At 71.1% G+C, this 57,671-nt stretch carries 44 protein-coding genes (2 of these 44 cut by a window edge); 13 read left to right on the forward strand and 31 right to left on the reverse strand.

From position 1 onward, the window contains the following. On the reverse strand, positions 1-1,242 hold the 5' portion of the coding sequence (locus EV372_RS28185; protein ID WP_130398565.1) for an SMI1/KNR4 family protein. The gene continues 930 nt to the left of window position 1, outside the view; the window shows 1,242 of its 2,172 coding nt (coding positions 1-1,242); it begins with the start codon at positions 1,240-1,242; its stop codon lies off the left edge, out of view. Between the two features lie 180 nt (positions 1,243-1,422). Here EV372_RS28185 and EV372_RS28190 point away from each other — a divergent pair, with 180 nt between their 5' ends. Beyond that, positions 1,423-1,902, forward strand: coding sequence for an NUDIX domain-containing protein (locus EV372_RS28190; protein WP_130398566.1), 480 nt, complete (start codon positions 1,423-1,425; stop codon positions 1,900-1,902). Between the two features lie 285 nt (positions 1,903-2,187). Here EV372_RS28190 and EV372_RS28195 read toward each other — a convergent pair whose 3' ends face one another. The 7 genes from EV372_RS28195 to EV372_RS28225 form a co-directional block, all read right to left on the reverse strand. Then, a complete protein-coding gene (locus EV372_RS28195) occupies positions 2,188-3,015 on the reverse strand; it encodes an ABC transporter ATP-binding protein (protein WP_130398567.1) in 828 nt (275 codons plus the stop codon). Continuing rightward, the gene (locus tag EV372_RS28200; RefSeq protein WP_130398568.1) at positions 3,012-4,151 is read right to left on the reverse strand and encodes an iron chelate uptake ABC transporter family permease subunit; all 1,140 of its coding nucleotides are present in this window, start codon (positions 4,149-4,151) and stop codon (positions 3,012-3,014) included. The genes EV372_RS28195 and EV372_RS28200 overlap by 4 nt, the downstream gene beginning before the upstream one ends. After that, positions 4,148-4,945, reverse strand: a complete 798-nt coding sequence (locus tag EV372_RS28205) for a class I SAM-dependent methyltransferase (protein WP_130398569.1) — start codon at positions 4,943-4,945, stop codon at positions 4,148-4,150. Before EV372_RS28205 ends, EV372_RS28200 begins: the two co-directional genes overlap by 4 nt. After that, positions 4,945-5,949, reverse strand: a complete 1,005-nt coding sequence (locus tag EV372_RS28210) for an ABC transporter substrate-binding protein (RefSeq protein ID WP_253793928.1) — start codon at positions 5,947-5,949, stop codon at positions 4,945-4,947. The genes EV372_RS28205 and EV372_RS28210 overlap by 1 nt, the downstream gene beginning before the upstream one ends. A 406-nt stretch (positions 5,950-6,355) precedes the next feature. Beyond that, positions 6,356-7,006 (reverse strand): class I SAM-dependent methyltransferase, encoded by a 651-nt coding sequence (locus tag EV372_RS28215; protein ID WP_130398571.1) that lies wholly within the window; start codon positions 7,004-7,006, stop codon positions 6,356-6,358. A gap of 290 nt (positions 7,007-7,296) precedes the next feature. Further along, positions 7,297-8,985: an ABC transporter ATP-binding protein gene (locus EV372_RS28220; protein WP_130398572.1), complete on the reverse strand. Its 1,689-nt coding sequence runs from the start codon at positions 8,983-8,985 to the stop codon at positions 7,297-7,299. After that, on the reverse strand, positions 8,982-10,643 hold the full coding sequence (locus EV372_RS28225; RefSeq protein ID WP_130398573.1) for an ABC transporter ATP-binding protein/permease: 1,662 nt from the start codon (positions 10,641-10,643) through the stop codon (positions 8,982-8,984). The genes EV372_RS28220 and EV372_RS28225 overlap by 4 nt, the downstream gene beginning before the upstream one ends. Positions 10,644-11,072: 429 nt before the next feature. Between EV372_RS28225 and EV372_RS28230 the strand changes: the two genes are divergently transcribed. From EV372_RS28230 to EV372_RS28245, 4 genes are all read left to right on the forward strand, one after another. Next, complete coding sequence (locus tag EV372_RS28230; RefSeq protein ID WP_130398574.1) at positions 11,073-12,248, forward strand: iron ABC transporter permease; 1,176 nt, start codon at positions 11,073-11,075, stop codon at positions 12,246-12,248. Then, on the forward strand, positions 12,245-13,081 hold the full coding sequence (locus EV372_RS28235; RefSeq protein WP_130398575.1) for an ABC transporter ATP-binding protein: 837 nt from the start codon (positions 12,245-12,247) through the stop codon (positions 13,079-13,081). Before EV372_RS28230 ends, EV372_RS28235 begins: the two co-directional genes overlap by 4 nt. After that, on the forward strand, positions 13,078-14,115 hold the full coding sequence (locus EV372_RS28240; protein ID WP_130398576.1) for an ABC transporter substrate-binding protein: 1,038 nt from the start codon (positions 13,078-13,080) through the stop codon (positions 14,113-14,115). The genes EV372_RS28235 and EV372_RS28240 overlap by 4 nt, the downstream gene beginning before the upstream one ends. A 505-nt stretch (positions 14,116-14,620) precedes the next feature. Next, positions 14,621-17,647, forward strand: coding sequence for a glycosyl hydrolase (locus tag EV372_RS28245; protein ID WP_130398577.1), 3,027 nt, complete (start codon positions 14,621-14,623; stop codon positions 17,645-17,647). Between the two features lie 148 nt (positions 17,648-17,795). Here EV372_RS28245 and EV372_RS28250 read toward each other — a convergent pair whose 3' ends face one another. After that, the gene (locus EV372_RS28250; protein WP_197044336.1) at positions 17,796-18,926 is read right to left on the reverse strand and encodes a PucR family transcriptional regulator; all 1,131 of its coding nucleotides are present in this window, start codon (positions 18,924-18,926) and stop codon (positions 17,796-17,798) included. A 130-nt stretch (positions 18,927-19,056) separates the two neighbouring features. Here EV372_RS28250 and EV372_RS28255 point away from each other — a divergent pair, with 130 nt between their 5' ends. Then, complete coding sequence (locus EV372_RS28255; RefSeq protein ID WP_130398579.1) at positions 19,057-20,397, forward strand: MFS transporter; 1,341 nt, start codon at positions 19,057-19,059, stop codon at positions 20,395-20,397. Between the two features lie 62 nt (positions 20,398-20,459). Then, positions 20,460-21,743, forward strand: coding sequence for an ArgE/DapE family deacylase (locus EV372_RS28260; RefSeq protein WP_130398580.1), 1,284 nt, complete (start codon positions 20,460-20,462; stop codon positions 21,741-21,743). Between the two features lie 118 nt (positions 21,744-21,861). Here the strand turns inward: EV372_RS28260 and EV372_RS28265 are convergent, their stop codons facing one another. The 4 genes from EV372_RS28265 to EV372_RS28280 form a co-directional block, all read right to left on the reverse strand. Continuing rightward, positions 21,862-22,116 carry a glutaredoxin family protein gene (locus EV372_RS28265; protein WP_013153689.1) on the reverse strand — a complete coding sequence of 85 codons (255 nt, stop codon included), beginning with the start codon at positions 22,114-22,116 and terminating at the stop codon, positions 21,862-21,864. Between the two features lie 210 nt (positions 22,117-22,326). Beyond that, positions 22,327-22,899: a hypothetical protein gene (locus tag EV372_RS29585; protein ID WP_486484070.1), complete on the reverse strand. Its 573-nt coding sequence runs from the start codon at positions 22,897-22,899 to the stop codon at positions 22,327-22,329. 377 nt (positions 22,900-23,276) lie between these two features. After that, the gene (locus EV372_RS28275; RefSeq protein WP_130398581.1) at positions 23,277-25,247 is read right to left on the reverse strand and encodes an APC family permease; all 1,971 of its coding nucleotides are present in this window, start codon (positions 25,245-25,247) and stop codon (positions 23,277-23,279) included. 305 nt (positions 25,248-25,552) lie between these two features. Beyond that, positions 25,553-26,749: a PLP-dependent cysteine synthase family protein gene (locus EV372_RS28280; protein WP_130398582.1), complete on the reverse strand. Its 1,197-nt coding sequence runs from the start codon at positions 26,747-26,749 to the stop codon at positions 25,553-25,555. 343 nt (positions 26,750-27,092) lie between these two features. Between EV372_RS28280 and EV372_RS28285 the strand changes: the two genes are divergently transcribed. After that, positions 27,093-27,428 (forward strand): hypothetical protein, encoded by a 336-nt coding sequence (locus EV372_RS28285; protein WP_130398583.1) that lies wholly within the window; start codon positions 27,093-27,095, stop codon positions 27,426-27,428. Between the two features lie 91 nt (positions 27,429-27,519). Here the strand turns inward: EV372_RS28285 and EV372_RS28290 are convergent, their stop codons facing one another. After that, entirely contained in the window at positions 27,520-28,104 is a 585-nt protein-coding gene (locus tag EV372_RS28290; protein ID WP_253793975.1) for a TetR/AcrR family transcriptional regulator, read from the reverse strand. A gap of 117 nt (positions 28,105-28,221) precedes the next feature. Between EV372_RS28290 and EV372_RS28295 the strand changes: the two genes are divergently transcribed. Further along, on the forward strand, positions 28,222-28,971 hold the full coding sequence (locus EV372_RS28295; RefSeq protein WP_130398584.1) for an SDR family NAD(P)-dependent oxidoreductase: 750 nt from the start codon (positions 28,222-28,224) through the stop codon (positions 28,969-28,971). A gap of 388 nt (positions 28,972-29,359) precedes the next feature. On the opposite strand, the gene EV372_RS28300 is transcribed toward EV372_RS28295, so the two are convergent. After that, positions 29,360-30,145 (reverse strand): hypothetical protein, encoded by a 786-nt coding sequence (locus tag EV372_RS28300; RefSeq protein WP_130398585.1) that lies wholly within the window; start codon positions 30,143-30,145, stop codon positions 29,360-29,362. Between the two features lie 445 nt (positions 30,146-30,590). Here EV372_RS28300 and EV372_RS28305 point away from each other — a divergent pair, with 445 nt between their 5' ends. Continuing rightward, positions 30,591-31,559 carry an HNH endonuclease gene (locus tag EV372_RS28305; RefSeq protein ID WP_130398586.1) on the forward strand — a complete coding sequence of 323 codons (969 nt, stop codon included), beginning with the start codon at positions 30,591-30,593 and terminating at the stop codon, positions 31,557-31,559. Between the two features lie 311 nt (positions 31,560-31,870). On the opposite strand, the gene EV372_RS28310 is transcribed toward EV372_RS28305, so the two are convergent. The 12 genes from EV372_RS28310 to EV372_RS28365 all read right to left on the reverse strand — a co-directional run bounded on the left by EV372_RS28310 (position 31,871) and on the right by EV372_RS28365 (position 49,921). Further along, the gene (locus tag EV372_RS28310) at positions 31,871-33,835 is read right to left on the reverse strand and encodes a hypothetical protein (RefSeq protein WP_130398587.1); all 1,965 of its coding nucleotides are present in this window, start codon (positions 33,833-33,835) and stop codon (positions 31,871-31,873) included. 336 nt (positions 33,836-34,171) lie between these two features. Then, positions 34,172-35,323, reverse strand: a complete 1,152-nt coding sequence (locus tag EV372_RS28315) for a hypothetical protein (RefSeq protein WP_130398588.1) — start codon at positions 35,321-35,323, stop codon at positions 34,172-34,174. Between the two features lie 148 nt (positions 35,324-35,471). After that, positions 35,472-35,627: a hypothetical protein gene (locus EV372_RS28320; protein ID WP_486484071.1), complete on the reverse strand. Its 156-nt coding sequence runs from the start codon at positions 35,625-35,627 to the stop codon at positions 35,472-35,474. 70 nt (positions 35,628-35,697) lie between these two features. Next, on the reverse strand, positions 35,698-38,526 hold the full coding sequence (locus EV372_RS28325) for a pPIWI_RE module domain-containing protein (RefSeq protein ID WP_130398589.1): 2,829 nt from the start codon (positions 38,524-38,526) through the stop codon (positions 35,698-35,700). Between the two features lie 27 nt (positions 38,527-38,553). Continuing rightward, positions 38,554-41,982, reverse strand: a complete 3,429-nt coding sequence (locus tag EV372_RS28330; protein WP_130398590.1) for a pPIWI_RE_Z domain-containing protein — start codon at positions 41,980-41,982, stop codon at positions 38,554-38,556. Next, a complete protein-coding gene (locus tag EV372_RS28335) occupies positions 41,975-43,075 on the reverse strand; it encodes a pPIWI_RE_Y domain-containing protein (RefSeq protein ID WP_130398591.1) in 1,101 nt (366 codons plus the stop codon). Before EV372_RS28335 ends, EV372_RS28330 begins: the two co-directional genes overlap by 8 nt. Then, positions 43,072-44,451 carry a PD-(D/E)XK nuclease family protein gene (locus EV372_RS28340; protein WP_486484072.1) on the reverse strand — a complete coding sequence of 460 codons (1,380 nt, stop codon included), beginning with the start codon at positions 44,449-44,451 and terminating at the stop codon, positions 43,072-43,074. The genes EV372_RS28335 and EV372_RS28340 overlap by 4 nt, the downstream gene beginning before the upstream one ends. Positions 44,452-44,892: 441 nt before the next feature. Further along, a complete protein-coding gene (locus EV372_RS28345; RefSeq protein ID WP_130398593.1) occupies positions 44,893-45,702 on the reverse strand; it encodes a hypothetical protein in 810 nt (269 codons plus the stop codon). Positions 45,703-45,712: 10 nt separating this feature from the next. After that, positions 45,713-47,728 (reverse strand): hypothetical protein, encoded by a 2,016-nt coding sequence (locus EV372_RS28350; RefSeq protein WP_130398594.1) that lies wholly within the window; start codon positions 47,726-47,728, stop codon positions 45,713-45,715. Further along, positions 47,718-48,566 (reverse strand): hypothetical protein, encoded by an 849-nt coding sequence (locus tag EV372_RS28355; RefSeq protein ID WP_130398595.1) that lies wholly within the window; start codon positions 48,564-48,566, stop codon positions 47,718-47,720. Before EV372_RS28355 ends, EV372_RS28350 begins: the two co-directional genes overlap by 11 nt. A 114-nt stretch (positions 48,567-48,680) precedes the next feature. Further along, positions 48,681-49,391: a Crp/Fnr family transcriptional regulator gene (locus EV372_RS28360; protein WP_130398596.1), complete on the reverse strand. Its 711-nt coding sequence runs from the start codon at positions 49,389-49,391 to the stop codon at positions 48,681-48,683. Between the two features lie 119 nt (positions 49,392-49,510). Beyond that, the gene (locus tag EV372_RS28365; protein ID WP_130398597.1) at positions 49,511-49,921 is read right to left on the reverse strand and encodes a hypothetical protein; all 411 of its coding nucleotides are present in this window, start codon (positions 49,919-49,921) and stop codon (positions 49,511-49,513) included. A gap of 614 nt (positions 49,922-50,535) precedes the next feature. On the opposite strand from EV372_RS28365, the gene EV372_RS28370 reads away from it, so the two are divergent. After that, the gene (locus EV372_RS28370) at positions 50,536-51,504 is read left to right on the forward strand and encodes a hypothetical protein (RefSeq protein WP_130398598.1); all 969 of its coding nucleotides are present in this window, start codon (positions 50,536-50,538) and stop codon (positions 51,502-51,504) included. On the opposite strand, the gene EV372_RS28375 is transcribed toward EV372_RS28370, so the two are convergent. From EV372_RS28375 to EV372_RS28385, 3 genes are all read right to left on the reverse strand, one after another. Further along, positions 51,453-52,073 (reverse strand): hypothetical protein, encoded by a 621-nt coding sequence (locus tag EV372_RS28375; RefSeq protein WP_130398599.1) that lies wholly within the window; start codon positions 52,071-52,073, stop codon positions 51,453-51,455. The two genes, EV372_RS28370 and EV372_RS28375, sit on opposite strands and share 52 nt — an antisense overlap. 215 nt (positions 52,074-52,288) lie before the next feature. Continuing rightward, complete coding sequence (locus EV372_RS28380) at positions 52,289-53,302, reverse strand: SEC-C metal-binding domain-containing protein (RefSeq protein WP_130398600.1); 1,014 nt, start codon at positions 53,300-53,302, stop codon at positions 52,289-52,291. 67 nt (positions 53,303-53,369) lie between these two features. After that, positions 53,370-54,077 carry an MgtC/SapB family protein gene (locus EV372_RS28385; RefSeq protein ID WP_130398601.1) on the reverse strand — a complete coding sequence of 236 codons (708 nt, stop codon included), beginning with the start codon at positions 54,075-54,077 and terminating at the stop codon, positions 53,370-53,372. Positions 54,078-54,341: 264 nt separating this feature from the next. Here EV372_RS28385 and EV372_RS28390 point away from each other — a divergent pair, with 264 nt between their 5' ends. Then, positions 54,342-56,492, forward strand: a complete 2,151-nt coding sequence (locus tag EV372_RS28390) for an N-6 DNA methylase (protein WP_130398602.1) — start codon at positions 54,342-54,344, stop codon at positions 56,490-56,492. Positions 56,493-56,641: 149 nt separating this feature from the next. Here EV372_RS28390 and EV372_RS28395 read toward each other — a convergent pair whose 3' ends face one another. Continuing rightward, positions 56,642-57,604 carry a WYL domain-containing protein gene (locus tag EV372_RS28395; protein WP_130398603.1) on the reverse strand — a complete coding sequence of 321 codons (963 nt, stop codon included), beginning with the start codon at positions 57,602-57,604 and terminating at the stop codon, positions 56,642-56,644. Positions 57,605-57,667: 63 nt separating this feature from the next. Between EV372_RS28395 and EV372_RS28400 the strand changes: the two genes are divergently transcribed. Continuing rightward, positions 57,668-57,671, forward strand: partial view of an epoxide hydrolase gene (locus tag EV372_RS28400; protein WP_130398604.1) — the beginning only. Its footprint extends 1,139 nt past the window's final position; 4 of the gene's 1,143 nt are visible here — the first part of the coding sequence; the start codon lies at positions 57,668-57,670; its stop codon lies beyond the right edge, outside the window.

A 57,671-nucleotide genomic window follows, 5' to 3' on the forward strand; every position in this document is an offset into this window, starting at 1 on the left:
CCATTCGAGGTCGGCGGTGGAGCTCAGCGAGTAGACGAACGTCCCCATCCGCCCCCAGCCGTCGGACGCGGCGAGGAAGGAGCGGTAGCTCGGCGGCAGCCGACGGCCCAGACGCTCCTCCAGGGCCGTGATCCGCTCCTCCGGGGCGCCCTCGTCGCCGAGCCAGGACGAGGTCCGCTCCTCCTCGGTGACCTCCTCCCCCTCCGCCTCGGCCACACGCAGCATGTCGGCGCTGTACTCGGTGAGGTAGGCCCGCCACTCCTCGACGGTCGCCGGGAGCACGGGCGCGTCCTCGTCCCCGTCCTCCGGGGCGACCGCCAGGCCCAGGAACGGTTCCGGCCCGCTCCGCGCCGTGTGGCGCAGCCCGTGGAAGGCCTCGTAGGCGCGGTCCTCGGCGAAGAACCGCACCCGGTTGAGCTGGAGCTCCCCCGCGCCCGCGTTGCGGGTGACCTCCAGGCGCAGGTAGCGCCAGGGCGTGCGCGCGCCGGGGCCGCTGACGGTGAAGTCGCGTGCCAGGTGGCGGCCGGGGAAGAACTCGCCGGACCGGGCGTCGAGGAGGGTCCACTCCCGGCCGTCCGAGGACCCCAGCAGGGACCAGTCCGCGGGGTCGCGGTCGGGGAAGTCGTCGGCGGAGTCGAGCACGTAGCGCCGGACGGCGACGGGCGCGGACATGGTGAAGTCCAGCCGGTCGGCGCGGTGCCGGGACAGCCACTTGCCCCTGGTGGCGTCGAGCAGGTTGAGGGCCACCTCGCCCGCCTCGGCGTACTCGTCACCCGCGCGCACCGAGCGCACCATGCGGGTGAGGCCCTCCGCGCTGGGGCCCCCGACCGGCTCCAGTTCGACGGCGCGCAGTAGGACCGTTCCCCCCGCGCCCTCGCGGTCGGCCCAGTCGACCCGCGCGAGCGGAGGTCCTCCGTCCTCGACGAGCAGACGCAGTTCCCGGTCGCCGCCCTGGATCCGGAACCGGTGGCCGCGGCGTTCGGAGGGTTCGTCCAGGCGGGTCCCCCGCCACTCGTACTGGACCCCGTCGGAGGTGACGCGGGTACCGGTGAACCCCTTCATGTCGGGGTCGAACACGGCCGCGGCCTCGCCGCCCTCGCGGTCGCGCCAGCCGATCCGGGCCGGTGCGACCGGCTCCCCCGGTTCGAGGAGGACGTTGAGCCGGGGTGCTCGCGCCCACTCCTGCGCACCGACGCGTCGGCGCTCGGTGGAGAAGGCGAGAGGGGTCGTGTGTCCGGTCATGGGGTTTCCCAGCGGTGAGGGGATGGGGATCTGTCGGAGGGGAGGCGGGCGTCGCCGCCCGCGCGTCCGCAAGGAGGGTACGGGTGCCCACCGACGTTCCGGCCCCCGGCCGAGCCCCTCTCACCGTGACGAATCCCGTCCACCGGGACAACCGGCTCCGACCACGGCAGGATCACGGACATGCCCGAGACCGTCAAGCAGAAGGCCCGCGCGATCCTGTTCGACCGGCAGGGGCGGCTGGTGCTCATCAAGCGGACCCGTCCGGGCCGCGCCCCCTACTGGACCACGGCCGGGGGAGGTGTCGAACCGGAGGACGCCTCCGTGGAGGCGGCCCTGCACCGCGAGGTCCTCGAGGAACTCGGCGGACGCGTCGACCGGGTGCGCGAGGTCGTGGTCCTCACCGAGGAACTCCCCGAAGGAACCCTCATCCAGCACGTGTTCGTCGCCCGGTTGACGGAGATGGACCCCTCCAGCCGTACCGGACCGGAGTTCTCCGACCCCGCGCGGGGAACCTACGAGACCGTCGTCCTCCCCGGTACCGACGCAGCCCTCCGGAGCATCAGTCTGCTCCCGGACTCGCTGGCACGGTTCCTGGAGGACAACCTGCGCGACTTGTGCGCCCTGGTGGCCGACCCCCGCACGGAGACGCCCCGCGGGTGAGTCCGCCGGGCCGAACCGGCCGGACGACGGCGAAGGGCCGACCCGGGGAACACGGCTGGCGGACCGGGGACACCACGCGCCGCGGAACGCGAGCGGGGAAGGTCCCGCCGTCCCCGCGTGCGCGGAGCCTGGGACCTTCCCCTTCTCTCGCGGTGTGCGCGGCTCAGGTCACGGAGCCGGGCCCTGACCGGAGCCGCCCGCGCCGTCCCGCCGACGGTCGCCGCCCGTCTGGCGGTCGGGGAGCAGGCCCCGCGCGCACGGCCGCCCGAGGCCGCGCGGAGCGGCTCACTCCGCCTGCCGCTGGCGCTGCGGCCCCGGAGCGGGCACCGGCGTCGAGCGTCCGGACACGCCGCCCAGGTAGGTCACGACCGGCGCACCCGTGTGCGGAGAGGTGTCGACGACGGCTTCGACCGCGTAGACCGAACGGATGAGCTCGGGTGTCAGCACGGCGGCGGGAGGACCCGACGCCGCTATGCGGCCGGCGTGCAGGACCGCGACCCGGTCGCAGTAGCGCGCGGCCAGGTTGAGGTCGTGCAGGGCGGTCACCACCGTCATGTCGAGCGATCGCAGCAGGGTGAGGACGTCGAGCTGGTAGCGGATGTCGAGGTGGTTGGTCGGCTCGTCCAGCACGATCACCTCCGGCCGCTGCGCGAGCGCGCGGGCGAGCTGGGCGCGCTGTCGTTCACCGCCGGAGAGCGTCCGCCACGACCGCGACCGGTACGCGCGCATCCCGGTGAGGGCGAGCGCCTGTTCGATCGCGGCACGGTCCTCACCGTCCAGTCCGGCGAAGGTGCCGCGGTAGGGCGTCCTGCCCAGCGCCACGGCGTCGTCGACGGTGATGTCGGTGTGCACCTCGGGCGACTGTTCGACGATCGCCACCCGCCGGGCGACCGCGCGCCGGGGCAGGGAGCGGACCGGTTCCCCGCCCAGGAGCACCGTCCCGGCGTCCGGGCGCCGAAGCCCCGCCAGGATGCGCAGCAGGGAGGTCTTGCCCGCCCCGTTCGGCCCGAGCACGGCGAGCACCTCGTTGGAGCGCGCCCGGATCGAGACCCCGTCGAGGATGCGTGTTCCGCCGACCGACCACGTGATGCCGTTCGCCGCCAGTGCCGTCATTGCCGTGCCGCCTTGCCCAGAACGATCGCGAACACCGGCGCTCCGAGCAGCGCCGTGATCACTCCCACCGGGATCTCGTGCGGAGAGAACGCCGAGCGGGCGAAGGTGTCGACCCACACCAGGAAGATCGCGCCCCCGAGCCCGCTGAGGGGAAGCAGCAGGCGGTGCGCGGGCCCCGCCAGCAGGCGCACGACGTGCGGCACGAGCAGCCCGATGAACCCGATCGCCCCGGACGCCGCGACGGCCGCCGCCGTGACGAGCGCGGTGAGGACCATGAGCGTCACCCGTGCCAGGGTCACGTTGATCCCGAGCGAGGAGGCGGTGTCCCAGCCGAAGGTGAACGCGTCCAGGGCCGGGGCGAAGAACAGGCAGCCGAGGGCTCCGAGCACGATGACGGCGGACGCCACGAGCAGCGGTTCCCAGCGTGCGCCTCCGAGCGAGCCGAGCAGCCAGTACGTGAAGCCCCGGGTGGCGTCCGCGTCGCCGTCGAGCATCAGCACGAGCGAGGTGATCGCGGAGAAGAACTGCGACACCAGCACACCGGTGAGCACCACGCGGGCGGGGTTCGAGACGCGTCCGCCCCCGATGAGGAGCAGCACGATCGCGAAGGCGGCCAGCGCGCCGGCGAAGGCGCCCGTGGAGAGGGTCACCGCGCCCGAGCCGAGCCCGAGGACCATGATCGAGACCGCTCCGGTGGACGCACCGGAGGAGACCCCGAGCAGGTACGGTTCGGCGAGCGGGTTGCGGGTGATCGACTGCAGCACCGCGCCCGAGACCGAGAGCCCGAGGCCGACCACGGCGGCGAGGAGCACACGCGGCAGGCGCGACTCCCAGATGAGGGCGTCGATGAGCGGCGGTGCCGCCGGGACGGGGGCGAGGGCGCCCAGACCGATGTTGCGCAGGATGATCCCGAGCACGTCGAGCGCCCCGATGTTCGCCGTGCCGACGAAGGTCGCGACGACGATCGTCACGCACAGCGCGACGACGAAGGAGGCGACGATGAGGGACGAGCGGAGCCTGCCCGGTGCGCGTTTCGGAGGGGCCTCGGCGTCACCCGCCGCCGCCGGGGGGTCGGCGTCGGAGAGCGGCTCCGTGTCGCGGGGGCTGGTCCGCGCGGGGTCGGTGAGTCCTGTCATCTTCGCGCGAACACCACGACATCGTCGTAGTACCGCCAGATGACCCCGGTTTCGGCGAAACCGGCGGTGCTGAGCGCATGCAGGTGCAGTTCGAGCGGTGCGTGCGGTGTGGGCGGGCGGTCGGCGAAGCGGCGCTCGCGCTCGGCGTGGTGCCGTCCGAACGCGTCGTGCGCGACGGCGTCCGCCCACCACTCGTCCCAGGTCCGCACACCCCGCGCGTGCGCGTCGTGCTGGGTGCGTTCGTCGTCGGCCGCCGCCGCCCCGGTGAGGAACGGCTGCGAGCGCGGGTCGTAGCGCAGGTGGTCGGCGTTCATGAAGACGCCGTCGGCGGGGAGCAGGCCGCCCAGGGTGTCGTAGACGGCGACGAGCTGCGCCGGCTCCAGCCAGTGGAGCGCGGTCGAGGAGACGGCGACGTGCACCGGCCCCTCGGGCAGCCGGTCCCTCCAACCGGGTGCGGCGAGGTCGGCGTCGACCGGCGTGAAGCGCGAACCGTGGCGCTGGCCGAGCCAGGAGCCCGCGATGGCGAGCAGCACCGGATCGTAGTCGACTCCGACCACCCGGGCGCCCGGGAACCGGTCGAGGACGCGCTGCGAGAGGCTGCCGGGACCGCACGCCAGGTCGAGGACGGTCATGCCGGTCCCGTCGGCCCCGAACGCGTCCGAGGAGGCGCAGGTCCGCGCGATGACGTCGAGCATGATCTCGAACCTCTGCTCGCGGTGGGTGATGTAGGCCGCCTGCTGGGCGTCCCAGTCACCGATGAGCCCTTCGAGGGCGTTCGTGGTCGTGGTCGTCATTACTCGGTCTCCATGTCGATGAGGCCCCGCGCGACGGTCGGGACGGCCTGCACGCTGTGGACCGACGGGTCCATGTGCTGGCCGGGCACGACGATGAAGCGGTCGTTGACGACGGCGTCCATGGTCGAGGTCAGCGGGTCGTTCTTGAGGAACTCGATCTTCTCCTCGGCCGTGTCGCCGGGGTATCCGCGGCTCAGGTCCGCGAGCACGAGCACGTCGGGGTCGCGCTCGGCGACCTCGTCCCAGCTGACCTCCGGCCACTTGGTCGAGGCGTCACTGAAGGCGTTCTCGGCGCCGAGCATCTCGGTCACGGTCTGCGGGAGTCCGCCGGGCCCCGCGACCGACGGGGTGGAGGAGGACGACGCGGTCGAGTAGAACCAGACCAGACTCGGTGTGCCCTCGACCTGTTCGGCGATCCGCAGTCCCTCGTCGACCACGGCCCGCTGCTCGGCGACGAGCTCCTCGCCCGCCTCGGGCACGTCGAAGACCCGGGAGATCGTCTCGATCTCGTCGAAGAGCATCTCGAAGGTCGCGCCGCCCTCGACGGCCTCGTGGTAGATGCAGTCGAACTCGCTCAGGTAGGTCGGGACGCCGAGCTCGTGCAGTTCGGCGCGCTCACCGGCGTTCTCGGCGGTGAGGAACGAGGCGAAGGACGAGTAGACGAAGTCGGGCTGCGCTTCGAGGAGGGTCTCGTGCTTGAGCAGGCCGTCCGTGAGCAGGGGGATGCTCTCGTAGGCGTCGGCGATGTCGCTGGGGACGGGGTCGGTCTCGTAGGAGGTGCCCGCCATGCGGTCGGCCAGGCCGAGCCGGATCATGATCTCGGTGGCCGACTGGTTCAGTGAGACCGCGCGCTCGGGGGCCTGCTCGACGGTCACCTCGGCGTCGCAGTTCTGGATGCTGAGGGGGTAGGAGGTCGTGCCCTCGCCCGCCGCCGCCGCGGAGTCGGTCTCGGAGGCGGGCGCCGTCGCGCATCCGGCCAGAGCGAGAACCGATACGACTCCCACGGTTCTGATAATGGTTTTCAGTTCCATGGCGGTAGGCTACAGCGCCTCTGTCACCAGCCCGTACTCCACCGCGTGACGGCCGAGGGGGCGCCCACGGCGTCCCGCGGGCGCCTCCCTCCGGGGCCGCGTGGCCCGAAAAGCCCGGGAATTCGGCTCTGGAAGAAGCAGGGCACACCGGTGCGGGGCGCCCGTTTCCCGACGGGCGCCCCGGGGGCTGTTCCGCGTCCGCGTGACCATCACCACAGGCGGGGACGGCCGCCGACCCCGCCGACACGGGTTCTCCGACCAGCGCGGCCCTTCTCGCCGACCGGCTCCAGCGGTCACCGGCGCGAGCGGCCAGCGGCATGGGTGGTCGGCTCCGCGCGGGGCCCCGTACCAGCCGGCCGCCGGAGCGGTGGGGGGACCGTCAGGCGGAACGGCGGCGGACCACGATCACGTTGTCCATGACGCTGGCCGTCGTGCCGTCGGGCCCGTTGGCCACGCGCTCGGCGCTCTCGCAGCGTTCGGTGCTCCAGCCGTCTCCGAGCATCAGCGCGCCCAGGGTCTCCTCCGGCGCGGGGAACGTGGGCTCCTCGTCTCCGAAACGCCAGGACCAGGGCGCGGTGGACGCGTGGTCGACGAGGATCAGCCGACCGCCGACCGCCACGTGCCGGGCGGCGCGGCGCAGGACCCGTTCTCGGTCGAACGCCACCGGACTGTGGAAGTAGAAGGCGCAGACCAGGTCGAACGGACCGGCTGGCAGCGTGCGGGACAGGTCGTGCCGCTCGGCTCGCAGGCGGTCCAGGCCCTGCGCGGCGGCCATGTCGGCGATGCGCGCGACCGCCGTGGCCGAGACCTCGGTCGCGGTGACGTGCCAGCCTTGGGAGGCCAGCCACCGGGCGTCTCCGCCCCGTCCGGAACCCAGGTCGCAGGCGCGCCCCGGCGCCAGTTCGAGGTCACGCACCAGCTCGGTGAGCCGGACGTTGGGCGGGGGCGCCGCGACGGGCTCGGCCGACTGGTGCAGCGGTTCCCAGAACTCGGCGCTGGGTGAGGTGGGTTCCTGAGCGTCATGTGTCATACGGCGATGCTGGCCGACACCCGCGATTCCGGGCAAGGTCCTTTGCCGAAGCAGCAAATACGCAGGCCCCGCGGGGATTCGCCAGGGCCACTCCCCCATATGACAATGATAACTGTTGTCAGTTTGCTTGTCCGTGGGCACCGTGGACACCGGCGAGGGCGCCCCGTCACTTCCGGACGCCGCCGGTGCCGCACCGGTCACCGGCCCCTGCGTCCGCTACCTGGTCAGGAACCGGGACTTCGCCGCCCCCCTGGGGGGGACGCGGGGCGGCCCCGGGACGTCGGACCGGGTCAGCCCCCCGTTCCCCGCACGGTGTGCGGGATCTCGGCCACGTCGACGACGCGTTCGAGGCGGGCGAGGGTCTCGGCCCGGTGCGACGCCATGAGAACGGTGCCGTCGAACTCGGCGATGACGTCGGAGATCACCCGTTCGGTCGCCGGGTCGAGGCTGGCGGTGACCTCGTCCACGAGGAGGACGCGCGGTCGGCGGGCGAGGGCGCGGGCAAGGCAGAGGCGTGCCCTCTGCCCGCCGGACAGCCGCACACCCGCCTCCCCGAGTTCGTCGTCGAGACCGATCCAGGCTGCGGCTCCGACGCGTTCGAGCAGGGCCGCCAGGTCGCCGTCGGACCGCGGCCCGCCACCGCGCAGCAGGTTGTCGCGGACGGTGCCGTGGAAGAGCATCGCGTCCTGGTCGACCAGGGAGACGGCCTCCCGTAGTGCCGCGTCGTCGAGACCGGCGACGGGTACGCCTTCGCCGTCCGCCGTGACGAGTTCGACGGTGCCCGTCGAAGGGTCCCAGAGGCGTGCCGCGAGGGCTATGACGGTGCTCTTACCCGAGCCGGAGGGGCCGACCAGCCCGACGTGCTCGCCGGGGGCGAGTTCGGTGGACCAGGACGTGAGCGTCGGCTGCCGGCCCTCGTAGGAGAAGGACACGTCCCGGAACCGGAGGCCGAGCGGCCCGGCGGGCAGCTGTCGTGGCGCTTCGGGGACGGCGACGACCGAGGGGCGGTTGATTCCGGCGGCGACGCGCTCGGCGGCGGAGGCGAGCGGATGGAGCCGGGTGAGGGTGTCGGTGGCGTCGACGATCGCGGCGATCCCGGCCAGGGCCAGTGCGACCAGCGCGGGCAGCGCCGCGGGGGCCAACCGTACCGGGGCCCCTTCTGAGAGCACGCCCGCGGCGGTGGCGCTGGTGGCGATGACACCGATGATCACGGCGGTGAGGATGAGTTCCCGGATGACGGTGACCAGTCGCGAGAGCAGTTCGCGCCGTCGCGCGATCGCGGCGGCGCGCGCGGTGGCGGCACTGGTCTCGGCGACGATCCGGGGGGCGAGTCCGTAGGCGAGTACTTCGCGCAGGGCGCCCAGCGCGTCCACGATGTGCTCGGACAGGTCCGAGCGCTCACGCTGTTCCCGCTCGCCCAGCCGCCGGGCGGCGCGTGCCCCGTACAGTGCGCTGCTCGCCACGACGGCGGCGCCGAGGAGCATGACGAGTGCGGCTTCGGGCAGCAGGACGAACGCGGTGGCGAAGGAGGCGGCGAACAAGGTGAGCGAGGCGCCGAGCTGGGCGACCGTGTGGGCGTAGAAGAACTCGAGCTTTTCGATGTCGTCCATCGCGACGGCCGCCGCGCGTCCGGAGTGCTCGCGGCGCCGGCCGGGAACGCTGCGCGCGTAGGCGTCGAACAGCGCCATCCTCAGCCGGGCCAGCACGCGGTAGGCCAGGGCGTGGGAGACGTCCATCTCCCGCCAGGTCAGGACCACGCGCAGCAGCACGAGCCCGAGGACCAGGGTCCACCACACAGGTCCGGGCGGTGTCCGCTCCACGACGGCGTGGCCGACCGCCCACGCCGTGAGGACGGTCAGACCGGCCAGGCCGAGCGCGCTCGCGGTGCCGAGCAGGTAGGACCAGAGCATCCCCCGCCATTCGGGCCGCAGGACGGGCAACAGTTCACGGAAGGCCCGGAACGCGGAGGAGGTGTTCACGAGGCGCTCCTGTACAGGTGTCCGGAGTCGAGGCTGAGCACGTCGGGAACCTCGGTGAGGGTCTCGGAGCGGTGGCTGATCATGATGACGACGCGATCGCGGGCGACACGGTGCAGGGTCTGGATGACGTCCGCTGAGCGGTCGGCGTCCAACGCGCTCGTCGGCTCGTCCACCAGGAGGACCGGGCGCCGTGCCAGCAGTGCGCGGGCCAGGGCGAGGCGTTGACGCTGTCCGCCCGACAGGCTGGTACCGGCTTCGGTGACCTCGGTGTCGAGTCCGCGCGGGAAGCGCTGGATCTCGTCGAGGATTCCGGCGTCGCGGCAGGCCGCCACGAGGTCGGCTTCCGCGGTGGCGCCGGTGACCGCGAGGTTGTCGCGGATGGTCCCGGCGAAGAGCACCGGCCGCTGGGAGACCACGGCGATGTCGGAGGTGCGGAGCGGCCGACCGTCGAGGTCGATGCTTCCCGCGCGCGGAACGAGGAAACCGAGGAGGAGGTCGAAGAGGGTGGACTTCCCCGCCCCGGAGGCTCCGACGATCGCGGTGAGGGAGCCCCTCCGGGCCGTCAGGTGGAGGTCGTGGACGACGTCGACGGGGGCGTCGGGGTAGCGAAAGCTCAGACCGGTCACACGTAGCGCGTCCGCCGGTCGGTCCCCGACCGTCTGGCCGTCCCCGGGGTCGGACGCGGTGCGGGCGGAGGCGGTGTCGCGCTGTTCGGTGAAGGCCCCGATCCGCTTGAGGCCGGGGATCGCGGTGAGGCCGAGGAACCCGGCGTGCCAGTGCCGTGAGAGGTCCCGAACGGGACGGAACGCCTCGGAGGAGAGCAGGAGGATCAGGTAGACCTCGACGGCGGGAGTCTGCCCGGTGACCGCGTGGGCGACGGCGACGGCTGCGGCGGCGACCGCTCCCCCCTGGACGGCCGCGTCGGTGACGGCCGTCTCCCCCAGGGAGCCGCGCATCACCCGTTCGGTGGCCCTGCGCAGCGCCTCGGAGCGGTGGTCGAGGCGCTCGCGGGTGCCGGACACATCGCCGAGCGCGCGCAGGGTGGCCATGCCGCGCAGGGACTCGAGCAGGTCGGCGCTGAGCGCCTCGTAGCTGTCCCAGTGCTCGAGTCCGCGCCGGGCCATCATCCGTTTCCACGCCATGGGACCCGCCAGTGCGAGCACGACCCCGGCGGCCACGCACAGTCCCGCCCACGGTGAGAGCCAGAACAGGGCGGCCACAACAATCGGGCAGGTGAGGAGCAGTTGCACGATGGCGGGCACGTACTTGGAGACGTAGGCGTCGATGCCCTCGACGCCGTCGCCGAGGCTGGCACGCATCGAACCGTCCCGGGCCGCCGTGTCGTGCAGCCTCTCGGGCACGAGTGCGGCCCGCATCGCGCGGCGGCGGACCGCCTGCCTGACCCGGCCGCCCAGACGTGCGGAGGCCGACGCCTGGGCCAGGGAGAGCACCAGGCGCGCCAGCGCGATCCCGAGGAGCAGCGACAGCGCGACGAGCACTTCCCGGGCCTGCCCGTGCAGCACCGCCGACATCGACCAGGCGATCGCCACGGCCTGCCCGGCGTAGGTGAGGAAGACGAGGACCAGCAGGGCCGTGCTCCGTGCCAGGAGCGCGGGGAACCGGGCCGCCTCCCGCCACAGCAGGGGGACGATCATCATGCGGCTGACTCCTCGATCTCGGCGACGGTCCGGCAGTCCATAGGCCATTCCTTCTCAAGGCATGACGCATCGGTCACGTGCGCCGATTCGTGTTCTCGGGGGACGAACGAGGCGCACTTTACTTGAAAACGATTATCGTTTACAATACCTTCGACCCATGGGCCCCCAGACCCTCCCCGTGGCCGACTGTCGTGCGGGCCGCACGCACACCGTCGCCGACGCCACGGGGCCCACCGGGCGGACACCGGCTCACCGGTGACCGAGCCCGAGGGGCACATCCCGCGCATGGCTCCCTCCCCGCACGGGCGCACCGTCTGGCGTCCAACGCGCCGAACGCGCGGACGAGAACGCCGCGCTGGGGCTGGTCGACACCGCCACCGGATCAGCACAGACCACTCCACCGACGACCTGAGAGAGCCCCCGCGACAGATGCCACGAGCAACCGACGGAAGCCGCCTGTCGACTTCCCCCCACCGCCTTCTGGCCAACGCGCGCCCCGGAGGGACACCTCCCGGAGGCGCTCCGGCCCCGGCCGCCCCCGCGGCGAACACCCGGCGACGCGGCGTGCTCGCCGCCCGGACACTCGTTCCGGTCCTGGCTCTCGCGCTGCTGGCGGTGATACTGGTGTCGACGAGCGTCGGCACGATCGACGTGCCCCCGGCGGACGCCCTGCGCATCGTCATCGGCCATCTGGCGCCCGGGATGCCGTGGATGTCCGACGGGTCGCTGACGACGGTGCAGGACAACGTCGTCTGGCAGTTCCGGTTGCCCCGCGCGCTCCTGGCCGCGACCGCCGGTGCCGCGCTCGCCCTGGCCGGTGCGCTGATGCAGGCCGTGGTCCACAACTCCCTGGCCGAGCCCTACATCCTCGGCGTCTCCGCCGGCGCCGGGGTCGGCGCGGTGTCGTTCATCGTCCTGGGCGTCGGCACCAGCTCCCTCGGGATCGGGGGCTCGGCCTTCCTCGGTGCGCTCCTGGCCACCGCGGCCGTTTACACCCTGGCCCGCAAGAACGGGCGCATCGCACCCCAGCGCCTCATCCTCGCGGGCGTGGCCCTCGGCTCCCTCTTCAGCGCCGTGACCAGCTACCTGACCATCACCACCGACGCCCAGAACGTCTTCGGCATCATGTTCTTCCTGCTGGGTTCGGTCTCCGCCGCCACGATGGGCCACCTCGCCCTGCCAGCGGCGGCGCTGCTCATCGTGACGCTCTACGCCGCGTTCCGCGCGCGGGCACTCAACGCCCTCCTCGTCGGCGACGACGCGGCCGCGTCCCTGGGCGTCAACGTCAACCGGCTGCGCAGCGGCACCCTCATCGCCGCGGCCCTGCTGACCGGATCGGTCGTCGCGGTCTCCGGAGGCATCGGCTTCGTCGGACTGATCATCCCCCACATCGCGCGCATCATCGTCGGTTCCGACCACCGCAGGATGCTCCCCGTCGCCCTGCTCGGCGGAGCGGTGTTCCTCGCCACCTGCGACTTCCTGGCCCGGACCCTGGCCGACCCCTCGGAGATCCCCCTGGGTGTGCTCACCGCGATGGTCGGAGCACCGTTCTTCCTGTGGCTGCTGCGGCGCGACCGCGCCGAAAGCGTGGGGGTGGGCCGATGAGAGTGGACATCGAGAACCTCTCCGCCCACCGCGGCGGGCGGCCCGTCGTCACCGACGTGAGCGTCTCGGTACCCTCGGGCACCGTGCTCGGGCTGCTCGGACCCAACGGGAGCGGCAAGTCCACACTGCTGCGCGCCGTGTCGGGGCTCGCACCCCCCGCGGCCGGACGCGTGCTCTTCGACGGCGCCGACATCACCGCGCTGAACCGCAAGGAGCTGGCCCGCCAGGTGGCGGTGATGGCACAGGAACACAGCGAGGAGTTCGAAATCCCCGTCCTCGACATGGTCCTGCTCGGGCGCATCCCGCACGGACGCGGGTACGGACGCGATTCCGACCGCGACATCGCCCTCGCGCGGGAGGCCCTCACCCGCGTCGGCGCCGCGCACCTGGAGGCCCGCTCGTTCTCGGCCCTCTCCGGTGGCGAGCGCCAACGCGTGCTCTTCGCCCGCGCGCTCGCCCAGGACACACCCGTGCTCGTCCTCGACGAGCCCACGAACCACCTCGACATCGCCCATCAGCTCGAACTCCTCGATCTGGTCAGAGCCACCGAGTGCACCGTGATGGTCGCCCTGCACGACCTGAACCTGGCCGCGCGCTCCTGCGACGCCATCGGCGTCCTGGCCGAGGGGCGCCTGCTCTCCCTCGGCGCCCCGGACGAGGTACTTCACACCGACCTGGTCCGCTCGGTCTTCGGCGTCGAGTCCACGGCCGTCGCCCATCCGCGTTCCGGACGGCGGCACCTGCTCTTCGACGCCCGCAGCCCGCTGAAGCCGAACGACCACGGTGACACGGACCCATCCGCCCCCACCCAGGAAGAAACCACCACCCCATGACAGGCAACACGACCCGGGCCGGGTTCCGGCGCCGTTCCCTCAACCTCTCGACCGCGTGCGCCGCACTCGCCGTGGTACCGCTGGCGCTGACCGCCTGCGGTACCGGCGTCATCAGCGACCCGGCGGCCACCGAGTCCTCCGGGCCGACCGTGACGATCACGAACTGCGGACGGGAGCTGTCCTTCGACACCGCTCCCGAAAGTGTCGTCGGGTTGATGCCCTCGCAGACCGAACTGCTCATCCGCCTCGGTGTGCGGGACTCCATCGTCGGCCAGGCCCAGACAGAGGTCTCGGCGCTGCCGGAGGACATCGCTGACCAGGCCGCCGACATCCCGGTGGTCAGCGCGGACGCGCCGCCGACCCGCGAGGACCTGCTCGCCGTCGCCCCCGACTTCGTGGCCTCCCCCACGGAGTACGAGTTCACAGCCGAACAGGGCTTCGCCAGCATCGAGCAGCTGAACGAGAACGGCGCCCAGGCCTACGTCGCGACCGGTGGCTGCGCCGACCGCCGCAACACCGCGGAGCTCACCGACGTGCTGACGGACATCGCCGACCTCGGCGCCATCCTGCGCGTCCCCGACAGGGCCGAGGAGCTCGCGCAGGACACCGAGGAACGGCTGGCCGCCGTGGAGGCCGCGATCAGCGACTCTCCGCGACCCGCCGTCGCGCAGGTCTACGTCGAGGGCAACTCACTGTCGGCCATCGGCGCGGGCATCGAGGCGGACATCATCAGGACCGCCGGCGGCGACAACGTCTTCGACCCCGACGCCCCCGAGTTCGCCGACTTCTTCGCCGCCCAGATCAACCCCGAGGAGATCATCAGCCGCGCCCCCGAAGCCATGGTGTTCGGTGTGAGCGGACCCCAGCACGAAGAGCAGACCCGCGAGTACCTCCGCAACACGTTCCCCGACGTCCCGGCCGTGGAGGACGACGTCCTCATCGCCGTTCCCGCGAGTGACCTCTACCCCGGCTCACTGGGGAACATCGACGCCGTGGAGACGATCGCCCAGGAGCTCTACCCGGACGCGTTCTAGCGTGTCGTTCGACCCCGACCCGTGGCCTGGACACCGCTCCGGCCGCGGGTCGGGGCGTTCCCCCGGACACCACGCTGAGGTGCCCCGGGGGCGGGGTCGGCGCGAAGCCCGCACCACCGTCGCGCGCGTCCAGAACGGCCGGGTCCTCCGTGTACGACAGGCCCGTCCCGGTCCGGGTGTCCGGGCGGTCCCGGCGCGCCCGTGGACGGGCCGTCCGCCGAGGCTCCCTCTCCTGAAGGCCGGTGAAACCCTCCCAGTGAAACGTTCTTATTACGCCCACGCCTCCTCCTGATCGCGCCGCACACACCGAAAGCCCTGTCCAACGGGGTCCGGCGGTGGCGGGGCAAGGTTTTTCCCGTACAGCCATTGACCACCGGAGGGATCTGTTGGAGACTTCGCTGAAACGTTTTAAAGCCTGTTCCCCGACCGGTTCCGCGTGTGCGCGCACGACTTCCCCCCATCCCCCTCGGCGCCCTGCTCCGGCGAGCGCAGGAAGGAATCCCCCATGTCCCACACACCACCGCCCACGGAACGCCCGTGCTCCGGTTTCACCCCCACACGCCGCCTGTTCCTGGGGCTGAGCGCCTCCGCGGGCACGGCCGCGGCCCTGTCGACCACCCTCGGCGCACCCGCGGCCGTGGCGGCCCCGCAGTCCTTCACCCGGGGCTTCGAAGCTCCCGCTGCCGCGGCCCGGGCCAAGTTCCGCTGGTGGTGGCCGCATGGCCTGGTGGACCCGCAGGAGGTGGCCCGCGAGATCGACCAGGCCGCCGACGCCGGGTTCGGCGGCATGGAGGTGGCCGACGTCCACCACAGCTCCTCGGAGCCGCTCGACCCCGAGGGGCACGGCTGGGGCACCGGACCCTGGCGCGAGGCCGTGGAGGCGGCGCTGTCCCGGGCCGAGGAGCGCGGGATCGTCGTCGACATGACCATCGGCCCGTCCTGGCCCGCCGCGGTGCCCGGCCTGACCCCGCAGGACAGGGCCGCCGTACGCGAACTCGCCCACGGCGTGCGCTACCTCGCCTCCGGCGAGGAGGTCTCGGGCGCCCTGCCCGAGCCCGTGGCGGAGCCGGGGCACGGGGTGGAGTCGCGCGAGCTCTTCGCGGTGCAGGCGGTGCGCCTGGCCGAGGGCGCCTCGCCCGAGGACGAGCGCACCGCCTTGGAGGCCGACACCCTTCAGGACCTGACCGCGTCGGTACGGGACGAGGAGCTGACCTGGACCGCCCCTGGTGAGGGGGACGGCTCCACCTGGGCCCTCATCGCCTACTGGGAGCGCGGTTCGGGCCAGCGCCCCGAGGGCGGGCCCCACACCGAGCCGGTCTCCTACGTGGTCGACCACTTCAGCGGCATCGGCGCCCAGGCGGTCATCGACTTCTGGGAGGAGGAGGTCCTCACCTCCGGGATCCGCGCCCTCCTCCGGGGACCGGCGGGCGGTGCGATCTTCGAGGACTCCATCGAGATGGAGACCGAGGCGACCCTGTGGACACACGATCTGCCCTCCGCCTTCGAAAGCCACCACGGCTACGACCCGCTGCCCTACCTGCCGGTGCTCGTGCGCGTGGACGAGGACCAGGTCTTCTCCTTCGATCCCGACACCGACCGCCGGGCACTGGACGACTTCAACGACCTGCTCTCACAGCTCTACATCGACCATCACATCGCCCCCCTCCAGGAGTGGGCGCACGGGCTCGGCATGGGCTACCGGATCCAGCCCTACGGCCTGCAGACCGACGCCGTGGCCAAGGCCGCCATCGTCGACACCGCCGAGGGCGAGTCGCTGGGCTTCAAGAACCTCGACGACTTCCGCTCCCTGGCCGGCGGGCGCGACCTGGGCGGCAAGAAGGTGCTCAGCAGCGAGGCGGGCGCGGTCTACGGCGGCTCCTACAGCACCACGTGGCAGCAGACCGTGCGCACCATCGCGCGCGAGTACTCCGCGGGCGTGAACATGGCGGTCCTGCACGGGTTCTCCTACGCCGACGCACCGGGAGCGCGGTGGCCGGGGTTCGCCGCCTTCACCCCCTACAGCGGCGGAGTCGGCTACAGCGAGTCCTGGGGGCCGCGCCACCCCACCTGGCAGCACGTGTCCGACGTCTCCGGCTTCTTCGCGCGGGCCCAGCACACCCTCCAGTCGGGCACCTCGACGGTCGACGTGGCCTTCCTGCGCCAGAAGGGCTACGCCGGATCGGGCTTCGGCGCCGCCTACTTCAGCCAGGAGGGGGTGCGCCAGGGCTGGACGCACCAGTTCGTCAGCCCCCGCCTGCTCCGCGTCACCGAACCCCGGGTGGAGGGGGGCCGTCTGGCCCCAGAGGGGCCCGCCTACAGCCTGCTGGTCTTCGAGGGGGACGCGTTCAACGGACGGCTCCCCACCATGGAGCTGGACACCGCCCGGCGGATGGTGGAGTACGCCCGGTCGGGACTGAGGATCCTCGTCGTCGGGGACTGGAGCGCCCCGCAGGAGCCGGGGACCGACCAGAGTTCGGCCGAGGAGCTGCTCCGGACCATGGAGGAGCTGCTCGCCGAGCCCGGCGTGCACCGGGTCGACTCCCGCGAGGACATCCCCGCCGGGCTCGCGGCACTGGACGCGCGGCCCGCCGTCTCCTACGCCCAGGGGTCCCCCCTGCTGCACGCGCGGCGACGGGACGACGATCTGGAGCTGTACTACTTCACCAACGGCTCCGACAGCGAGACCGTCGACCACCGGGTCACCCTCCCCGCGGACACCAACCACGCCTATCCCTTCGCGCTGGACCTGTGGAGCGGACGGATCACCCCCCTGCCCGAGCACACGCGCGGCGACGGAACGGTCGACGTCGGCGTACGCCTGGCGCCGGGGGCGTCGACGGTCATCGCCCTGGCCCCGCCCTCGTGGACGGCCGGCCACGGCGATCCGGGACAGAAGATGCCGCCGGGGCAGCTGAAGAAGCTGCGCGTGGACAGCACCGACGCCGACGAGGTACGGGTGGAGGACGGGAAGGCCGTGGTCCGGGCCTCCTCGGCGGGCGCCTACACCACCGCCCTCTCCGACGGGAGCACCGTCTCCACCGCCATCGACTCCGTCGGCGACCCCGTCGATCTGGCCTCCTGGGAACTGGAGGTGGAGGACTGGCGGCCGGGAGGGTCGACCACCGACACCGAGGTGGTCCTGCACGAGCACTCGTTGTCCTCCCTCGTCCCCTGGCGGGAGATCGAAGGGCTGGCCGACACCTCCGGTATCGGTCGCTACACCACCACCGTCGACCTGGGCGAGGGGTGGACCGGGGGTCACGGCGCCCGTCTGGACCTGGGCCGGGTGAGCGACACCTTCCGCGTCACGGTCAACGGCACGGACCTGCCGCCCTGCGACCAGCAGGACACCGTGGTCGACATCGGCCCCTGGCTGCGCGGCGGCTCCAACACGATCCAGGTGGAGGTGGCCACCACCCTGATCAACCGCATGCGGGCCTTTCGCCCCGACGTCTACGGCGACGTGTCCCGACAGGACTACGGACTGCTGGGCCCGGTGCGGCTGCTGCCCTACGGCCAGGCCGAACTGTGACCGCCGCCCGGACGGGCCCGGCGGCCTGCTGGAGCGGGGACAGGGGCGGATCACCCGTGTGACGGGGCAAGCGCCCCAGGGCCGCGAAGAATGACAGAACGGGCATCACACGCGGCTCTGGGGCCAAGCAAGCAGGGTGAACGCCAAGCTAGCGGAGGGTGGTCAGGGCGAGGTGGGCCGCGGCCGCGTCGACCGGTCTGGTGACGTCGAGCCCGGTGGCCTCGGCGAAGCGGCGCAGGCGGTTGATCACCGTGTTGCGGTGGCAGAACATGGCCTGCGCGACCTCGGTCACCGAACCGGTCCGGTAGTAGGCCTCGACCGTCTCGACCTGCAGGTCGACCTCGCGTTCGGTGAACCCACCGAGCGCCTCCCGCACGTCCCGGGCGAAGGCCTCGGCGGCCGGGCCCAGGCGCGCGCCCGCCAGCCGGGTCCAGTGGTTCTCGACCGTGGCCGCCGCGCCGGGCCGCGCCCACTCCGCCAGCTCGCGGGCGAGCCGCCACATCGGGGCGATCTCCCCGATGCCGTGGGCGCTCGGGGAGATCCCGACGGGTTCGCTCAGCAGCGCCCCGCGGGCGGCGCCCGCGGCGTCCCCGGCGGGGACGATGGCGAACTCCACCCCGTCCAGGCGGAGCAGGACCGCCCCGGGAAGCGCCTGGCCGACCCAGCCCCGGAAGTCGCGCGCGTGGTTGCCGTTGGCCACCAGGACGAGGTGGACGCCGTCGGGGCGCAGACCCAGGGCCCGCGCCGCCTGCTCGTTCAGGCGCGTGTCCTCGCCGGAGCCGCTCAGCAGGTGCCGGAGGAGGAAGGCGTGCTCCAGCTCCAGTTCCGCGCGCATCCGCGCGATCTCGTCGGTGTAGCCGGTCTGCACGTGCGTGGTGTGCGCCTCCACCGCCTCCCAGATCGAGATGACCTCCTCGGAGAAGTCGCGGAAGTCGGCCTCGGCGACGTGGGCGCGCATCGCCTCCCACAGGAAGCGGAAGTCCATGCGCACGGCCCGCAGCAGCGACTCCAGGGGGATGCCGCGGCGGGCGCGGGAGCGCCCGACCTCGATCGAGTGGGCGCGCAGCGCCCCGTGGCGGTCCCGTCCCCGCAGGAGCTCCAGGAGGAGTTCGAGCGTGGCCCGGGCCGTGCCGTACAGCTCGGCGTCGTCGATGACGGTCTCGGCGTACCCGGTCAGCTCGCGGACCCTGCGCACGTAGGTCCAGGCGACGGTCTCCAGCTCCTCCAGGCACGCCTGTGCGGCGCGGGGGATGACGTCCGACGGCGCTGTTTTGTGCATGTGCACATTCTAGGCGGCGTTCTCGTTGGGTTTTGCGCTTGTGGGGGTGCGTTTTTTCCAAGACGATGATCGGCATCACACCTGGTCGCCGACGCCCCGTCCGACCGGTGCACATCTCCCGGAGGATCACATGCCACAGCCCGACCCGGCCCCGGCCGGAGCGAGAGCGCCGAAGGTCGACGCGGCCGACGCCAGGCGCATCGCCTTCGCGGCCTTCGTCGGAACAGCCCTGGAGTGGTACGACTACTTCCTGTTCGGCACGGCCGCCGCTCTGGTCTTCAACCGCCTGTTCTTCACCGAACTCGACCCGGGCGCGGGCCTCATGGCGGCGCTGGCGACCTTCGGCGTGGGCTTCGCCGCCAGGCCCATCGGATCCCTGATCTTCGGCACCATCGGGGACCGCTACGGACGGCGCCCCGCGCTGCTGATGACCATCGTCATGATCGGCTGCGCGACCGGGCTCATCGGCGTGATCCCCGACTACCTGGCGATCGGGATCGCCGCGCCGATCCTGCTCGCGGTCCTGCGGCTCCTCCAGGGGCTGGCCGTGGGCGGCGAGTGGGGCGGCGCCATCACCATCGCCATCGAGCACGCCCCCGAGCGCCAGCGCGCCCGGTACGCCGCCCTGGTCCAGATCGGCTCCCCGGTGGGCACGCTCATCTCCTCGGCCGCCTTCGCCGCGGTGCTGACGCTGCCCGCGGCCGACTTCGACGCCTGGGGGTGGCGCCTGCCCTTCCTCGCCGCGTTCCCGCTGCTGGGCATCGCCCTCTACATCCGCTTCAAGGTGGAGGAGTCCCCCGTCTTCCAGGAGCTGGTGCAGATGGAGGACCGCGCCAAGGTGCCCGCCCTGGCCCTGTTCCGCGAGGCCTGGGGCCGCCTGCTCGTGGCGGTGGCCGCGGCGCTGCTGGGGGTCGGCGGCTTCTACGTGATGACGACCTTCGTGGTCTCCTACGCCTCCACCGTGCTGGAGGTCGACCGCCAGGCGGTCGTGAACGCCACGCTCGTCGCCGCCGTCTTCCAGATCGCCACGACCCTGGTCGCCGGGCGCGCGGCCGAGCGCTTCGGCCCCGGCCGGATGACGGTGATCGGCGCCCTGGCCACCGCCGCGGCCGCCTTCCCCCTGTTCTGGCTCATCGACACCGCCGACCCGTGGGCGATCACCGCCGCGGTGACCATCGGCATCTGCCTCATCACCCTGGCCTACGCCGTCACCGGCACCCTGCTGGCCGACCTCTTCCCGCCCCGGCTGCGCTACAGCGGCGTGTCCCTGGGCTACAACCTCGCCGGAACCCTCAGCGGGTTCCTCCCGCTCATCGCCACCGCGCTCCTGGCCGTGGACGACGGCGCGTCCTGGCCGGCGGTGCTGGTCCTCATCGGCATCTGCGCCGTCACCGCGGTCGGCGGCCTGGCCGGTGAGCGGATCAGGGTCGCGGACGCCCGCGCCGCCGCCGACGCCCGGACCGCGGCGTGAACCGCCCGCCCGCACCGACCACAGCACCCGCACCCGCACCCGCACCCGCACAGGAGAACCCCATGGAGCTCGCACCCGACGTCGTCGCGCGCATCGAGGCGGCGGTCGACGACGCCTTCGACGCCCAGCTGGACTTCACCCGGGAACTCGTGCGCCACCCCTCCCTGCGCACCCGGGAGTCCTCGGCGCAGGACCTGATGCACGAGGCCATGGAGCGGCGGGGGCTGGACGTGGACCGGTGGGAACTCGACCCGGAGGAGATCTCCACCCACCCCGGCGCCGGGAAGATCACGGTCTCCTACGAGGGCGTCGAGAACGTGGTGGGCACCTACACCCCCGCCCGGGGCGGTGGCCGCTCGCTGATCCTCAACGGCCACATCGACGTGGTCCCCGAGGGTCCCGTCGGGGAGTGGTCCCGCTCCCCGTGGGACGCCCCCGTCATCGACGGCTGGCTGCACGGCCGGGGCAGCGGTGACATGAAGGCGGGACTGGCGGCCAACCTGTTCGCCTACGACGCCGTGCGCGCGGCCGGGTTCGCCCCCGCCGGACGCATCCACTTCCAGTCCGTGGCGGAGGAGGAGTGCACCGGCAACGGCGCGCTGGCGACGGTCCAGCGCGGGTACACCGCCGACGCCGTGCTGATCCCCGAACCCGAGGAGGACATGCTGGTCCGCGCCAACGTCGGCGTCATCTGGTTCACCGTGCGGGTCGCGGGACACCCCACGCACCCGAGGGAGATGGCGTCGGGGTTCAACGCGATCGACGCGGCGCACCACGTGATGGGGCGGCTGCGCGTCCTCGAACAGCGCTGGAACGACGAGAGGGGCAGCCACCCCCACTTCGAGGACCTGGACCACCCCATCAACTTCAACCTCGGCGGCATCAGCGGCGGCGACTGGCCGTCGAGCGTCCCCGCCTGGTGCGAACTCCAGGTCCGGGCGGCGATCTACCCGGGGGTGAGCGCCGACGACGCCTGGGAGCAGATCCAGGAGGTGCTGCGGGCCACCACCACCGACGACGCGGGCAACCCCATCGAGGCCGTGGGCGAGCGGACCGGCTTCTACGCCGAGGGCTACGTCCTGCCGGAGGGCACCGACGCCGAGAACGTGCTGCGCCGGGCCCACCGGACCGTCTTCAAGGACGAGCTGCGGACCTTCACCACCCCCGGCTACCTCGACGGCCGCGTGTACGCCCTGTACCAGGGGATTCCCGCGCTGGTCTACGGGCCGGTCTCGGAGGCCATCCACGGGTACGACGAGCGCGTGGACGTGGAGTCCGTGCGGCGGATCACCAAGTCCATCGCCCTGTTCATCGCGCAGTGGTGCGGGCTGGAGGAGGCCGCCTGAGGCCGGGGCGTGTCCGGGCAGGCCGTCCCGGGCGCCCGGAACGCGCTCCAGGCTCGGACGGGGTCGGGGTCGGACCGGGACGGTGCCGCCCGCGCGATGTGCGCGGGCGGCGCCGCCGTCAGATCAGCGACAGCTCTCGGAGCTTGGCCTCGACCCGCGCGTCGTCTGGTTCGACGTGGTGGGACCCGTCCGGGTAGACGACCACCGGGATGTTCGTGCGCCCCGAGATCTCCCGGGCCCGCTCCGTGGCCGCCGGGTCGTGCTCGACGTCGACGTACTCGAAGGGCACCGCCAGCTCGGTCAGCTGCTTCTTGGTGCGTCGGCAGTCCCGGCACCAGTCGGCCCCGTAGACGCGGATCGCGGCCTCGTTCACTCGTCCTCCCCTGGGGTGGTCACCAGGCCAGTGTGCCCGACGGCCCGGTCCGCCCGGTCCCGGGTTCCGCACGGCCGTCGGTGCGGCGCGCACCGGCTGACGGTCGCCGACCCGCGGTCCGTCATCGACAGGCCCCACAGCCGCCTGGTCATCGACCGGCCGCGCCGGAGCCGAGGCGACGGGGCGCCTCCCGTGAGCGCCGCCGGGGTCTCACCCGTCGATCCGGTCAGCGGGGCAGGATCGGCGAAGGGTGGACTGGGCCCACTGCACCAGCACCGCGCAGGTCTGCACGAGTTCGGCGCGCAGCTCCTCGTCGGTGGTGGCGGCGCGGGCTTCGCACAGTTCCTCGTAGGCCAGGTCCCACCAGGTCAGATCAGCTCCGGCCTGATGGACCCGGGCCTTGGCCCGTGCGGCCTGTGCGCTGTGCTCGGGCCCGGTCCCGGCGGGCAGGTTCTGGACGCCGTACAGACTCTGCTGGCGTCGCCGTTCCCGGGCGACCTCCTCCAGGAGACGGTCCAGGGATCCCGCCACCCCGGCATCGCCCAGTAGCGCCTCTTGCGCCCCGGACCGTTGTCGGACCGGGAAGGGTGTGGGGGTCCGGTGCTGGGAGAAGGGGTCACCCAGCAGGAAGTGCGTGACGGCCTGGGCGCAGTAGCCGACCGTGTCCCGGGGGAGCTGGTGGGCGGGGAACCACGCGAGTTCGGCGTGCTTGCGGGGCTCGCGTCCCCTCTCGATCCCCGCTGGTTCGGACCTCCGGTCCATCCCCGCGTGCGCGGGGCTCACATGACGGCCCCCGGTCGGTCGGGTCAGGCCGTCGGTCCATCCCCGCGTGCGCGGGGCTCACGTCGGCGTCGTCGGCGGTGAGGGGGATCGCGGCGGTCCATCCCCGCGTGCGCGGGGCTCACCGGAGACCTCCCGTGACCGTGACCGTGTCCGAGGTCCATCCCCGCGTGCGCGGGGCTCACGCTTAACGAACTGCGGAAACGCGGGCCGTTATCTCCCCGCAACCTGCGTTCGGAACGTGCTGCCACCCTCGTGACACGCCCGCGTCCATCCTCACACAACGAGCGCACACAACCCTCACCGGTTTGGGGGCTTCCCCAGCGCCCGGACGTGACGGGCAGGAGCAACCACAACGCCGCGAAGGAGCACCCCGCCGTTCAGCTGACGTGGACCACGGGGCGTCGCCGCGGATCCGGCTCGACCACGCGCAGGACCTCCCGGGTGAACGCCGCGGTCTCCCCCTCCCCGTACACGAGGAAACGGAGCACCTGGCGGATCGGCTCCCCCTCCGACCAGGCGAAGTAGCAGTGGGGCACCGCCCCGGTCTCGTCGCGCAGGCACAGCAGCACCGCGGCCAGCGCGTTGGGGACCGCGGGGCTGCGCACCCGCAGCACCCGGTGCCCTCCCACCTCCACGCCGGTCACGTGCAGGACCTCCTCGAACTCCGAGGGGTGGTGGATCCGGACCTCGACGAAGAGCGGCGGTGTGGTCAGCGGGATCGGGTTCAGGCGCAGCTGCCTGCGCGCGGTATCGCTGTACTCGTCCTCCTCCCCGCTCCGGGGCCGGTTGGCGAACAGGTGCAGGCCGTTCCGCAGGACGGCCTCGTGGGCGAAGCGCACCGCCGCGGCGTCCAGGTGGACGCTGCTGGTGCGCAGTTCCGTACTGCGCAGCGCCCGGGAGACCAGGGAGACGACCAGGACCCCGACCACGAAGGCCAGGGCGATGAGCAGCCCGTCCGGTCGGGAGACGGCGTTGTCGGCGAGGGCGTAGCCGAACACGACGGTCAGGAACGCGAACCCGGCGGTCTCCCACCGCCGTCGGCCGCGGTGCGCGAGGACGGTCACCGCCACGGCGGAGGTGACCAGCATGGCCAGGATGCCGGTGGCGTAGGCGCCCGACTGGGCGGTCACGTCGGCGTCGAAGGCGACGGTGACCGCCATGGCGACGGCCGTGTAGACCAGCACCACGGGCCGCACGGCCGCGCCCCACGTGGGCGCCATGCCGTACCGGGGCAGGTAGCGCGGCACGATGTTGATCAGCCCCGCCATCGCGGACGCTCCCGCGAACCACAGGATGAGCACCGTGCTGAGGTCGTAGACGGCGCCGAACCCGCCACCCAGCAGCTCGTAGGCCAGGTAGGCGAGCACGCGGTCCGCCGCCGGGCCGCCCGGCAGCACGTCCTCCCGGGGTACCAGGACCCCGCTGACGAAGGTCGTGGCCACCAGGTACACGCTCATGACGGCGGCGGCGGTGGTGAGCAGCCTTCGGGTGTCGGCGACGCGTGCCGCCGTGCGCTCCTGGTCGGTGGCTCCGGAGGCGCGTACGAGCGGCATCATGCTGACTCCCGTCTCGAAGCCCGACAGCCCCAGGACCAGGAGCGGGAAGGCGATGAGCACGGTGGCGGTCGCGGACGGCAGCCCGTCCCCCACGACCGTCCCCCGCCAGTCGGCGAGCAGGGACGGGTTCTGCGCGATGTGCGCCAGAGCCGCCGCGACCACGACCGCGTTCAGCAGCAGGAACACCCCGACCAGCGGGATGGCGATCCTGACCGCCTCGCGGAACCCCGTGAGGAACACCGCGCCCAGGAGCGCGAGGAGCAGGAGGGTCACGAGCACCGGATGGTCGGCCAGGGCTGCCGGGGTGTGGGCGTTGGCCGCCAGGTGGGCCGTGGCGTCGGCGGTGGACAGGGTGATGGTGACGATCCACGAGGTGGCCACGAAACCCAGCAGGCACAGGACCAGGAACTTGCCGCGCCACTCGGGGAGCAGGTGTTCCAGCATCGCGACCGACCCCTGCCCGTGCGGGCTGTGCCGGGCCACCCGGCGGTAGATCGGCAGCATCCCGAACAGGGTGAGGACGACGATCAGCAGCGTGGCGAGCGGGGAGAGCGCACCGGCGGTGAGGACGGCGATGGCGGGCAGGTAGCTGAGCGTGGAGAAGTAGTCCACCCCGGTCAGGCACATGACCTGCCACCAGGGATGCTGGCGCCTGGCGTGCGGCCGGGCCCCGGGGCCGCCGATGTCCTCCACCCTCTCGCGCAGGAGCCACCGGCCGAGAGCCCCGCCGCGCCGCCCCGCGGGCTGCGGAGCCTGCCACCGGCGTGGCGCGTAGCCGCCGTCCCCTCGCATCGCGCCTCCTCCAGGGTGGACCCGGCGGACCGCGTCCGCGGGCGCCTTCGGGTGACCAGTCTGCGGTCCGTGGGCTTCGCCGCCGCTGACCGCGACGGGCGCGTGTCGGTCACCTCGCACGGGGCGTCCGTACGCGCGGACCGGGGAGGGCACCGCCTCCGGTCCGGCGGGCCGCAGGCGGATCGGCCCTGCGTCGTCGGCTTCCGCTCCGCCCCCGCCATCCCCCGATCCCGCCGCGCTCCGCCCCGCCCCAGATCAGGCCCGCGGCCCCGGCGAGCGTCGGGGCCGGGACACGGCCACCGCCCTCAGGCCTTCCTCGCCTCGGGAACGCCGGGGGCCTCGGGCTCCTTCCAGCGGCCGGTCGAGAGGAAGTCCTCCAGCACCTTGGTGTACGGCTTCAGGTCGAGTTTGAGCTCCTTCTCGACCCACGCGTCGTCGTAGTAGTTGTGCATGTACCGCTCCCCTTGGTCGCACATGAGCATGACGACGCTGCCCCTCTCCCCGTCGGAGAGCATCTCGGCGACGATCCGCAGCGCGCCCCACAGGTTGGTCCCGGTCGAGGGCCCCGCGCGGTGGCGCAACCGGGAGAGGAGCAGGCGCATGGCCGCGATCGACGCGGCGTCGGGCACCGAGACCATCCGGTCGACGACGGCGGGCAGGAACGAGGGCTCCACCGTCGGACGCCCGATCCCCTCGATGTGGGAGGGCTTTCCCTTGATCCAGGTCGAGGGGTCCTTGGGCCACTGGCTCTTGGGACGGCCCTCGTTGACCGTCCAGTTGGGGAAGAACGCCGAGTTCTGCGGGTCGACCACGCACACCCGGGTGTCACGGCGGCTGAAGCGGATGTGGCGGCCGATGGTCGCGCTCGTGCCCCCGGTGCCCGCTCCCACCACGATCCACTTGGGGTCGGGATGGCGCTCCTCGGCGATCTGCCGGAAGATCGTCGCCGCCACGTTGTGGTCGTAGGCCCGCTCGGCGTAGGTGAACTGGTCCATGAAGTGGCCCTTGGGGGACTCCGCGGCCAGGCGGGCGGCCTCCTTCTCGATGTCGCCGTCGGGTCCGGGGTTCCTGACCTCTCCCCCGTAGGACCTGATGAGCTCCACCTTCTCCCGGCTGGTGCTCTCGGGCACCACGGCCGTGAACTTCAGCCCCAGGAGCTTGGCGAAGTAGGCCTCGGAGACCGCCGTGGAACCGCTGGAGGCCTCGAACACGTGCGTGCCGGGTTCGATCCACCCGGTGCACAGCGCGTGCAGGAACAGCGCGCGGGCCATGCGGTGCTTCAGGCTGCCGGAGGGGTGGACGGACTCGTCCTTGACGTAGAGGTCGATGCCCCACTCGACGGGAAGGGGGAACTGGAAGACGTGCGTGTCCGCCGAGCGCGTGGCGTCGGCGTGCAGCAGCCGGACCGCCTCCTTCACCCAGGCCCGTTTGCGACCGTCGTAGTGGTCGACGACGCGCGTGGTGACGGCGGCGGTGTCCCGCTGGCTCTGTGTCGTGGTCATGAGCCGGAGCTACCCCCGCCTCGGTCACGGGGACCGGACAGGGGAGAAATCGCTGCTCAGGCTTCCGGTTCCGTCCTGTTTCGAAGCCTTGGTCCGCGCCGCCACGGACGGTTTCGGCTCCCCCTCTTCCCATGTTCGGGAAGGACCGCCACCACGGCGGCACAAGCCGCGGCCTTCCGGCCCGGGCGGGCGACGACCGTGCCCGTCCACCACCAGCGGAAGCCTGGTGAAGTGTGGCCGGAAACGGCCACACCCCGTCCGAGCTGGCGCAACAACTGTGCAGTGTCGGCCCGGCAAGCGCTGCCGGGCCCGTTCGTCACCGGGCCCCTGCATGATCGGGGCCATGGAACGCTGTGACTTCTGCGAACTCCCCATCGGCGGCGGCTGCGCGTGCTCGCTCGTGCGCGAGGCCCGCAACCCCCGCGTCCAGGACGGCGGCCCCGCCCTGGGCGACGCGCACTTCCCCGGGGGCACCATCCTCATCTCGCCGCGCGGCGTGGCCCACCGCCCGGGCTGCCTGCACCAGTCCGACTCCGAGATCAAGGCGCCGCTCTGGGGCTGGATTCCCGAGCCCGACCCGCAGCTGTGGCGCCGCCTCAGCGAGGGCTCCCCCGCCCGGGCGACGCACGGCAACACCGAGCGGGTCGCCACACGGCGCTGCCAGAGCTGCGACAGCTGAGAGAGGAACTACCCGTGGCCGCCGGTCACCGGCGTCCGCCCGTCCTGCCCCGTCCGGTGGACGCGGTCGGAAAGCAGAGGCCAGCGAGGGGTCAGAGGGGTGGCCAGGTGCGCAGGGCGGCGTCGGCCATCCGCTGGAGTTCGTCCCGGTCGGCGCCGCTGATGGCCTGGACGGAGATGCCGTTCGCCATGGTCATGAGGTAGCGGGCGAGCACTTCCGGATCGGCGTCCGGGGGCAGGTCGCCTTCGTCGACGGCCTGCCGGAACCGGTCACGCAGGCGTGAGAGGTTCTCGACGCGCCAGGCGCTCAGCGTGTCGCGGGCGGGTTGGCCGAGATGGCTGGCGGCCAGGAAACCCTGGATGCCCAGGCACCCGGCGGGGCAGTCCGGCCGGGTGGACACCGCGATCGAGCCGTTGAGGTAGGCCGTGGCCACCTCCCGGGCGGTCGGCTCCTCCAGCGCCCGGGTGCCGTAGGAGGCCGGGCCCTCGGCGTAGCGCTCCAGGGCCTTGCGGAACAGCTCCTCCTTGTTGCCGAAAGCCGCGTACATGCTCGTCTTCGTGATGCCCATGGCGCGGGTGAGGTCGGTGAGGCTGACACCGGCGTAACCGTGCTCCCAGAACATGGCCATGGCCCGTTCCAGGGCCTCTTCGGCGTCGAATCCCCTCGGTCGGCCCACCGGCGCTCTCCTGACGTCCTCCACACGCAGCAGCCTACCACTTCTGTACCGATCGGATCGGAAGTGCTGTAGCCTCATTCTGTCCCGATCGGAACAGAATTCTGTGGAGGCCAGACCATGCAGAGACTGCAAGACAAGACCGCCGTCGTCACCGGCGGAGGCACGCGGGGAATCGGCCGGGCCACCGCCGCGCGGCTGGCGGCCGAGGGCGCGCACGTGTTCATCACCGGGCGGCGCGAGGCCGAACTGGACGAGGCCGCCGAGGTCATCGGTTCCTCGGTCACCGCGGTGCCGGGCGACATCACCGATCCGGCCGACCTGGACCGGCTCTACGCGATGGTGCGCGAGCGCGGCCGAGGTCTGGACGTGCTGTTCGCCAACGCGGCCGCCGCCTCGTTCGCGACGCTGGAACAGACCACCGAGGAGGAGTACGACCGCATCTTCGACGTCAACGTCAAGGGCACGCTCCGCACCGTGCAGAAGGCGCTGCCGCTGCTCAACGATGGCGCCTCGGTGATCCTCAACGCCTCCACCACCGTCGACCGCGGCACAGCGGCCTTCGGCGCGTACGCGGCCTCCAAGGCCGCGATCCGCTCCTTCGCGCGGACCTGGGCCAACGAGCTGAAGGACCGGGGGATCCGGGTCAACGCGATCTCACCGGGGCCGATCGACACCTCCGGCATCACCGAACTCGCCGGCGAGCAGAACGCCGCGGCCTTCCGGGAGGGCCTGGTCGCCGACGTGCCGATCGGTCGGATGGGCCGCCCCGAGGAGGTCGCCGCCGCCGTGGCCTTCCTCGCCTCCGCGGACAGCACCTTCCTCCTGGGCGCCAACCTGTACGTGGACGGCGGCGCGAACCAGATCTGACACCACTGTGCGGCGCAGTGATGGCTCGCACCGGCCTACGGCTCCCCTTGCACGAGTCGTGACGAGCTTGTCGTCACATGCGACCAGAGCCCGGTACCGCCTACGGCGGTCCATCGACCGCTCCACCCTGTCGCGTCGGCGGTAGACCTCCCGATCGAAGTCGGGTGGTCTACCGCCAGCCGTGTGAAGGTTTCAGGGGTCGGCCTCTTGGTCCTCGCACCCAGGAATGACGGATGGTGCACCGGGTGCGTTTGGTGCGCAGGATCTGCCTGTTGGACCTGGAACCGTAGGCCTTGTCCAGGGACAGGCCGCCCAGCGGGCACGTCGGCATCCCACCCCTGGAGTTCCCACGGCCCCCACAGAATGTGAGCGGAGCTTCCTCGCCATCTCACTTCCGGGCGTTCTCTCCCCAGAGCCAGTCGGGCTCCAAATTGGTCCCGACTGTCTCTCTCAGGGCCTCCTTCACCAAGGGAAGAAGGCAACACCGGGCGACCCTGGGATGAGCGCCCGCGTCGGGACAGATGAGCACGGCGAGAACACGCAACTGCAGGGCCAGGGCCTTCGGGTCGGCGTTCAGGAACCACTGGAAGCACTTCCAGAGAAACCCCAGAGCCGCCTTCGCAAGCTCTGTTCGCACCCGCCCCCACTCAGGAGGGTCCTCCTCCGCGAAGAGCGCTTCTCCGGCGGCCGCGGGCACCTTGTCGAGCTGGTCGGCGCCCCGGTCCAGGACGTTCGCGATCTCGGTCAGCAGATCGCACCAGAAGTGGCCCACCATCGCGCTGCCGTAGTCCGCGAAGGCGGAGTCCTCCTCAGCCCGCTCTGCGGCGTACCGACGAAGATCACCGTCGAAGACCTCGGAGTGGAGTACGTTCCCGAGCTGACGGACGCGGTCTCGTGTCTTCTCCTCAGCCGCGAGCCAGGCGACCAGCGCCGCGACGGCGACCCCGCCTCCGGCCTGTCGAAGGTACCGGGTCGGCGCCCTGCGCCCCTTGTCCTCATGGCGCTTTTTCTGCTTCCACCAGACCTGATCAGCCGATTCACGTAGAACCCTGATCGCCTCCGGCGGGCCCTCCGCACGTCTGAGGTGCCCGATCCATCCGTGCTGGCTCCCTCCACAGGCGGTGCAGACACACCTGGGTTTCGTCGCCTGCTCACAGCGTTCACTGTGCTTCACGGAACCTCCGGGAGAGAGCAAGAGGGTAGCTCTGGGCTCGACAGGCCGCTCCCCACCATGCCTCTGTAGTGGTGGAACCCGGTACCCCGGGAGCGGTCACTCTCCTGTGTCCGTGGGGGCAGAAGTCCCTGCTCCGCGGGGAAGACGAGCGGGAGAAGAACGCACAGCTCAGGACCAGAGCGGCGTTCCGGAACGGACACGACAAGCCCTACCGTCGGGAGTCTCCGCGCCTGCCTGGTCTCTCCAGAATGGAATGGGGCTCGCCGTCCGGCCCGGTCCCTGATCAGCGCGAAACGCCCCCGGAGTCTGCCGTCCTTGGCCGGATGTGGACACACGTGAACGCACCCGTCCCAACCAGGTTTTTCGTTGAAACAGCCCCGCTGACACCTGTGGACTCCCTGGCCACGGGCGAATACACGCAAATACATCCTTCACAATGTCGGACATGAAGGCATTTGTCGGCGTTACTGACAAGGCCTGGGCCGACTTCCTCGCTCAGCGCCCCCACCTGAATGAGATCAACTTCTGGCGCCCCTCCGGGAAGAGCTTCCACAAGCTCGCGCCCGGTGACCCGTTCCTGTTCAAGACCAAGAAACCGCACGACCGGATCGTGGGCGGCGCCGCCTTCAGCGGGTTCGCGCTCGTCCCTCTGTCCGAGGCCTGGGCGGCCTTCGAGGAGGGCAACGGAAGGAAGGACCTCGCCGGGGTACGCGAGGCGATCAACGGGTACCGCGCGAAGAACAAGATCCCCCGCATCGGTCCCGGAGAGGACCCTCTGATCGGCTGCATCATGCTGCGCGACCCGGTGTTCTTCCCCGAGGAGGAGACCTTCGGCCCTCCCCCTGACTGGGCCTACAGCCTCGTCCAGGGCAGGAGTTACGAGGACGTCACCGAGCCCGGGCACGCCGACTACTTCGCTCCCATCGTCAAGCGTGTACTCGGCCAGAAACCCGCGGTGGCCCTCGCCGAGGACGAGCACGCCGTGGCGGCCACCTGGGAACGCCACGGCCCGATGTTCGGCGAGGCCCGGCCCACCCGTCGCCGCATGGGGCAGGAGGCTTTCAAGCTCGCGCTTTTGGACGCCTACGAGGGCCGGTGCGCCGTCACCGGCCAGCGCGTACGCCCGGTGCTGGAGGCCGCCCACATCCACCCGGTGGCCGCAGGCGGCCTGCACCGGCTCGACAACGGCATACTGCTGCGCGCTGACGTTCACAAGCTCTTCGACCAGGGCTACCTGTCGGTGTCACCGAGCCTGGAGGTCCGGGTCAGTCCCCGCCTGCACGAGGACTTCCCTGACGCCGGGGAGTACACCGCCCTGGAGGGCAAGCCGGTAGTGGTCCCCCGGAACAAGGCCGACCGCCCGTCCCGTGGCGCCCTGGAGTGGCACCTGAGCGAGGTCTTCAAGGCGGGGTGACCCCTGATCACAGCGGGGCCGCCCTCAGACTTTCCTGACCTGTACGCACTGCAGGGAGCGCTTGATCGCAGATGCCTCGGTCTTCACTGCTCTGCTGTTCGAACTGCTGGGCCACCCCTTCGGGCTGGGTCTGCGCATCTCCACGAAGCGTTCAGGAGAAGGCGCGAACCGGACCACCGTGGTGGTCACCGTGCTCGTGCACCTGTTCATGACGCTGTTGATGGTGCTCGAATGCATGCGGTCGATGTACGGCACAGCTACGCGGGTTCGCTCCCTTCACCGACAAAGGTTGAGAACACGGTGCCTACGTCTCACACGGACGAAGTGGGATCGTGCGCCTTGTACAACCTCGCCTGAAGGGTGTAAACGGCCCTGGTACCGAGATCGACGTCGTTGCGTTCACACCAGTGGACGATCATCCGGCCAGCGGTGACGGTGCGCCTGCTCACCGCCTCCTCGCTCAGACCGCTCCTGCCACCGGCTGCCGCCCTGACGAGGATGTCGGCCACCTCCTCGAACCTGGACGCGTCCTCCAGAACACAGGAGATCCACTCACCGACCGCTTCCAGAGCCAGATCGTCGTCCCCTCGGCCAAGAACCGCTCCCCACATGTCCGCGACGTGATCCGTGGCCTTGGCGAGGTCCGGACGGGTCCTCGACCAGAGGAGCCTCTCGGGCACACCTTCCGTGGACGCGGACAGAGCACGGACAAGAAAACGAAACGCGACCTCCCTACGTCTGGGGGAGACTCCTTCATGGCACCACCCGTTCAGGACAGCGCCGACGACATCGAACCACCGCTCTCCGTCCTCGGACAACTCTTCCAAAGCATTGAGTGCGGCCTGACGGACCTTTTCCGATTCGGCTTGGGCGAGCCACTTGAGACGGGTCAGTGCGGACGCGGGGTTGGTGCGGCCATAGGCGACACACGCGCTGGCGACCGCCACCGCATGGTGGTGGTCGGATGAGGGATTTTTCGCGATGTCGTAGAGGCGTTTACGTATCTCCTTCCCCAGGTCCGGTGAGGAGGCGACTTCGGCTGCGAAGTCCGCCGCGGCCTGTCTGCTCTTCCCGCTTTTCGCCCAATTGTCGAAGAAGACGACCGTCAGGGGTTGATCCTTGCGCGACAGCGCCAGACGCACGCAGGCTTCGCGTACCGGGGGGACGAGTTGCGGGTACTTCACCACCAGTTCACTCATCCATGCGACCAGGTACTTCCGTAGTCTCGGGAGCTGTTCCCACACGTACTCCAGCACCGCGTCCGCGTATTCGGGTCTGGTGAAGCACACCCCGTCGCCTGGAACGCGCTTCGCACCCACGGACTCCAGGGTGAGGTCCACGCCCGGGCCGAAGATCCCTCCCACGCCCCTGGGCCGCTCTCCCAGTGCCTGTGCCAGATCGTCAGCGGCGTCGAACACCTCCAACGCCTGCCGCCCTTCCAACACCGCGACGGCGATCAGGACGATCCGGTCCCAGACGGCGGTGTCCCCGCTGTGTTCCGTGAACCAGCCGTTCAGTTCGCCCTTCCAGTCGCCGTATGCGTCAAGCGCTCCACGGATCCACGTCTCGGTACAGGTTGTGTCGTCCGTTGGCCGGGACTGGTAGGCGATCCGGGCCAGGCGCACGGCGTCCGACGGACCGGCGTCCCGAACCTTGTCCTGGACGCCCTGCCAGGTGGTCCACACCTTTTGACGGTTCTCCCCGATCAGGTACTTCAGGTGTTCGGAGAGCACGGCTACGCCCGGCGGCCGACGGACACGGAATACGGGCATCTCGTGCAGTTCACCGGTGAGCTGTCCGGGCCGCGTGAGGATGGTCAGCGCCGCCTCGTTCTCGGCCACCCGCGCCCGGAGGGCGCGTAGTTCCATGACGGTCGACCCGTCGATCCGCGTCAGAGCGGAGAGATCGACCAGGTATCCGTTTCCCGGCATGGGAAGGGTCCGGGCCAGGCGCTTCCCTGGTTGCTCGTCCAGGGAGATCGAATGAACGCGCATCCCGCACCAGGCGTGCAGGGCGATGGCCGCGGTTTCCCTACCGTTGCCGGGCTCTCCTGAGAGGATCGCCCATCTCTGCTGCTCGAACCCTTTTCTGAAATGCCGATACAGCTCCGGTTCGGCTGGGGAAAAGGTGGCAGCGAGATACCTCTGGTATTCCTCCAGTACCGCTTCGGTCTCCGTGTGCACCATGTCGCCGAGGTGGAACGAGATGTTCCCGTACAAGTTTCCGACCTGCACCAGCTTGAGGATCTGCCCCAGGTTGATGGAGGTGTTGTTCACCGTGCCAGCGGGATCCTCCGCCATTCCCCTCCCGAACCTCCACACCGAAGCGAGAACCAGAGCAACCACCAGTTCTACACCAGGCGAAGACGCCGGTGACCGGCTCGGTTTCCTTTTCCGTGGCCGGATTCGGCCACCGCAGTCCTGACGTACCCGGGGGCGTCACCCGCCGTCTGGTGGCGGGTGACACCGCCGCAGGCGACCGTCGCCCGCCGAACGCCGCATAAGAGGGTGTCTGTGCTCCCTGCGCAACCACGATGATCGGTGACAGCAGGACGATTCAGCCAAGGAGTCCCGGAGAGCGCGACACACCTCGGTATGACGCCACTCCAGGTTTCAGGATCGGACGAACATCGCTTCTTGCGCGAGCTGGTTTCCCCCGAAGACATGAGCCCTACGCGGGTCGAACCGGAAGACGAAGGAGCGGGACCGGTTCGCGAACTCCTCAGCAGGACCACTGAGACCGTGCTCGGTGAGGACCATGAGCCTCCTGCCCTCGACGGAGGCGTCGGCGTAGAGCTTCTTCAGGTCGGGCAGGCCGAGCGGCCGTGAACGCCGCCACCAGACGATGTGGAACTCCTCCGACACCAGCTCCGCACCGTCCGCGGACGAGCGCACATCACCGAAACCGAACGCGTTCAGTTGGGCCGCCACCACACCACACGGCCGGTCCAGATCGACGGGCACAGTAGCCGCTCCCGGCGGCAGCATCCGGTCCGCCATTCCAGCCGAGGTGTCCTCTCCTGGGTCGAGGGCGGCCACCGGCGGTTCGGCGCTCTCCAGCCCCTTCAGGGTGGGTACCAGGGCGTCCGCCAGAGCAGCGGTATCCACTCGGTCGGCTGGCAGCCCCGGGGCCGTTCCGGATTCCTGGAGGAGGAGCTCACCGAGGTCGACGCGCCAAACGAGCTGTCGCAACTCGTCGTGGACGTCCATCAGCCAACCGAGACCGGGCCGGAGGAAGACCCACGCCCGTTTGCCCGGTGCACGCACGAGGAGGACCTCCCCCTGCTTCAGATGGCGGGGGAACTCGTATCCGTTCCTCCCGAACACGACCCTGTACCGGTTCTCGGCCATCGCGTACTCGACAACCACTCCCCGGGCCTCCAGAGCGTCCGCGAGACGGGTGATGGGGGCCTCCTGGGGCTCGTCCCAGCGCCAGGGACTCGCTTGCGGACGTCCTTCGGTCTCGGCCAGGGCTCGCTCGTACATGGCCGTCGCGAGAACCTCCGGTGGTGTCTGGATGTCCCAGAGCCTCCCCAGAACGTCCTGGCCGTACACCGTGAGGAACCAGCACGGCACTGATGTCCCCGACAGATCGACACGGGTACGGCACAGCCACACCTCGATGTCGCCAACGCTCAGGGTCAGACGGGCGGGAGCCGTCTCCTCACTCATTCCCCTGCGGACCACCTGCCTGGCCAGTTCGGGATACCGCTTCTGAAAAGCAGCCCTAACCCACTCGAAGGCGAAGTATTCGTCCATGGCCACGCGCATGTCCCAATTCGCGAAGATGGCTCCACAACCTTTCCGTCCCGGTCGGTGTCTTCCGGGCGTCGCATCACCAGGGCAGTAAACCAGAACGGACCGACGGGGATTCCACGGTCCCCTACAGAACGTGAGCAGAGCTTCCTCGCCGCTAGTCCGCCGTCTGGACGAGACGTGCGTCGATCTTTGCTACCAGGTCTTTGAAGTCCCGGTAGCAGGTCTGGACGAAGGTCTGGGTGCTGCCGAGGGCACCGTCGGCGGCCCGCAGGTCGAACATGGGCTTGCGGGCGTCATGTGCGAGTGGCATGAGGCTGCGGTAGTTGCGGATGGTGGCGATCTCGTGCTCACCAGGGAACCCGAGGCACCAGACCAGGCCGTCAGCCAAGGTCGAACAGAGCCATCTGTTCCGGTCCCGTGTCTTCCGCTTCTTCTTCGTCCGTCTCCTCCGACTCGTAGGGCAGGGCGTACTCGTTGGTCTTGGCAGCCAGGTGCAGCAGGGCCGGGAGGGCCAGATCGTCGCGGTAGTCCTCGCCGTCACGCTGCATGTGCAGGAACATCGCCCAGGCCGCAGGATCATCCTCGGGCAGGAGCCCGGCCAGGGCGAGCCTCAGGATCTGCGGCGTGCGCGCCTCCGTCGTGGGGTCGTGCATGTCCCGCGCGGTCGTCTCCCCCGTCTTCTTGTCCACCTTCTCCACGGTGTACGGGGTGAGCTTGCTGATCTCCTTCGGTTTCTGAGCCGTACTGGGTTTCTCACCGACGCTGTAGAAGACACGGCCGGTCGTGTCCAGCTCCGAGTGCCACAGCCCCTTGGTGAATCCGGCGCTTCCGTCCTCACTGGGCGCCCACCACTGTTGGGTCTCGTCGCGCTCGGCCGTGGTCACCCTGACAACGCGCATCCGGTTGTTGAACATGGACATTCGCTGGGTCGCACCGTGTCCGAAGGCGATGCGGTCGAGTTCGATTCGACCGTTTCCCAGCCACGGCCAACGGTTTCGGGTGTTCTGGGCCTGGACGATGACCAGCGTGTCCCTCCTGCGGAAACGTTGCAGGGTGGTACGCACGAAGGAGGAGAACAGGGCGGTCTGCTCCGCCTCCGTGCGCTCGTCCTTCTGCTTGATCCTGCCGGTCAGGTCCCGGAGCAACCGGGGATAGGGAACCCAGCCGCTGTGGTCGGGAGTGCAGCCGAGCACGGGTCCTTCCCCCTGGCTGAGCAGGGCCACCGGTGTGAACTGAGGGTGGGGGTTACCGCTGGTGACGTTGCGGCGGACCACCCAGAAGGCGATCTGGACAAGGTCGTCGGGGATCGCCCCTCCCGGCGCCACCCGTGGAACGAGTGTGGTACCGAGCTGACGCAGTCCGTCACTCCACGCCGACTCCGCACGGTGTCGGGCGTCCTTCTCGGCGTCGAACTGCTTCTTTCCCCCGCGCCTCTTACTTTCCTCCTCCTTCTCCAGATCGATAGGGCGGATGAACTGGCTGACCAGCCCCGCCTCAGCACAGCCGGTACGGATAGCCCACTTGGGGTCACGCCTCGGAGAGAAGATCACTTTTCCCTTGGACGACTTGGCTCCGGCCAGCTCCACGAAGGCCAGTCCGGCGTCCACTCCGTTGTCGGCGATGATGCCGTGGACAGTCGTCTTCACCAAGTCACGACGCTCGGTGGTGACACGGTCGAACTCCTCACCACGCCTGGGTGCCTTCTCTCCGCCCAGCGGGGCGGCCAGTGCTCCCACATCCCGAGCCACCAGGCGCACGGTCAGCTCGGGTGTTCGCCACACCCAAGTGCCGGGTCCCTGTTCAGCACGGTGGCCGACGAGGGCGAGTGACTCCTCCGCGGCGCTGACGAGTCGGTCACGTGTGTCCGGGTTCTGGTAGAGCGCCAGAACGGACAGCTCCTCCCCCTGAAGAGCGCTGGCGACCTGCACTCGGCGACGTTCGGCGTTGCGCCGGGAAGCCTCCCGTTTCTCGTCGTCCGGCCCCGTGACCTTCTCCAGCACCCTCTCCTGCGAGACAGCCTTGCGAGGGATGGTGACCCGGCTCAGCTCGGGTTCGAAGAGGAGGTCGGGAGCGAGGACACCGGCCACCCACTCGATCAGGCGGCGGCGTTCCACCGGCATCAGCCCGGCGTCCACCCGGTGGGATCCCATGGTGGTGTGGTGGGTCAGAGCGATACGCGGTCCACTCCCCTCCTCCAGAGATGAGGTGGCGTCCTTGGCAAGGACCTCGGGATCGGGGAAAGTGTCGGTAAGCGCCAGCCGCCGGAGCATACCCATAGTCCCTCCCAGCCTCCACTCGGCTTTCCCGGTGGCCGGATTGCGGAACAGACTGGCCACGGCGTAACGACCAGAAGTGGGCGCCTCGGGAACCAGGGTCTCGTCGGCGAGCAGGTAGGCATTGGCGCCACGAGAGCCCTGGAACTTCGCCTCGCCGCTGATCCAGCGGTGGATTCCGCACCGCACGTACAACCGGGGCACCGGAGAGAACTCCTCGGTGCGCAGGTAGAAGCGCAGATAGCCGGAGTAGTACCAGGGCTTTCCGGTGTGCTCCCGCCCCTTGGGCGTGTGACTGAGGACGTCGGAGACCAGTTCGGCGTAGTCGCTGCTTCCAGCGGACCGGTGCCAGTGGATCCGGCGGCCGCCGGACTCGAACGGTCCGGCGGCGGCCACCCGGGACGCGGCGTACTCGGGCAACAGCCGGTACAGGATGCGGTCGGGAACGCAGGTCCCCCCGTCGGAGACCTCGGCGCTCAGCAGGTCGACGTTGGTGCGCTCCCAGGTGAGCTGGTCCGGGTCCATCCGCTGGAGGGCGTCGAGCGTCGGGCGGTAGGCCTCGGCGACGGCGCGGTCGGTCCCCTTCTCCCTCGGGGCCAGGTCGTCCAGCCACACGTTGACGTACCGGCGCATCGCCTCGGTGTCGAAGGGGGCCTCCGAGTACAGCCATGGACGGTCGGTGTTGGCGGGCGCCTTCGGTCCCACCGTCACCAGGCCGGGAGCGACGGCGCGCAGCAGCTGGTTGAGGCGGTGGATCGGCACTGTTCCGTACTCCAGGATCCGGCTGCGCGCCTTCTCGGACCGCAGTCCCGCGTAGAGGTCCAGCACGCTCTGGCGCCATTCCTCGGGGAAGGTCAGGGTGTACAGGTCGCTGCGGAAAGGACCGGTGCCTTTCGCGGGGACGAAGGCAGCGGTGCGGATCGCCTTGTAGGCCATGGTTGTCGGTCTCCTTGACGTGGCCGGTCAGTAGTCGAGTTCGTCGAGGGCCTGGTATAGGGGCCCGTAGAGGGACTCCACGAGGGAGCGATCGATCGGTTCGGTGGCGTCCGCGCCCTCGACGTAGGGGCGCAGAACCTCCCGCATGGCCACCAGCAGGCCGGTTGCGGGAGTGTCGGTGCCGTGCCGTGCCTCTTCGGGGAAGAAGGCGGAGTCGACGAACACCGCCCGCGCGGGCACCCCACCGCGGACCAGCCGACCGATGACCTGCCAGATGACGACGAGCTGATCCCAGGTGAAGGCGGTCTTCTCATCCGCTTCGAGGCTGCTCCAGGACATGCGGCGGGTGAGCAGCCGGGTCCACTCCTTACGGGCCTTGGCACGGAAGTTCCGCCCTGCCAGGTCCGGGCTGCCGGCCTCCCTCGCCTCGGCGAGGAAGGCCGGGTCGATGCCGCGGATCTGCCGGACCGCCCAGTCGTGAATGGACTGGACGGCCAGGGAGATGTCGTCCGGTCGCGGGTGGGGGCGGTTGAGGAAGTAGACCGTGCCGATGGCGGCGCGGCCGTCGGGCAGGACGATGTTGTGTCCGCGTTCCACCGCCAGTAGGGGCGCGACGAGGATCTGTCCGTCCCCGTCCGGGAAGGCGGACACGTCACCGCGGCGCAGAACGGTCCACGTGTCGTCGAGATCGGTGTCGTCGGAGACGAGTCGGATGACGCGGTTGCGCCATTCGGGCACGTTGTTGAGGTACTCCCAGGCCTTACGGGCCTGTTCGTAACTGCCCACCAGCAGCAGGAGGCGCTTGCGTCCCTCGGGCAGATCGTCGAGTTCCTCTTGGAGGATGCTGCTGGCTCCGGGGAGGCTGCGGTCGGGGACCGCGAGCTGGTGCAGCATCTGCTCGAGGGTGTTGTCACGGCTCTGCTGGGTGGTGTTGCCCGACAGGCGCAGCGGCGCGGAGGTGCCCGGCCAGGTCAGCAGGAGCTTCTCGAACCGGGTCCTCTCGATGGCGGCGACCTCGTCGCGGTGGGGGCGCAGGATCGCGTCCACCGGGGTGTGGATGTGGTACCGGGTGGACTTCCCGGCCCAGCTGGTCCCGGACATCAGCAGCACGTTGGGGCCGGGCCGGTCGTCGACCTCGGGCAGGTGCGGCAGGGCTGTGAGCAGTTCCCGACCGACCCCGCCGCAGCGGAAGAAGCGCAGTTCACCGCTGCGCCCGCCGCCGTCGTGGACGCGCTCCTCCTGCTTGAACTGGAAGCCCAGGACGTTGCCCATGGGCGATTCGGGGATGACGGGGTCGTAGTCCCGGGGCGGTCTGCGGGAGATCACATTGGCGGTTCCGTGCAGGTTGAGGGCGGCCTCCACACGCGGCCACAGGGTGGTCATGATGTTGAGCCGGTGGTGCAGGGCCGCCAGCAGGAGGGTGAACTCGAAGGGGATGAGGTAGTCGTCCACGTCCGTCGTGCCCAGGAGTTGGGTGAGCAGCGTCCTGAGCCGGGGGCGGGCCGCAGCGGGCCGGTTCGGGTGCAGCAGCTCCAGCGTCAGGCGAGTGATGCGGTTGACCCAGGAAGCGACCTGGTCGTCCTCCCCTCGGTTTTCGCTCTCCTGGAGCGGATCGTCGCGGAAGCGGCTGAGGATCTCACTAACGTGTTCCATGGCGGCCGTTCGCCCGGGAGCGGGCGGTTCGGCCGCCTGCTCCTGTCCCGTCTCGCCGGCGCCGACGACGTCGGGGAACCAGTTACTGATGAGCCACTCGTGCAGGGTGAAGGCGCTGAAGTAATCCTGGGTGATCCACGTGCGCAGGTCGGCGTTGTTGACCAGCAGTGAGTAGCAGCGGTTGGTAGCCGTGGTCACCGTGTCGGAGGCGCTGGTCCAGTCGTCCACGTCCCGCTTGGTCAGGCGTCGACGTCCCTCCAGGCCGGAGAGCTCGGCGACCTTGTGCCGGGTGACCTCGTCCAGCCAGGAGTTGGCCGCCCGGCTGCCGATGAGGGTCTCTGAGGGAGCAAAGGCGTTGTCCAGCCGCAACTGCACTTGGTCGGCCTCGTCGACGACGATCAGGTCGCTGCGGCGGCAGGCGAGTTCGAGGTAGCGCAACCGTTCGGCACCGACTTGCAAGGGGGCGCCGCTGAAGACGAGCCCGGCGGGAGTGGTGACCCAGACAGAGGCGGTGACGAGTTCGCGCGAGGCGTGGTGGCGTGGGCAGGCCCGCCACAGGGGGCAGGTGTGGGCCGGTCCCGGCCTGTCCTCGTGGGCCTCCGTGCTCTCGTCGGCGGACAGGGGGTCCGTGAGCCCTCGGTCGGCGCGGTTGGCGATGGGGGTCAGTCCCTGGCACGGGGCCTGCCCTGTTTCGAGGGGCGTACCCGTATCCAGACCGCGTAGGGCGTCGACCGCGCAGGCGGTGCTCAGATGCTCGAAGGCGGGGTCGTCGTGGTCGAGCATGGATCCGGCTCCGGCGTTGGCCACCCTGCGGTGCAAACGGCTCAGGTGTTTGTCCCGGGTGGTGGCGCCGAGGACCGGGGCGGCGGAGAGCCCCAGGCGCACCAGACGGTTGACCGTGTGCAGGGTCTCGGCGACGTCGGGGACGACGAGGGTGACGCGCAGACCGCGTTCGACGACGGCCCAGAAGGTGAGGATGTCGCGCAGGGTGGACTTTCCCGCGCCGACCATGCCCACCAGATGGCACAGCCCTCGGACGCTGAAGACGTCCTGCTCGCGGAAGCGCCCCTGTTCCTCGTCCCGCAGCAGCAGTTCCACCCGTTCCAGCCGCTTGAGCCACCGGTTGGGTTTGCCGAACGGGTCGCGGGCCTCCAGTTCGTCCATGCGTCGTGCGGCGGCGCGTAGTTCCTCACGGGTGGCCTCGACGGGCGCGCCCGCGCCCGGGGGCGGGGCCTCCAGATCGTGTGCCGGAATCTCCTGGTTGGTGCCGACCGCGTCCAGCAGGACCTGCTCGAAGGTGACGGCCTGGCTCCGGCCGTGGACGCTGAAGCCGTAGGGGCCGGAGCCCGCCACCGGCAGGGTGCGGCGATTGAAGTGCGGGGGCGTGGTGAGCGCGTTCTCGAAGTCGGCGAAGCGGTCGGGGGCCCAGGAGACCTCCTTGCGCACCGGCACCTCGTTCGGGGACTCCAGCGCGAAGCCCCGGAGTTCGACGGGCAGGCGGAGGTAGTCGCCGAGGACCAAGTCCCATTCGTGGGGGCGGCGCAGACCGGTCAGGTAGTAGCGGGCACGGCGGATCCGCAGCCGCTGTGCCTCCCCCAGGTCGGGGAGGAAGGCGTCGCCGTAGGGGTATCCGCCCATGAGCGTCCAGGTGTCGGCCGCGGTGTAGCCGGGGGCGACGGTGCTCGCCAGGTACAGGGCGAGTTCGACGTCGAGCATCTCCCCCGGGGTGAGGGAGGCGTTCCCCGACCAGTTCTCGCGCAGTTGACGGACGGGGCGCTGGCGCCAGCGGGTGCGGTCACGCATGGCTCGTCTCCATCTCCTTGCGGGCTTGGCGGAGCAGCTCCCGGTCGCTGAGCAGCTGGACACGCCCGGTCAGGTCGTCGGACAGATGGTGTTGGAAGGTGCGGGCGTAGTCCTCCCGGTCCTGGAACCGGTAGCGGGGGACGACGAGAAGGGCCCTGTCGTGCGGTGGTCGGGTGGGGAAGGAGCGGGTTCCCCGTCCCAGGAGGACCGGGTTGGCCCGGTCCTTGACGTCGACCGCCCACACCCGTCCGGAGGGGAAGGTGACGCGCAGGTCGTAGGCGTCGAACGCGGGCCACATCTCCACGTCCAGACCGAGCGCCAGGAGTGCCTGCTCCAGGTCGGTCTCCGCCAGCCCCGGTCCGGTGACGAAGGTGCGCAGCGGGCGTTCGACCTGGTACAGGCCACCGTCAGCACCGTGTTCGAAGCGTTTCCCCGGTTTCGGCGACCCGTCACGGGAGCAGCGGTCAAGCTCGCAGTACCATCCGCCGCCGGGTTGCGGGACCAGGAGCAGGCCGCAGCGCGCGCAGAGGGTGTAGACACCGTCGCGCAGATGACGGGGGTTGGCCTCGGTCCAAGAGGCCCGGATCTGCTCCTCCAGGAAGCTGAGTCGGACGTCGGCGATCAGTGACCTGCGCTCGTTCCCCGTCAGAACCGGGCGTGTGATGACGGTACGTCGGAAGAGGATGTAGGCCTCGGGTGCCTGCCTGGCCCGGGCCGCGTCCAGGACACCGAGCATGATGGTGTTCTCGTACAGCTCTCCGGCCGCGTCGTAGGCGGACACGAGCCATTCGACGCACTGTTGGGTGGGGGTCCGGGTCTCGGGGTCGAGTAGGCGGGTGTCGGGCGGCACGGAGTCGGGCACGGGGATGGGCCACTCTCCGAGCGGAGTCCGGGACGCCCAGCGAACCAGGCCGGGAACGCTGCCGGGCGGGCGGGTCCCAGCGCGCAGGCACTCCAGGACGATGTGGTCGTAGGCCCGCTGCACGGTTGCGTCGTAGACGGGGTCACCCGGTTCGCGCACACGCGACATGCGCACGAGTGCGGTGGCGACGAGGCGAAGCAACGGCTCGCCGGTGAGGAAGCGTTCGGTCATGGCGCCTTCTCCATACGGTCGGGGCACCAGCGGGCGACCGGGCAGGTGCCGCAGGCGGGTCCGGGGCGGGTGGGAAAGGAATCCTCGCGGTACCAGGCGTCCGCCAGGCCGTGCAGCACCTCGCGGGCACGGCCGACCTCGTCCGGGTCCCCCGGGTCGAAGGGGATCAGGTCCGCGCCTCCGGGGGTGAGGACCTCCAGTTCGACCCGGCTGTCGGCGGGATCGTTGTCCAGAGCGCCCTCGGCGAGCAGGATCAACGCCAGGGCCAACTGGGGGTATCGGCGCAGTGGGTCGAAAACGTGGTGGCGTCGGACGGTGTGCAGGGTTTTGGTCTCCCGCCAGACGAGGGTTTTCTCGTCGGTGTAGAGCAGGTCGGGGTTGACCAGCACGACCACGTTGGGATCGGGGTCGACGAAGGCCAGGGCGGGCTCGGGACGCATGTCGGCGACCGGGGTGTGCAGGGGGCAGACCTGCGCGTGGTGGCGGATCATCCGGGCACCCAGCCGGGCCTGCTCCTCGTCCAGTTCGTGGCCGGTTCCGCGCCACCAGTCCGAAGCCGTTTCCTCCGGTGAGCAGGCGGTTCCGTCGCTGGCGGCGTGCTTGGCCTCCAGCCAGCTGTGGACCGCCTGGCCACGCTGGTTGGCGGGGGTGTACTCGTCCTCCTTGGGCAGCTTCAACTCGCGCAGGTGGGCTTGAGCCGGGCAACGGGAGAAGTAGCGCAGCATGGACGCCGACACGTTGCGCGGCCGGTCGTTGCCGGGCGCGATACCGAGGAGTCCGGGCACCCTGGGAGTGGCCTCGCAGGAGGAGAACCTCTTGCAGCTCGAGCAGTCGACGCCGGGATTGGGGACCGCCGTGTTCACGGTCTCGCGCAGGAGCTCCTCGGCGTGCTCACCGTAGAGGGCGCGGGCCTCCTCCGGCGTTCCTTCGAACAGCTCCGCGCGGGATCCGTCGAGGAGGCCGATCTCCGCAACACGCACTCGCGACACCGAGTGATGACTCTCCTCGACGCTGAAGGGATCCGACCACTCCCTCGGACCCGGAACCGGAGCGAGAACGCCGTAGGCGGTGACCAGTGCCGCCAGCGCCGTCTCGGCGGTACTGCGCCGCTCGGGAGCGGCTCGACCGCTGCGCAGGAAGCGGAACTCGCGGACGGAACCGTCGGGGCTCTGGTAGCGGCGCCCCCATGCGAAGGCCTCCCACAACGTTCCGTTTCCGCCGCCCCCCTCGCGTTGCAGCACCCAGTAATCACGTATCGGACGCAGACCGGGGTCGTCACGCGTGCGGGCGTGCGGGCGGTACTGACTCACCGCGTGCACGGTGAAGCGGGCCAGACCTGTGTGCCGGTTCGTCTGGAGGAGAGCGCTCCGGTGCACGCCGGAACCATGAAGACCGAACTCCACGAGGTCAATGCCCTCCTGGACAGGGCCGAGCGCGAAGTCCTCACCCGCGGCTCCCCTCCGGGAGCGGTAGAAGGACGTGGAACGCAGCCCTGGTCTGGCTTTGTAGGCGGTGTGGGCGGCACATCCTCCTGACGAAACAGCGAGTGTACGCGGGCTGACCCTGATGTGCGCGGGGCTCCCGCGCAGGCCGGGGAGCAGGGGAAAAGCAGGCATGAAGGTACTCCCGAAAAGTGAGGAGTGCGTTTGTGTACCTAGGCATCTACATGTGATGAGCTCATCATACATGTTTTGTGAACATAGCCAACCATCAAAGAAAAGCCCGTGAACAAGACTCACGCGTCTGCGGGAAGGAGAGGCGGCCATCACCCAGACCGGTGGCTCCCTGGAACGGCACCAGGGAGCCACCAGCCGGGGTCAGTCCTGCGACCACCTGTCCCGAAGGCGTTCGATGAGGTCGCGGCGCTCGAAGCCTTCCAGGATGTCGGTCAGGCGTCGCAGCATCGAGGTTCGCTCGTGCTCCTGCAGGCCGGAGAGGAAAGCGTCCAACACCGGGTCCTCGGAGGGGCCGAAACCGTCCGACCGGCCCTCCGGGAACCGGAACTCCGCCTCGGGTGTGCACTCCTGCCGAGGGGACAGCAGGTCGAGCGCGGCGCCGGCCTGGGCGATCTCGTTCCAGCGCTCCTGGTGCTGCTCGAACCACCACACGCGCGCGGTGAGCGGGTCGTGCAGCACCTCCTCCAGCAGTTCCCGAACCCGGCGCATGCGCACCTGGTGCTCCTCGCGGGCCACCTCGGCGCGGTGCCACACCAGCTGGCGCTGGCGTTCGAGGGCGAGGTCCTCCTCGTGCGCGGTGAGGGCCACGCTGACGCCCAGGTCGTGCACGGCCGACACGCCGAAGTCGCCTCCCCCGGTCAGCACGCAGGCGACCTCCGCCTGTGCGCGGCCGTGGTCCCCGAGCGGGAAGTCGGCGCTGCGCCGGGCGGCCTCGCGTATCAGGGTGCTCTGGAGCAGTGCCCGGCCGCGGGCGTGTTCGCTGTCCTCGACCCGGTACCAGACCACCGTGAGGTCGAAGGCGGCGTCGAACCACAGACCCTGGCTGCTGGTGGGCAGGCGCGCGGTGAAGACGAGTTGTTCCTGCACGACCTCGTGGGTGTCCGGGCGCTTCCCGCTCGGCGGAGGGCCGAACAGGGCGTGGATCAGCGACGTGAACAGTTCTCGGAGCATGGCGTCCTCCTCAGGACCGGTCGAGGGCGCGGCGCAGTTCCTCCACCGCGGGCGAGGTACGGGTGTGCGCGCAGGACCAGCGGCGGGTGCAGCGGCGGAGCGTGTCGGCGAAGCCCGGATCTCTCACCGCCGCGCCCAGCAGCGAGGCGGGGACCGGCCCGTCCGCCCGGCGCTGGTCGGCCATGGAGTCGAGCCAGGCCCACAGCACGGCGTCGGGGCGGACGGCGGACAGGTGGACGGCGCACCAGGCGGCCGACACCGGCGCGGGCTCCAACGCGCCCCGCCGCAGACCGGACAGGATCGGCGAGCCCTTGGGGCCTTCGACCTCCAGCAGGCGCAGCAGCAGACGGGCGGCCAGGGTGGAGCGCCTGCCGCCGCCGTCCACCCAGTGCGGCACCGCGTCCAGCACCACCGTGAGGTTGCCCGGTTCGGCGGCGATGTCCTCCAGGGCGCGCAGGAGGTCCTCCTCCCAGGGGTCCTCGGCCCTGTTCGCGAGGTGGCGCAGCCGGGTGAGCGCCGTCTTCGGCTGGATCTTCCCGTAGATCCGGCACACCTCCAGCACCATCCGGTCGCGCGGCGTCGGCCTGCGCGAGGAGGCGATGCGGTAGAGCCGGTGACGGATCCAGGAGCCCAGTTCGCGGGTGACGGCCGCCTCGGCGATCGCGGGGACGGCGGCCGGTTGCAGGGCGGGCGAGACGCTCCAGCGGTCCAGCAGCGTCTCCAGCGGGGCCGGGTCGCGGTACCGGCGGGCCAGGGTCAGCCAGCGGCGTGCGACGTCGATCCGCTCTCCCCTGGAGAGCAGGGGCGCCGTCTTCCAGGCCCACTCCTGGAAGGACGCCCGTGCGTCGGGGTGCTCGCGCCACAGGTGGTCCAGGGCGTCGTCGCCGTGGCCGGGGCGGTGGAAGCGGACCCGGTCCCCCTCGACGTGGGCGCCGATCCCTCCCAGGTACTCGGTGAAGCCGTTGCCCGAGATGGGGGTGGGGCGCATCGGGGACACCCCCCACCGCTCCGCCAACGCGTGGGCGTGGCGGACCACGGTGTCCGAGGGCGCGCCCTCCAGCAGTGCCACGGCCTGGGTGAGGACCCGGGGGAACTCGTTCTCCCCGTCGCCCGCGGACCAGCCGGGCAGCGTGTCCGCGGTGTCGGCGAACTCCTTGAGCGCGCGCTCGATCCAGGCCGTGTGGTCCTCCTCGGCCAGAGGAGCGTGCGGAGGACTGGTGCGCTGCACGTCCTCGGCGAGCCGGACCGCGCGGGCCGGTCCGACACCGGACAGCGCCGCCTCCACACGCCGGTCGGCGGCCCAGCGCCGGGCCCGGTCCGCACCGTACAAACGGCCCAGGGACTGGCGGAAGACGTCCACGGCGCGTGCCGGGGCGTCGATGCGCAGCCGTGCCCGGCAGGCGGCGAGTTCCTGTTCCCAGGAGTCGGAACGGCAGACGACGACGAGGAGGGTACCGGAAGCGCGGACCTTCTCGACGAAGGTCCTGACCGCGGCACGCTGGGACGCGCTGGGCTCGCGCAGGTCGCTCAGGTCCATGAAGCGCGGTCGTTCGGAGGACAGGGTGATGTCCGCCAGCCCGGCATCGTCGACGTCGAGGTCGGCGATCACCTCGTCCACGGGTTCGTGCGGGCACAGGGTGGCCAGCGAGTGGATCGCGGTGGTCGTCCGGCCCCGGCCGGGTTCGCCGGTGACCAGTCCCATCCTGTGCCGCGCCAGTTCCTGGGTGAACGCGGTGTACTTCCGGGCGTCGCTGGGGCAGAAGGCGGCCAGGATGTCCTTGATCCGGTCCGGTCCCAGTTCGGCGGCGTGGCGGAGTTTGCGGGTCGCGGCCTCGCCGAGGAACTCGCGGTACTCGTGGTAGTGGACGCCTCCGGTGATGCTGTCGGCGCTGACCACCTGACCGCGGTTGTCCCGGACCGTGTTGCCCGCGAGTACCCGGGGCTGATCGCCGACGAGCGCTTCGGCCGGGTTCTCGTCTCCGATCTCGTCGAAGGCGTCCGCGTCCCAGGGCTCCTCAGGAGGCATCGGAGGCACCCCCGAAGCTCACACCGCCGTTGACGGTTCCGGCCTGGACGACCTGGCCGCGGTCGTTGTGGCCGACGTTGTTGCCCGTGGTGGGGGCGGCCCCGCCCGGTGCGGCGGGGCTCGTCCCAGCCGGGCGACGGTCCCGCTCGGGCGCGGCGGTCGCCTCGGGTTCGGCGTGCGCGCCGGGGCCCCGGGAGGGGGTGGGCACGAACAGGTAGCCCTCGGCCTGGAAGTCCTTGGAGGGCACGGAGGCGTGCACGGGCCGCCAGCGGCTGGCGCGGACGGGGGCGAAGCCGCCGAGCACCACGTCCTCGTAGACGCGGCGGGAGACGATGGTGGCCAGCAGGGTGGTGTCGGGGTCGGAGGCCTCCAGCTCACGTCGCACGGGCTCGGAGTCCAGCAGCCGGTGGGTGCTGATCATCGCCTCGCCCATGGCGTCGATGCCGCTGCCGTCGCCGGTGTCGGGCAGGGGGCCGACGTCGATGCTGGCGCGCAGTCGCATGCGCAGGTTGCGGTCGAGGGCGGCCAGGTAGGGCTGGATCCGTTCCAGAGCCCTCTGCAACTCCTCCAGGAAGGGGCTGATGAGGTAGGGCAGGTGTTCGGGCTCGGCTCCCATGACGTAGCCGTCGCCGCTGTGGCGGGGAAAGCGGGCGTCCTTCCACACCGGGAGCATGTCGGCGCGGGTGAACGCCTCCTCCAGCACCTGCGGTATCAACCGGCCGATGGACTGCTGGTGGCGGGCGCTGCTGGCGCTGAACTTCTCCATGTCCACCGCCAGCACGGCGCGGTAGGGAGGGAGGGGCTCGCTCTTGCCGATACGGGACAGGTCGATCTCCACCGGGGACTCCTGGGGGTGCGGGGGCCTTCTCTCGGGCCGGACGGGACCACACTCCCCGGCGCACGCGTCCCGTGGTGTTCAGTTCTGAACACAGGAGGCGTGGAGTGTCCGCCGTCACACCGGTTCGTCTCCGGCCGCCAGGGCCTCCAGCGCCTCCAGGTCGAGGATGGCCACGTACTGCCGTCCGGTGCGGATGACGCCCCGCTCCCGGAGGGAGGTGTAGGCGTGGTGGAGGGAGGTGCGCGACATGCCCGCGAATCCGGCGATCTCGCTCTGGGCCAGAGGGACCCCCAACAGGCATCCGCGCGTGACCGGTGCGCCGTCCTCGGACACGGGTGCGGGGAGGGGCTCGCCCATCACCGAGGCGAGATGGAGCAGGGCGGCGGGCAGCCTGCGGTCAGCGGGGAGGGAGGCCTGCTGCACCCTGAGTCGGTCGCCCTCGTCCTGACGCATGAGGGCGCTGTGCCACAGCGCGCTTCCCAGATCGAGTTCGTCCACGACCCTGCGGAAGCGGTCCGCGGGGAGGAAGGCGGTGCGGCTCGGGCACAGGGCCGTCACCGTGGCGTTCCTGGGGCGCTTGGCCCCGGCGAGGACGGACTCCCCCAGCATCTCCCCGCGGGTGCGGAAGGCCAGGGGGACGCAGGAGCCGTCGGCCCTGATGGAGACCACCTTGGCGCGGCCGTCCAGCATGAGGTGCACCCCTCCGCCGACCTCGCCCTGCCGCAGGAGCGCCTCCCCCCGGGCGAACCTCCGCGTCATCGCCGACGCGGTCAACCGCTCCCACTGTTCGTCGGTGACCAGTCCTCCGAAGCCGTGCCTGTCCACGCTCGCGACTCTCCTCTTCCCGGGGCTGTGACCGGCAGGGCGATTCTGACCGGTCGTGACCGCCCGGGCACGGTGGTGGCCGGGTCCGGCCACCACCGTGCCCGGTGAGAGCGCGATTCTCAGGCGACGGCCACGGCGACGGCGAGCTGGGCGACCGCGGCGATCCCGGACACGATCGTGGCGGCGGAGACGACGGCGGGAAGGGCCCTCTTCCAGCTGGCGAAGACCTTGGCTCGGAGCTCTCCCCAACCGCCCGTGCGCACCATCAGTCTCGCCGTCTGCCACCGGTGCTGCTCGATGTGGCACCCCGGAAGCAGTCCCGGTGAGTTGTTGCGGCACCGCGTCTTCTCGCCCCGGTTCCAGGCGCCGCGCGGCAACGGCATCTGGAAGAAGACGTAGAGGACCGAGACCGCGGAGGCGACCGCGATCCACATCGGCCCCACTTCAGGGAGGAACCACCCGAAAAGTGCAAAAAGGATGACCGCCACACCCCAGTAGCGCCAGGTGCTGCGCGTTTTCTTCTTGGCCATACCGACAATCCTTGACCGGCCGCACCGACACCATCAAGAGGCGCATATCCCAGAAATTGGCCGACACAGGACGCGAACACGAGGCGTGAAACAAAAGAGAAGGGGAAAGTCATGAAGACATATCGGCGCATTGCTTCCCAATAACGCAAACCTGAATTTTCGCCTATCTGGTGGATACGCCACCCCTGCCCCATCCCTCGACAGCCCCGTTTGAAGAGCGGACCAGCAGTCCCGGCACGGACCTGGGCCGCGACTCCGGTTCCCATCACGCGAACGCCTCACCAAAAACACTGGCCACAGCACGCACACGCCCAGTGGCCTCAACCGGCCATGTGGGATTCGGCGAACAGGCACCGGGCAAAAAGCACGCGAACGCCGACGCGTAACCACGAGGTGAAGCGGTGCCCCGTTCCCCCGGGCCGTCCCCATCCGCCAGCCATGCCCCATCCGATCCACTCGCCGCCGTACGCGGCCGTGTCCTGTTGCATGTCAAGGGCACGGCCAGCGCACCGTTGGACAGGGTTTCCGACGAATCCGGAGGTGTTGTCTTCTCCGGAAAGAACGCACAGGACAAGGTGAAGGAATTCGCCGGGAAGACAGGTCCTGGCTGCCCCGTGGTCCTGGATCCCTCGGCGTACGAGGACTTCTACGCGACCCCTGAGGAACCCTTCACGCTCGAACGGCAGCTCCGCATCGACACACGGCGGACAGGCGTCGGAGCGACCCTCGAACACCTGACGTCGAACCCCGTCGCTCTGGTCCTGTCCCCCACCCGGTACCTACGGTGTGACGACACGGGAGGACGGGCACTGGACGAGGCCGTCAGACAGATGAACCACGCGGACGTCTGGGGCGCGGTCTTCTCGGTACCCGTCGACGCGCGATGGCTCACCGACCGCCGCGAGCACCTGATCACCTCCCTGCGCCGTGTGCGTGCGCCCAAGGCTCTGATCCTCGGGGACAAGGGGAACCCGGTGGGCTCGGGAAGAAGGGCGAGGGCACTGCGGGAGGTCCTCCGTGCCTGTCCGGAGACCGCACTGCTCAGAACCGATCTGGCCGCACTGGACGCCATGGCGCACGGAGCGGCGTTCGCCTCCGTCGGGGACACCGCCTCGGTCCGTCACGCGGTCCCTCCGGGGAAGCAGGGCGGCGGACCGGGATCGAAGTCCAGTCCCGACGTCATCATGCCCGCCCTGATGGGCTACTTCCACGGCTCCACCCTCGCCGAACGGCTGCGGGACTCCCGGCGGTGCGACTGTCTGCCCTGCGTCGAATGGGGCGAGGCACGCGACAACGGTGAGGTGGGCAGGCCCCTCACCGACTTCCAGGACCTGTCCGACGCGGGAGGGGCCCACGCCCACAACATGGCGATCTGGTCACGGTGGTGGAGGGAACTGCGTTCCGAGCCCTCCTACGAGGACATGAGGGCGCGGTGGCGGGGAATGTGCCAACGGGCCCGTCTCGAATACGAGTGGCACAACAGAGCGGTCTCCCCCAGGCAGGACACGTTCACTGCCTCGGACGCGTTGCGCTACTGGGCGGGGGACAGGGACGAGGGGTCTCGTTCCTCCACGGCCCGGTGAACGCGCTCGGCGAGGCGCCAGTGGAGCGCCGCGGCGGATTCGGGGACCTCGGTGCGGGGCCTCACCAGAACCCTCACCCCGTCTTGGCCGTGCTCAGCGAGTCCCACTCCGTAGTAGTCCGCCTCCCAGCACGCTCGCTGTCGGTCCTCACCGAGCGGTGGGCACACGACCGCGCGGGGCGCGACGGGGCCGAGCACACAGGCCCGGTCCAGCGCGTCGAGCCACCCCTTCCCCTGGATGACGAGCAGGTCCAGCCGCACGGGGGCGTCCGCGATCCGGCGAACCCGCCGGTTCCTCCGTGACCGCGTCCACGTGGGAAGCGCGGGGAGGATACGTCGCTCGCGTTCGGTCAGTGCGTCGACCGGAACCCACTCTCCCAGGGGAAGCGCCTGCAGGACCTGATAGAGCCCCAGGCGCGGACCGAGCACCCTGCCGCCCGCGCGCAGCCTGCCCTGTTCCGCGACAGGGCGGTACACGGCCGTGACCGCGCTGCCGCCCACGCACAGGTCCACGGTCCGCGCATCCGCGGAGCCGACGAGCGCACGAACGTGGTGAGACCGAAGTTCCATCCCACCGATGGTGGCAGAGAACCCGTGCCCTGTCCGTGGTTCTCCACAGGCGCGGTCGTAGGGCACAGCGGGGGCGCGTGCCGGTCAGCCGCCGGAGCAGCCGGACCGTGGACGGTCCGAGAGACGTCACGTGCCGCCGTGATGCCCACGCCCCCGCTGATAACAGTCACTGCCTTCGCGCCGAGGATCGGTATCGGTCCCGAAGGCGGCGCGGGTCACCGGTTGGACGGTGACCCGCAGCACTTCTTGTACTTGCGCCCCGAGGTGCACCAGCAGGGCTCGTTGCGGCCGGGCGGCCACGAGCGCAGCCTGGGGTCGTCCGCGGTGAGTTCCAGGTCCGCCCAGGTCAGGACGGTGTCGGCGTCCGCCGGGTCCAGGCCGGAGCGTTCGGCGAACTCCGCGACCTCCTCCACGCCGTGCAGCACCACACTCCGCCGCGCCCCGGGGTGTTGGCGGTCGCGCTCGCGCAGGCTCCGTTCGGCGGCGCGGTAGTAGGCGTCGGCGCCGTGCTCGGCGGTCTCCCCGCTGAGCAGCCCCCGGTCGAGGGCCCCGTCGAAGGCCGCACGCGAGTAGAGGGCCTCCACCTCGCGGGCCGGGCCGCCCTGCTCCGGCCGGTCCTCCTCGTGGGGCAGGCCCAGTGCGCCCTCCGCCTGCCGTTGAGCCACGACCAGGGCCACCTCGTCGTGGTCGTCGTGCGGCAGGCCCAGCTTCATCCGCGCCAGCAGGCGGTTGACGAGCGGGGACAGGGAGAGGTCGTCCTCCTCGGCGAGCTCCTCCGGCGGCTCGGCGAGCAGCTGCCGGGCGGTGATGTTGAAGCAGCGCAGCGCCTCGTCCCAGCGCTCCAGCTCCCGCATGTACTCGCCGAGCAGGTCGGCGGGCCCCTGGCCCAGGCGGCCGGGGCGCAGCAGTTCGGAGGTGATCCGCTCCGCCTCGGCCGTGTCCCGCGGGTCCTGGCTCTTGCGCAGCAGGTCGGCCAGCTCGACGGAGGCGTACTGGCCGTCCTCCGGGGTGGGAGGGTGTTGGCGCACGGTCTCCAGCAGGCGGCGGGCCTGGGCGGCGCGTCCCGCACGGCGCAGTTCCGCGGCGGAGTCCATGAGGACCTCGCCGGTGGCGTCGGGGTGGGCGGCCAGCTCCTTCAGGACGCGATCGGGCAGGTCCAGTTCCCGGAGCGCGGCCGTCAGGGGCGTGTCATCACCGGCCGTGGCGGTGGAGGAGGCGTGCTCGTTCATGTCCACCAGGCTAGGAGCAGCCGGAACGGCGGGCGGCCCGTTCACCGGAACCGGGAGGGCGGGGCGCTCACTCGGCGTCCTCGTCCAGTTCCTGCCAGCGCACGGACGAGACCTCCGGTTCCAGGCTGAGCCTCCTGACCAGCTGCTCCACGGCCTCGTCCTGGCGTGCGCCGGCGAAGACGTCGGCGTACACGGACACCAGCTCCTCGTCCTCCTCCAGGTGGCGGCAGTCCAGGGAGCGCAGTGTGAACTCGGTTTCGGACAGCGCCTGGAGCAGCAGGGCCCGTACGTGGGGATCCTGGGCGTTCGTGCACACGATCCGGATCCGGTAGACGGTCTCCTCGTCCTTGGAGTTGACGGGCGAACTCTTCTGCAGCCGCCGGGCCACCGGGCGCAGCAGGACGTTGGCGGCCACCACCGCCACCGCGCCCATCGCCGCGACCAGGTAGACGCCGCTTCCGGCCAGGACGCCCACGGCGGCGGCGCACCAGATCGTCGCGGCCGTGTTGATGCCGCGGATGTTGATGCCGTCGCGCAGGATGACGCCGGCGCCGAGGAAGCCGATGCCCGACACCACCTGGGCGGCGATACGCGTGGGGCTGACCTCGTCGACGGCGTAGGCGGCCAGCAGGACGAACAGCGCCGACCCCACGGCGACGAGCGCGTTGGTGCGAAGGCCCGCCATGCGCGCCCGCCACTGGCGTTCGACGCCGACCAGCGCGCCCAGTCCGAACGCGCAGCCGAGCCGGAGCGCGGCCTCCCACCATTCCAGCATCCGCCCGCTCCCCCACAGGTCGCCCGTCCGGTCCGCTTCGCTGGGGCCCGCGGTGCCGGAACGCCGATACGTTCGCGATATCGCACCCGTCCCACCGGATACTGGACACGGCTACCCGGTCCTCCCCCGCGTACACCCGTTCTGCTGTGAATCCGCCCAACCACCACGACCTCCCAGTTCAGAAGCTCGCGAACAGGGTTTTCACCCGACGCGTGTGTATAGTCGTGACCGGTCTGCTGTCGTCCCGAACGGGTGGGGAAAGCCATGGGCACCGGTGAGGTGGAGGTGAGCTCGGCCGACATCGCCAGGATCGCGGGCGTGAAGCCGACGGCGGTGAGCAACTGGCGGCGCCGCCACGACGACTTCCCCAGGCCGGTGGGAGGCACCGACCGCAGCCCCCGGTTCGACCTGGGGCAGGTGGAGGAGTGGCTGTCCACCCACCGCCAGGTCCCGAGCATCGACCCCGACCAGCGCCTGTGGCAGGCGCTGGACTCCCTGCGCGGCTCCGTCCCCGTCGACGCGGCGCTCGTCCAGGCCGGGGTGCTGCTGTGGCACCTGAGCCGCGACCCCGACACCGGGGGACACAGCGCCGAGGGACACAGCGCCGGTGCACCCGGGGAACGGGACGGGTCGGCGCTGGCGGGGCGCGCGTGGCGGGACTTCGAGGGCCTCCTGGAAGGCGCGGGTCTGGCCGGTCTGGCCGCGCGCCGCCCCGAACCCGTTCCGGACGCCCAACTGGCGCCGTTGGCCGACGCGGCGGTGCGCGCCGCGCGGGAGAGTGATCCGCGGACGGCCTTCGAACGCCTGCTCAGCCGCCTGGACCAGCGCTCCCCCTCCGGTTCGCACACGGTCCCGCCCGAGTTGGCCGACCTCATGGTGGCTCTGGCCGGAATCGCGGACGTCGGATCCGGCCCCGCCGGTACCGTGGCCGACCCCGCCTGCGGGCGGGGAGGTCTGCTGCTCGCCGCCGCGCGCAGTGGACGGCGCGCCCTGCTGGGGCAGGACCGGGACGCCGCCTCGGTGTGGCTGGCCGCCCTGCGCCTGGCCTTCGCCGGGGCCCTGACCGGGGAGGCGGACCTGCGGGTGGCCGACGCGCTGCGCCTGCCCGCGTTCGCCCCGGACCCACCGGACGGCGCGGACGGCGCGGACGGCGTCGACGCGGTCGTGTGCGCCCCGCCCTTCGGCGAGCGCAACTGGGGCGGCGAGGAACTCGCGGAGGACCCCCGGTGGACGTACGGTGTCCCCCCGCGTCTGGAGTCCGACCTGGCCTGGGTCCAGCACTGCCTGTCCCTGGTCCGGCCGGGCGGCTCGGCGGTCGTGCTGATGCCCCCGGGCGCGGCCCAGCGCCCCTCGGGTCGGCGCATCCGCCGGTCGCTGCTGCGCGCGGGCGCCTTCCGCGCGGTGGTCTCGCTCCCGCCCGGGTTCGCGGCCCACTACGCCGTTCCCCTCCAGCTGTGGGTGTTGCGCCGCCCGGAGCGGGACGCGGTCCCCGCTCCCGTGCTGCTCGTGGACACCGCCCCGCACGAGCCCGGGCAGGCCTCCGCGCCGGGTGAGGTCCTCGGCAGGATCGACCGGCTCTGGCGGGAGTACCTGTCCGGTCCGGAGGGCTTCGACGAGCGTCCGGGGGTGGCGCGGACGCTGGAGGTGGTCGACCTGCTGGGCGAGGACGTCGACCTGACCCCCCGCACGCGCCTTCCGGTTCCGCGCGCCGAGGCGGGCGACCTGGACCTGTTCGCCGAGCGGCGCGCGCGCCTGGAGGGCGCGCTGCGCACACTGCGCACGCTCCTGCCCGAGGCGCCGCGTGCCGAGCCCGGCGGCGAGGCGGTCGGGGTGGTCACGCTCGGCGAGCTGGCCCGGGCCGGGTCGGTGACGATCCGGCGGCCCCTCCCCCGGCGTTCGGCGGAGGAGGCGGGCCCGCGCACCAGCGCCAGGGTGGTCACCGGTGAGGACGTGGCCCGCGGGGCGGGGGCCTCGCGCACGGAGGAGGTGGACGCCGACCCGATGCGCAACCCCCCGATCCAGGAGGGCGACGTCCTCATCCCCGCGGTCGCGCCGAGGCCCGCCGCGCGGGTGGCGACCGGGGACGACGCCGGCGCCTTCCCGGGGGGCGGTCTGTACGTGGTGCGCACGAACCCGGGCGCGGTGGACCCGTGGTTCCTTGCGGGGCTGCTCACCAGCTCCGGGGAGAGCCAGAACATCACCCGGTTGAGCAGCAGCATGCGGGGCCATCTGAGGATCGACCCGTCCCGGATGCGGCTTCCGGTGCTGCCGGTGGAGGAGCAGAGGCGGTACGGGGAGCTCTTCCGGAGGGTGGCGCGCTTCCGGGAGGCCCTGCTGGAGTTCCGGGGATGGGGCGAGGAGCTGGCCGACCAGGCCGTCGACCTGGTCGCCGGGCGGTGGGAGACCTCTTCCTAGCAGCCGGGGGGCGGCACCGGCCCGCTCCTTGGGGCAGGGGCGTCGCGACGGCTCCTGGGAACCACCCGGGTTCCCTCGGTCCGACACGGGCGGACACGGGCAAGCGGGGCGCGCACGGTCGAGCCCCGCACCGGGCCGACGGGCGGGATTCACGTGGTGGACGCGCCGCCCGCCGCGCGGCGCAACCTCGCCGCGAGGCGGTCGAACGCCGCCGCGAGCTCGTCTCCGTCGATCACCTCGACGTCGACGTCGAGCTGTGTCATCCACAGCGCGAGCCGGTCCGGGTCGTCCGAACCCAGTTCGACACGGCACGTGGTCTCGTCGACCACCTCGATATCGACCGGGACGGGGATCTTCGCGGCGACCCTGGCGGCGGGGGCGTGCACGAGTACCCGGGCGCGGTACTTCCAGGCCGCCTTGCTGACGCGTCCGACGACGTACTCGACGGCGTCGTCCCCCGGGATCGCGCGCGGCTGGAACCGCGCACCCGTCGGTGCGCGCGGAACCATGCGGTCGACACGGAAGATCCGCCAGTCGTCGCGGTCCAGATCCCACGCGAGCAGGTACCAGAGCGGCCCCCAGCTCACCAGCCGTCGCGGTTCGGCGTGGCGGGCCCCCTCGCTGCCCCCGGGCTTGGTGTATCCGAACCGGAGCCGTTCGCCGCCGCGGACCGCGGCGGCGACCGCGCCGAGGACCGAGGGGTCGAGCGGCGGTTCGGTCCCCGGAACGACGCTCGTCGCCTCGCGTACCGCCTCCACGCGTCGGCGCAGGCGCGAGGGCAGCACCTGCTCCAGCTTCGCGAGCGCGGTGAGCGATGTCTCCTCGACGCCGAGCCTCCGGGTCGCGACCACACCCAGTCCGACCGCGACGGCGACGGCCTCGTCGTCGTCGAGCAGCAGCGGGGGCATCGCCGTCCCGGCGGCCAGCCGGTACCCGCCCGCGACACCGGGACGCGCGTCCACGGGGTAGCCGAGCGACCGCAGCCTGCCGACGTCGGCGCGCACGGTCCTCGTGCTCACACCAAGCCGGCCGGCGAGCTCTGAGCCCGTCCAGTCGCGCTTGATCTGGAGCAATGACAGCAGTTCGAGCAGGCGGGCGGAGGTCTCCAACATGTTCCCCATCATTTCGGCGATCGCGGAAGCTCCCCTGCCGCATTGCCTGGAAACGTCGGCGTCATGA

This window comes from Nocardiopsis sp. CNZ308, from assembly GCF_004217075.1.

Bases quoted from the DNA above. Each gene is read 5' to 3' on its own strand.
- EV372_RS28190 (WP_130398566.1), top strand. From the start codon at position 1,423: ATGCCCGAGACCGTCAAGCAGAAGGCCCGCGCGATCCTGTTCGACCGG.
- EV372_RS28195 (WP_130398567.1), bottom strand. From the start codon at position 3,015: ATGACGGCACTGGCGGCGAACGGCATCACGTGGTCGGTCGGCGGAACA.
- EV372_RS28200 (WP_130398568.1), bottom strand. From the start codon at position 4,151: ATGACAGGACTCACCGACCCCGCGCGGACCAGCCCCCGCGACACGGAG.
- EV372_RS28205 (WP_130398569.1), bottom strand. From the start codon at position 4,945: ATGACGACCACGACCACGAACGCCCTCGAAGGGCTCATCGGTGACTGG.
- EV372_RS28215 (WP_130398571.1), bottom strand. From the start codon at position 7,006: ATGACACATGACGCTCAGGAACCCACCTCACCCAGCGCCGAGTTCTGG.
- EV372_RS28225 (WP_130398573.1), bottom strand. From the start codon at position 10,643: ATGATGATCGTCCCCCTGCTGTGGCGGGAGGCGGCCCGGTTCCCCGCG.
- EV372_RS28230 (WP_130398574.1), top strand. From the start codon at position 11,073: ATGCCACGAGCAACCGACGGAAGCCGCCTGTCGACTTCCCCCCACCGC.
- EV372_RS28235 (WP_130398575.1), top strand. From the start codon at position 12,245: ATGAGAGTGGACATCGAGAACCTCTCCGCCCACCGCGGCGGGCGGCCC.
- EV372_RS28240 (WP_130398576.1), top strand. From the start codon at position 13,078: ATGACAGGCAACACGACCCGGGCCGGGTTCCGGCGCCGTTCCCTCAAC.
- EV372_RS28245 (WP_130398577.1), top strand. From the start codon at position 14,621: ATGTCCCACACACCACCGCCCACGGAACGCCCGTGCTCCGGTTTCACC.
- EV372_RS28250 (WP_197044336.1), bottom strand. From the start codon at position 18,926: ATGCACAAAACAGCGCCGTCGGACGTCATCCCCCGCGCCGCACAGGCG.
- EV372_RS28255 (WP_130398579.1), top strand. From the start codon at position 19,057: ATGCCACAGCCCGACCCGGCCCCGGCCGGAGCGAGAGCGCCGAAGGTC.
- EV372_RS28260 (WP_130398580.1), top strand. From the start codon at position 20,460: ATGGAGCTCGCACCCGACGTCGTCGCGCGCATCGAGGCGGCGGTCGAC.
- EV372_RS28275 (WP_130398581.1), bottom strand. From the start codon at position 25,247: ATGCGAGGGGACGGCGGCTACGCGCCACGCCGGTGGCAGGCTCCGCAG.
- EV372_RS28280 (WP_130398582.1), bottom strand. From the start codon at position 26,749: ATGACCACGACACAGAGCCAGCGGGACACCGCCGCCGTCACCACGCGC.
- EV372_RS28285 (WP_130398583.1), top strand. From the start codon at position 27,093: ATGGAACGCTGTGACTTCTGCGAACTCCCCATCGGCGGCGGCTGCGCG.
- EV372_RS28295 (WP_130398584.1), top strand. From the start codon at position 28,222: ATGCAGAGACTGCAAGACAAGACCGCCGTCGTCACCGGCGGAGGCACG.
- EV372_RS28305 (WP_130398586.1), top strand. From the start codon at position 30,591: ATGAAGGCATTTGTCGGCGTTACTGACAAGGCCTGGGCCGACTTCCTC.
- EV372_RS28320 (WP_486484071.1), bottom strand. From the start codon at position 35,627: ATGCCACTCGCACATGACGCCCGCAAGCCCATGTTCGACCTGCGGGCC.
- EV372_RS28325 (WP_130398589.1), bottom strand. From the start codon at position 38,526: ATGGCCTACAAGGCGATCCGCACCGCTGCCTTCGTCCCCGCGAAAGGC.
- EV372_RS28330 (WP_130398590.1), bottom strand. From the start codon at position 41,982: ATGCGTGACCGCACCCGCTGGCGCCAGCGCCCCGTCCGTCAACTGCGC.
- EV372_RS28335 (WP_130398591.1), bottom strand. From the start codon at position 43,075: ATGACCGAACGCTTCCTCACCGGCGAGCCGTTGCTTCGCCTCGTCGCC.
- EV372_RS28345 (WP_130398593.1), bottom strand. From the start codon at position 45,702: ATGCTCCGAGAACTGTTCACGTCGCTGATCCACGCCCTGTTCGGCCCT.
- EV372_RS28350 (WP_130398594.1), bottom strand. From the start codon at position 47,728: ATGCCTCCTGAGGAGCCCTGGGACGCGGACGCCTTCGACGAGATCGGA.
- EV372_RS28365 (WP_130398597.1), bottom strand. From the start codon at position 49,921: ATGGCCAAGAAGAAAACGCGCAGCACCTGGCGCTACTGGGGTGTGGCG.
- EV372_RS28375 (WP_130398599.1), bottom strand. From the start codon at position 52,073: ATGGAACTTCGGTCTCACCACGTTCGTGCGCTCGTCGGCTCCGCGGAT.
- EV372_RS28380 (WP_130398600.1), bottom strand. From the start codon at position 53,302: ATGAACGAGCACGCCTCCTCCACCGCCACGGCCGGTGATGACACGCCC.
- EV372_RS28385 (WP_130398601.1), bottom strand. From the start codon at position 54,077: ATGCTGGAATGGTGGGAGGCCGCGCTCCGGCTCGGCTGCGCGTTCGGA.
- EV372_RS28390 (WP_130398602.1), top strand. From the start codon at position 54,342: ATGGGCACCGGTGAGGTGGAGGTGAGCTCGGCCGACATCGCCAGGATC.
- EV372_RS28395 (WP_130398603.1), bottom strand. From the start codon at position 57,604: ATGTTGGAGACCTCCGCCCGCCTGCTCGAACTGCTGTCATTGCTCCAG.